Source organism: bacterium, assembly GCA_030583725.1.
GTDB lineage: Bacteria > Patescibacteriota > Microgenomatia > UBA8517 > UBA8517 > JAUYMM01.
In genome coordinates this window covers 173014-229990 of sequence record CP129472.1, presented here as the reverse complement: position 1 = coordinate 229990, position 56977 = coordinate 173014, and the positions used below count along the sequence as shown (strand labels likewise).

The window sequence follows — 56977 nt, the reverse complement described above, 5'->3', positions numbered from 1 at the left end:
TTGACGATCTTAACTGGAACTCAGTTGTTGATGGCTATGATGTGATTGTTGTTATGGGTGCGGGAGACAGTAACCATTGGGCAAAAGAAATATCTAAAATAGTTGATGGAGTAAGTTTTAGAGATTTAACAACATTAAAAGTTGGGGGAAAAGTAAAGCATTATTTTGAAGTTAAAAATAAAGAAGAATTAAGGGAAAGAATAAAATTTGCAAAGAAAAACAATTTAGAAATTTTTATACTAGGTGGGGGTAGTGACATAGCAGTATCTGACAAAAGTTTTGAAGGAGTTGTTATTAAGTACACAGGTGAAAACGTTACTTATGATGGTAATACAGTAACTGCTGAAGCGGGGTTGGGATGGGATAATTTGGTAGAAGAAACAGTACTTAAAAACTTGTCTGGTATTGAATGTCTGTCTGGGATTCCTGGAACAGTTGGCGGGTCACCAATACAAAATATTGGCGCATACGGTCAGGAATTATCCGACACATTTGAATCTTTAACAGCCTACGACCTTGAAAAAGAAGAATTTGTGACATTTAACAAAAAAGACTGCAAGTTTGGTTACAGGGAAAGTATTTTTAAAACAAAAGAATACTGGCAGAAGTTTGTAATAACAGACATCACTTTAAAACTTTCAAAATATGAAGATAAAGACCTTGAAATACTTACAATCAGAAATGAAATCTTAAGAGTCAGAAGTGAAAAATTAGAAGATCCAAACGTGGTCCCAAATGCTGGATCATTTTTTAAAAATCCTATTGTAGACCTAGAAACAAAAACTAGATTAGAAAAAGAATTTTCAGATATTAAAATATATGATTATACCGCCCAAGGCGGGTCCACCTTAAGTGGAAAAGTATTTGCAGGTTATTTAATTGAAAAAGCTGGTTGGAAAGGTAAAAGTTTAGGGCCTGTTAAAGTTTCTGATAAACATGCTTTAATATTGACTAACCCTGAAGGCAAAGGAACTTTTAAAGACATTAAAAAATTGGCAGATGCAATAACTAACGATGTTAAAGATAAGTTTGGTATAACTTTAGAACCAGAAGTACAATATATAAATATATGACAAAAGAAAATAGTTTAGTGATTTTTCAAAATAAACAAATTCGACGCGAGTGGTATAAGAACAAATGGTACTTTTCAATAGTCGATGTGGTTGAAGTTTTAACTGACAGTGTTAATGCTACAGACTATCTTAAAAAGTTAAGAAAAAGAGACAACATTTTAGCTACTTACATGGGGACAAATTGTCCCTATGTAGTAATGCAAGACTCAAATAAAAAAAAGAGAAGTCTTTTGGCTGGATCAACTACAGAGTTACTTAGGATAATCCAATCAATTCCTTCACCTAAAGCTGAACCTTTTAAATTGTGGCTTGCACAAGTGGGTAAAGAAAGACTTGATGAAATTGAAGACCCTGAACTTGCTCAAGAACGAATGAAAAGTCTTTATGAAAAAAAGGGCTATCCAAGGGACTGGATTGATAAAAGGCTTCGTGGGATTGCAATAAGACAAGGACTAACTGATGAATGGAAGGAAAGAGGGATTAAGAATAAAGTTGACTATGCAATCCTGACGGCCGAGATAAGTAAAGCAACTTTCGGCATGACCCCGAGCCAGTACAAGAAACTTAAAAAAATTCCTAACAGATCAAAAATAAATTTGAGAGACAATATGACAGACTTGGAGCTTATTTTCACAATGCTGGGTGAACGAGTAACTACAGAGATTTCCACTAATGAAAAACCTTCAGGTTTTACTCAAAATAAAAAAGTTGCAACTCGCGGCGGATCAGTTGCTGGTAAAGCTAGAATTGAGACAGAAAAAGAAATCGGTAAAAGTATAATCACAGGAAAGAACTATTTAAAATGAAATATCAAGGTAGAAAGATTGCAATTTTAGGACGAGGTATAGAAGGAGTTGACGCTGAAAAATTCTTAAAATCAAAAGGTGCAATTGTTACTATTTTAGATCAAAATGAAGATTTAGGTTATTTATCTAAGTTGGATGGATTTGATTCAATTGTAAGATCCCCAGGAGTATATCCTTACAAATCAGAACTTAAACATTTAAAAAATATTACCACCCCAACAGCAATATTTTTTGAAAATTGTCCAGCTAAAATTATTGGTGTTACAGGAACAAAAGGAAAAGGTACTACTTCAACCTTAATTTATGAAATACTTAAAAAAGCTAAAAAAGATGTTTATTTGGCAGGTAACATTGGTAAACCTGTACTTGAAATATTGCCTAAGCTAAAAAAAGAATCATATGTAATATTAGAAATGTCCTCTTTTCAGTTGATTGATCTTGGTGTGTCACCACATATATCTGTTGTTCTAAATATTTCATTAGATCATATGGATTGGCACAAAGACGAAAAGGAATATATTGATGCTAAGAAAAATATTGTTAAATTCCAAAACTCAACTGACTGGGCTGTCGTAAACGATGAATATGAGACTTCTAAGAGTTTTGCAAAAGAGACAAAAGCTAATGTATTTTTATTTAGCAAAGAGAAACTAGACAAGAAATTTAAAAAAGATTTAACCCTTCGAGGTGAACACAATTTAGAGAATATTGCAGCAGCAGTAACCGTAGCCAAAATTTTAGACATTGATGAAGAGGTAACAATTGAAACTGTTAAAAATTTCAAAGGTTTAGAACACAGATTGGAATTTGTTAAGTTAATAAAAGGGGTTGGATTTTATAATGATTCATTTGCAACAGGTCCACAACCCACAATTGCTGCTATAAAGTCATTTACAGAAGATGAGACCTTAATTTTAGGCGGTAGTGATAAAGGTTTAGATTATAAAGAATTAGGAAAGTGTATTGAAGAGACAAGAAATGTAAAGAATATAATATTGATAGGTCAGATAAGAAATCAAATTAGGGAATTTATTAAAACTAAAAAGATTTTTGACTTAGAATTCTCAGATATGAAAATAATTGTAGACAAAGCATTTGAAATAACTCCAAAAGGTGGTGTGGTTATTTTATCTCCCGCTTCAGCATCCTTTGATATGTTTAAGGATTACAAGGATAGGGGAAATCAATTTAAGGAGGCTGTTAAAAAGCTATAATGGTCGGTATCTTTGATTCAGGTATTGGAGGCCTGACGGTTGTAAAAGAATTTAAATTAAAATATCCAAATATTTCATTTATATATTTAGGGGATACAGCCCGTGTGCCATACGGAACAAGAAGCCCTGAAATAATAAAGAAATTTGCAGAAGAAGACACAAAGTTTTTAGTATCTAAGAAAGTAGAGTTAATTGTTGTGGCTTGTAACACGGTATCATCTCTAGCTCTAGGTGTTGTAAAAAAGACTTCAAGGGTACCAGTGTTTGGAGTAATTGACCCAGCCGTTAAAAAAGCACTTATGGTCACAAAGAATAATAAAATAGGGTTAGTAGGTACAAGAGCCACTGTTAACAGTAAGGCATACAGTGAAGCAATAATCAAGCGACACGCATCGATGCTTGTTCCGCTAATTGAAGAAGGTTTTATAAAAGGTGAGGAAATTGATTTGTTTATCAATAAATATTTTAAAGATTTTAAAGATCAGGTTGATACATTAATTTTAGGTTGCACTCATTATCCAATTATAAAAAAAGAAATTGGTAAGTATTTAGGTAACTCAATAAAACTAATTGATCCAGCTGTTGAAGTAGTAGATGAAATTTCAAATTTAGTTAAAAAAACTAAACACCCCAAAGAGAACTATTATTTGACAGATATTAACCAGAGGTTTTTGGAAACTGCGCGTATGTTTTTAGGCGAAGACATATCAAACAAAACTGAAAAAATATCTTTTAAATGAAAGTGAATTACGTAAACTGCCAGCAAACTCATTCATCAAATGTGCATATTGTTAAAAAGAAAGATGTTGGAAAAACAATTCCAAATTGCGATGGACTAATTACTAATTTAAAAAATATTACTCTTTTAATTCAAACAGCAGACTGTGTTCCCATAACATTAATTGACCCAGTTAGAAAAGTTGTGGGAGTTGTTCATGCTGGTTGGAGGGGTAGTGAAAAGGAAATTGTTAAAAATGCAATTAATTTAATGATTAATGAATTTGAGTCAGATAAAAAAGACATTAAAATAAAAATTGGCCCTGCAATTGATAAAGATAATTTTATTGTAAGAAATGACGTCAAGAATAAGTTTAAAGATTATGAGGATTATTTTGAAAAAATATCCGAAGATCAATGGAAATTTGATTTAGTGGGAGTGAATATTAAACAAATGCTCTCACTTGGAATTCTAGAAGAAAATATAGAAAATTCTAAAATATCTACATATTTAAATAAAAATTACCCTTCCTATCGCAGAGACGGAATAACAAAAGGTTTTGAAACTAAAATAATGTTAAAATAAATTCTGAGATTCAGATATTCTATAGTATACAAGTTTTGCTATAAAATTTATTTTACAGATCACTATCAAGTATTTAAAAAGAGTTCAACTTGACAAATAGATGTGCCTAAATTGTAGTTTGGGGTAGGGTACATGAAAAAATACGATATTTGGTAATACTTAAAACCATGAAGTGATATAAAAACAATTATGAAGTTAATCGCTTAGATTTGTTTAGTTAATTGATACTAATGTCACCTCTTTGTATAACCTGTTGTAATGGCTCAAGTATGTAAAAGTTTCTCCTTGTTTGAGTTCCGTCATCCTTTTTGGATACAAATCCTGATGCGATATACTCGCTTTTTAGAAAATAATGCGATAGTATTATCCTTAGTCGGTACCTTCTAGCTATTCTTGTATCTTCAGGCTCATTATCGATATTGTCTGATATCTGAACTGCGACATAACTTTCATTTGGAAGATAATTTTCTGTTGCTATCGGTATGTCGTCAATATCTATAATTCTTGATTTGTCTTGTTCGTTCATTATTTTAGATAAGGTGTTTTTTTCTGTAAATCTCCATACGGCCCTAAATCTATCAGTCGGGACTGGCCCATATAAATCTGAAAGCATGGTACCGTACTTATCTATATAGAATTCTTCTGCCATTGCACCCAGCTTCCGCATATTAAGAGAAGCGTTTTCGCCTCTCTCTGGATCATATAGCCATTTCATCATAGAATAGCCATTTTGATAAGCATGAAAAGCCTGTATGATTTTTAGCTCTCTACCCAAACCCTTGCTTCTTAAATTGTCCCCATTCATTGCAAGCATACTCGATATTAAAATAGGTTTTCCTGTGATTCTATCTAATCCACCTCCAAAACCAGCTGCAAATCCCAAAAATTTGCCATTTTCGTTACAAGCAGTAAATACACCTCCACCAGTATCTTCCATTAATGCTAGTATGTGAACTGGAGCAAGTTCACGATCTTTCCATCTCCAAGCCTTTTTTTGAACCCTAACGACCTGTGCTAAATTATCTGCGTCTGTTATCTTTGTGAACGCAATATCTTCACCGTTAATTTTTTTAATAAATTTGCCATCCACTATTCTGAAGCCAAAACGAGAAGGGAAAATTTCGGGTTTCCAAACAGATTCTCCTGTGTACGAAAGAGCTTCCATTTAAGTAGGGTGAGTATATATTTTAATTTCTGAAAAATCAATGTTTTTTGACGAAGGGTTGTTTTTTTTCAAAAAAGTAGTACCATATGGCCATGAGAGAGAATAGAACTGGTGGACAAGTTGACGTTGGTGGCGCATCTTACGATAGACGGCGTATTTTAACCGATAAGGAAATTTTTATAGATGGTGAACGTGCTCGTTTAGTGGAAATAAAGAATAAATTGGGAGGTGGAAGTTTTGGGATGTTGGTATATAATGACGGAAGATTAACAAAAGGCAGTATTGTTACCAGAAGGGTTCAATACGAGGTTCCCGAAAGGCAACGAGTTTTCAGATCAGGTTCAACGACAATTGTTTTGTCCTCCGATCCAGTGACATCATAATATATAATATATTATGATGTTTAATAAAACCAAGAGGTTATTATATTTTCCGTTAGCTTATTATTTTTATCTTTTTGCAAAGATTGTGTTAAATCGTTGGAAACCAAGAATTGTGGTCGTGACTGGCTCAAGCGGAAAGACTACATTGTTGCATTTACTGGCGTCACAATTGGGGGATAAGGCAATGTATTCGTTTCATGCTAATAGTTCCTTTGGTATCCCATTTAATATTTTAGGAATTGAACGGAAAACTTTATCCTTTTTAGAATGGCCGTACATATTCATAACTACTCCGTTGCGGATATTTAGAAGTTTACCAAAAAATAATATATATGTTGTTGAAGTGGACTGCGACAGGCCAAAAGAGGGAATGTTTCTCTCCAAACTTTTAAAACCAGAGGTTACACTTTGGGTAAGTCTAGGTAGAACTCATAGTATGAATTTTGAGAGCCTAGTCAGACATAATAGGTTTAATTCACTTGAGGATGCTATATCCCACGAATTTGGATATCTAATTGAAAACACTAAAAACCTTGTGGTTTTAAATTCTGATTCAAAATATATAATGAATCAGTCTAGTCGAACAAACGCACAATTACTAAAAGTCAGCTTAAATAACTTAGATTACAAGTATACAATTGAAAGAGGTAGGACACATTTTAAAATTAGAAATATCTCTCACTATTTTAATTATCTCTTGCCACTAGAAACGTTATATGGGATTGAGATGTCTAAAAGTGTTATGAAATATTTTGGTTTAAAATTTGATAATAGTTTTAGTAAATTTGACTTACCTGCCGGCAGAAGCAGCTTGTTTAAGGGTGTTAAAAATACATACTTGGTTGATAGTACCTACAACGCGAATCTGGACTCAATGAAAGTAATTTTAAAAATGTTTATAGAGCTAAAAACTACTAATCACAAATGGATTGTCTTAGGAGATATGCTGGAACAAGGAAATAATGAAGCAAAAGAGCATAAACTTTTGGCACAAGAAATTAACAATTTGAAATTCGACAAAATAATATTGATGGGACCAAGAATATCTAAATATACACAACCATATTTAAAGAGCTCAGCAGTCTCATTTATAAATCCAAACGAAGTATTACTTTATCTAAAAAAAGAAATTAAGGGCGGAGAGATTATTTTATTTAAAGGGGCAAGATTTTTGGAAGGTGTAATTGAGAATCTACTATTAAACAAATCCGATCCCAAAAAATTAGTTAGAAGAGAGAAAGTTTGGGATGAAAAAAGAAAAAAGTTTGGGTTATAAGTTATGCAAAAAGTATATATTTTACATGGATGGTCATATGAAACTGATAAATGGAATGAGCTATTAGTTGATCTCAAAAAACATAATTTTGAGTGTGTTCTTTTGAGAATTCCAGGTTTAACTGAAAAACTAGAAGAAGTTTGGAACATAAGTAACTATGAAGAATGGTTGGGTAAAAAGCTTAAAAGAGAAAAGAATATTATTTTAATCGGACATTCAAACGGTGGAAGGATTGCTTTAAGTTACGTAGCAAGAAATCCAGGTAAGATTAAAAAGTTAATTTTGATAGATAGCGCTGGTATTCTAAGTAAAGACACAAAAACTAAAGTTAAACGATTTTTTTTCAAACTACTATCAAGTATTGGTAAAAAATTTACTAAATCAAAATATTTAAAAAATATTTTATATAAAATTATTGGTGAAAGCGACTACAACAATGCTTCAGATATTATGAAAAAGACTATGCAAAATTTAATTACAATTGATTTGACTAATATGCTTCACAAGGTAAATGTAGACACAAGTATTATATGGGGAAGAAATGATAGTATTACACCACTCAGAGATGGGATGTTAATGAATAAGTTAATCAGAAACTCAAAAATATATATTATTGATGGGGCCAAACATTCGCCACAATTTACGCATCCAGAAAGGGTACTAAACATAATATATGAAAATATTTAATTCACTAGGATCAAATTATAATTTCAGATCTTTACTTGTGGGATTTGCAAATATCTTTAAACCTGATAAAGGTTTAAAGTTGAAAAGATTGCTTGAAAAAAAGTATAGCGGTAAGGTCACTTTTTATTATAAAGGTCGAGAGGCGATTGAAGTTGCATTAAGATCAATAGGTGTTGACAGCGGTTTTGTGGCAATAAATGGTTTGACGTGTTTTGTTGTGGAGAAGGCTGTTTTGAATTCCGGACAGGGTTGCGTGTATCTAGACATAGGTAATGACTTGAATTTCTCGATAGAGTCACTTCGAAAGTCAGTTTCATCGAATAATAAAATAAGAGCGGTCATTATACAGAATACTTTAGGAGTTCCTATTAATGCTCGAGAAGTAAAAAAAATATGTGCAGACAATAAACTTGTCTTGATTGAAGATTTGGCTCATAGTGTAGGGTCAGTTTATGCAGATGGAAGTATTGCAGGTACTGTGGGTGACTTTGTTGCTTTATCTTTTAGCCAAGACAAAATAATCGATGCAGTTTCCGGTGGTGCACTTATTACTAGAAATAAAAAATATCAAAATAGAGTAAATAATATTGAAACCAAAAAGATTCCTATTACATGGCTTATCAGAGATATTTTGTATCCTTTTTTTACCTATACAATCAGAAAACTATACTTTCTAAATATAGGTAAAATTATACACAGATTGCTAAAACAATTGAATTTACTTTCTACTCCAGTTGATTTTTCAACAACTGGACTTCATCATTTACCAAGGTGGTATCTAAGTATGGCTTATGATTATGTAGTCAATCTTGATCCTGACATTACCCATAGAAAAGCGTTGGCTAAGATCTACTCACTTAATTTAGATCCAAAGGTACTAGCAAAAGATATAAACACTAAATTGAGTTTATCGACAAATGTTAGATTTCCAATTTTTGTTAGTAATAGAAAAAAATTGATAAGACATTTGGCTCAGAATGGGATTTTTATATCTGACACTTGGTATGATTATCCTGTAGCACCTCTTAAATATAACAAATTATCAGGTTACAAAATTGGTACATGTCCAAATGCTGAAAAATTATCTGAGACGATACTTAATTTACCTACGCATAGGAATATGAGTGAAAATGACGCTATAAGAATTTCAAAAATAATTAACAAATGGATAAATATACAATAGAGTCAATCACAAATAAAAAAGTTTGGGAGAAGTTCTTATTATCTCAAATACCAAGTTCTTTTCTTCAATCTTGGAATTGGGGTCAAGTTCATGAAGACATGGGCCAAAAGATATTTCGATTGGGACTATATAAAAACAAAAAGATTGTTGGTTTATTTTTAGTAATTAAGGAGGTTGCCAAAAGGGGTACCCATTTATTGGTTCCAGGAGGACCAGTTATTGACTGGACAGACAAAAAGCAACTAAAGCTGTTCACAGAATATGTAGTAAATTTGGGTAAAAAAGAAAAAGTGTGGTTTGTCAGGGTAAGACCAGAAATATTAGATACAGAAGAAAATAAAAAAGTATTTGACAAATTAGGTTTTCTAAACTCACCAACGCATCTCAATGCCGAGAACACATGGATTTTAGATATAGACAAGTCTGAAGATGTGCTTTTGGCAGAAATGCGTAAGTCAACAAGATACTTAGTTAAGAAAAGTCAGTCGGAAGGACTAAAAGTAATTAAGTCTGTTGACAAAAAAGATACCAAAACGCTTTTTGATCTGCAAAGAGAAACATCATTAAGGCATAAGTTTGTTGGTTTTCCACTTGAGCTATTTGAGTTAGAACTTGACTATTTTGGAAAAGACAATAATGCAATTTTATTTATGTGTAAAAAAGACAACTTAGTTTTAGCTTCAGCAATAATTATATTTTACGGAGATTCAGCCTATTACCATTTTAGTGGTTCAACATCGAAGCATTTGAACATACCATTTTCCTATTTTATGCAATGGGAGGTCATTAAAGAGGCAAAAAAAAGAAATCTTAAACACTACAATTTTTGGGGTATTGCCCCTGATGATAATCCTAAGCATAGATTTGCTGGGGTGACATTGTTCAAAACTGGTTTCGGTGGAAGACGTATCAACTGGTTACATGCACATGACATACCCATTTCACCTCTTTACTATTTGACATATTTGTTTGAAACAATTCGAAGAAAAATTAGAAGGTTATAAACAAATTTTATGCTTGTGCTAGAATTAACTAATATATAAAAAATGATGCAGAACTTTTTACCAATGGGCTTGGGGTTAATAATATTTTCATTCCTAATTACTTCGCTTCTAGTAGTTCCTTTTATAGACTTACTTTATAAATTAAAATTTACAAGGAAAGCTGAGGCTCCTAAAAAAGGTACAGTTCCCTTGTTTGACAAGTTGCATGATGTCAAGGTTGGTACTCCTGTTGGGGGTGGTGTTTTAATTATTACAGTTGTTTCATTGTTGTTCGCAGTTTTATTTCCATTAAGTTCTTACTTAGGAGTTTTTGTTCATTCTGCTTATAGTTTACGTGCTGAGCTATTTGTCATCTTTTTTACATTTATATCATTTGGTCTTTTGGGCCTGTTGGATGATTACATTAAAATGCTTGGAAAACCAACAAGAGGTGTTCTTGGACTTGCCTTTGGGTTAAGTCGAAGAAGCAAGTTTTTGTTACAGTGGGCTTTAGCTGCAGTTATTGCCTTTTTAATCTATAAATTTTTAGGAATTAGTATTTTGTACATCCCAATTATTGGGGTGACTGTTGAGATGGGAATGTGGTTTGTACCATTTTCTGCCTTTGTTATTGTTGCATTTACTAACGCCGTTAATATTACTGATGGTTTGGATGGTTTAGCCTCTGGTTTACTAATGATATGTTTAATGGCTTTTGGTGTTATAGCTGCAAGCAATTTAGATACACCTCTTTCTTTATTTATTGCAATTTGGATTGGCTCTTTAATCGCATTTTTATATTTTAATACTTGGCCAGCCAGAATTTGGATGGGGGATACTGGGGCACTTTCCTTTGGCGCAACACTTGCAGTTATTGGACTATTGACTGGAAGCTTGTTTGCATTAATTGTAATAGGTGGAATATTTGTAATTGAAATTGCCTCGTCTGCAATTCAAATTTTGGGTTGGAAGTTTTTAAAAAGACCTATTTTTCCATTAGCTCCATTACACCACACATTCCTTGCTATTGGTTGGGAAGAACCCAAGATTGTTATGCGTGCTTGGTTGGCTGGTATAATTTTGGCCACCTTCGGCCTCTGGCTTGCAACTATCTAACTCTGTTAGAATGATAGTGTGAAAAGAATAAAAAGCTTTAAAAAAATAAGTAAAATACCAAGACACCCCTTAGACAAGACTTTTTTATATCTTATATTATCTTTAGTTGTAGTTGGCCTTATTTTTATTGCAGATATTTCAGCACCTCAAGCCTTAAATATTTTTGATGATAAGTTTGCATTTCTTAAAAATCAGCTTGCGTGGGCAGGGATTGGACTCTCTGCTATGTTTGTTGTCAGTAATATTCACTATAACTTTTGGAAAAAAATTGCCACGCCATTATTTTTTATATCTTTAATATTATTAATAGCCGTACTTATACCTGGCTTGTCGCTGGAGGCTTTAGGAGCCAGAAGATGGATCTCAGTTGGTCCAGTTAATTTTCAACCTTCGGAGGTTGTTAAACTAACTCTAGCTCTTTATTTAGCAAAGGTTGCAGAAAATAAACTAAAAAAACCATTATCTTTTTTTATTCCACTTGCTTTAGTCGCGGGTTTAATAATGCTACAACCTGACTTGGGTACCACTATTATAGTCACCCTTATAGGTTTGGTGCAGATTTTTATTGCTGGAGTTCCAATTCTTTACTTTTTCTGGTCTTTATTGATTGCTTTCGTCAGTGTTGTAGTTCTTATCTTGGTTTCACCATATAGGAGAGATAGACTACTTACTTTTTTAGAAGTTGGATCAGACCCACTAGGGAAAGAGTATCATATAAGGCAGATTTTACTTGCAATCGGCTCTGGTGGTCTGTTTGGTTTAGGTATCGGCCAGTCGAAGCAGAAGTATTTATTTTTGCCAGAAGCCTCTACTGACTCTATTTTTGCGGCTATTGCAGAGGAAGTTGGTTTTGTAGGCTCTGCCATATTAGTTTTTGCTTTTGCCTTTTTTGTATATAAAGCATATAAAATAAGCGTAAACGCACCTGATGAGTTTTCTAGGGTTTTAAGTATAGGTTTAACTGCTTGGATAGGCGGCCAAATGATTCTAAATATTGCAGCCATGACTGCCCTAACCCCTCTAACTGGAATACCTTTGCCATTTTTTTCATACGGAGGCACTAGCTTATCGATGATTTTGGTTTCTTGCGGTATACTACTAAATATCAGTAGATATGGAAAAGAAAACAATATTACTCGCAGGTAGCCATGCAGGTTCTACTGCTATAGCTATAGTTGAAGAGATTAAAAAGAGAAATTTAGACTGGGAACTTCACTGGATTGGTAAAAGATTTTCTAAAGAGGGGTCATTATCAGAAACTTTAGAATATAAAAATCTGTCTAAATATGATGTAAAATTTCACAACCTAGAATCTGGCAAACTTCAAACAAAATTTACAAGACACACAATACCAGCTCTGTTAAAAGTACCTGCAGGCTTTTTAGCTACTAGAAAACTTATTAAAGCTATTAACCCAGATTTGACACTATCGTTTGGTAGCGCAGCTGGAGCAATGACTGTTTTTTGGTCAAACTTTTATAAAATTTCAACCATAATTCATGAACAGACAGCGACTGCTGGTCGGGCAAATATCATATCTTCATATTTTTCAAAAAAAATATTAGTTTCGAGAGAGAGTTCATACCCCTTTTTTAACAAAAATAAAACTATGTTGGTAGGTAACCCAATTAATTCAGAGATTGCTACCAAAGCAAATCTTATAGATTCGCACAAAGACGCAAGAAGCACTAGGGTTAAATCAATTTTAATAACAGGGGGCTCAAGGGGCTCAACTTGGATAAATGAAGCTATTAAACCGTTATTACCTCAACTTACAGATAAATACTATGTTTTGCATCAAACCGGTGATGATAATTTAGATGAATTTAAATCAATAACAAACAATAGATATTTAGCTTTTGGTCAGGTAGGTCCTAATGAAATGGCAGAAGTCCTACTAAAGGCTGATGTTGCAATTTCTCGTGCAGGTGCAAATACAGTTTCTGAATTGACTGCTTTAAAAATACCATCAATTTTAATACCTATTCCGTGGACTTATAATGATGAGCAAACTGAAAATGCAAAATATATGGAGAAATTAGGGCTTGCAAGAATACTTTTGCAAAAGGACTTAAATCCACAAAAACTATTGTCTGAAATAGAAAAGTTAATTGCAGATTATAGACATATACTAACCCTAACAGAAAACCTTAAAAGCCCTGACCTTAATGCAGCCTCTGATATAGTAGATATCTTAGAGGAATCTATCTAGAATATAGTTGTGAAAAGAAAAATTACTTCAAGAACGCATTTTAAACTCTCTCTAAGTATTTTTAAAACAATGTCACTTGTTTTGATATTTATCTTTCTATTTCTTACTCCAATCTTGGTTGTGAAATCAATTAAAATAACCAGTGTCACCTGTGTTACACAGTATGGTCAGTGTGGCGACAGCTTGTTGGGCGAGTTGGGTTTGGTTAAGGGCAGAGACTTAAAAAGCAGTAAAAATTATATAGAAAATATTCTTAAGAATGATATGGCCATAAATGACTATTTGGTTCAGTACAAAATACCATCTACTTTGGATGTAGAGATAAACCTAAAGAAACCTAAATTTTCGATTTTTGACCTAAATAGCAACAAATACTATATATTGGACAAAAATGGGTTAATTATTGATCTGGTTGATGATTCAAGTTTGCCTGTTGTTAAGGTTGATAACCTAAATATGGAAGTAGGTCAGCAATTGAATAATCAGAATAAATTTGCATTAGATATCTTAAACTATCTAACTTATTTATACTCAATAGACGAGGGTATAATTGAAAATGAAAGTTTTAAAGTTAAAAATACTGAAGGGGTTGATATCATTTTTCCACTTGAGGGAGATCTTGAGTTTTTGATAGGTGGTTTAAGATTAATATTTTCACGCTTGAATGATGAGTCAGAAGGAATTAGAATGAATGATATACGGGAAATTGACTTAAGATATTCAAATCCAGTATTAAGGCAATATGAATAAAAGTAAAATTGTTACAGCTATAGATTTGGGAAGTAGTAAAACAGCTGTAGTTGTTGCTCAGATAACCGTGGAAGAAAACTCATATATGCCAAAAATTAATATAATTGGTGTTTCCTCTTTTCCCTCAAGAGGTGTTAAAAAAGGTCAGATAGTTAACATTGAAGAGACAGTAGAATCCGCAATTACTTCCATTGAAGCAGCAGAAAGAATGGCTGGACATAATTTAGATTCTGCCTATGTATCATTAGGTGGGGCACATATTCATTCACAAAATTCACATGGAGTTGTAGCTGTTTCAGGGCCATCTGGTGAAATTACTCCATCTGATATAGAGAGAGTAATAGATGCTGCTTCTGCCATATCCTTACCAGCTTCTCGTGAAATTGTTCATATACTTCCACGAGAGTTTGTAGTGGATGGTGAATCTGGAGTTAAAGACCCTGTTGGTATGAGTGGGGTAAGACTGGAGGTAGAAACCCATGTTGTAACTGCTTCAAACGCAGCTATTAAAAATCTTTCAAAGACTTTAACCGATGCAGGTGTCAAGATTAATGATATGGTGTTTTCCGGTTTTGCTGGTGCTCACTCAGTATTGACAGAAACTGAAAAAGAACTGGGTTGTGTCTTAATTGATATTGGTGCGGGTACTACTTCAGTTGTAGCCTTTGTTGATGGATCAATTGCCTATTCTGGGGTCATTCCTGTTGGGGCTAAAAATGTTACAAACGATATAGCTATTGGGTTAAGGGTTACTTTAGATACTGCAGAAAAGATAAAGATTTCACTTTCAGATGCAAAAAAACAAGAAAAAGAATCAAAAGACGACTTAGACCTTTCTGCCTTAGGTATATCAGAAGTTAGTAAAGTTTCTAAAAAAACATTGACAGAAGGAATAATTAGACCTCGCTTAAATGAAATTTTTACAATGGTCAGACTTGAACTTGAAAGAGAGAAAATAATAAATAGAATTCCATCTGGTGCAATAGTTACTGGTGGTGGATCCAAAACTGTGGGCTGTAGTGACTCAGCCAAAAGAATGCTTGCACTTCCTGTGAGAATTGGCATACCCACAGGGGTTGGCGGTCTGGTTGATGACTGTTTAGACCCAGCCTTTGCAGTTCCATTGGGACTTCTCCTTTACGCATCAAAAGAAAATCAAGATGAAGATGGTGGGATAAGATTTCCATTAAAATTAAATCTTCCAGGAAAAGGATTTGTGCATAAGATTATAGAATCCATCAAAGACCTACTTCCTTAATTGGTGCTTGATTATTGGGCAAATTCTTGTAAAGTTTGACTAGATACTCAAAAACTATATAATGCTTACGTAAGAGTAGGCTGCCCCATTTGTATTTTTTAAATATTTATTATTATATGGCTTTAGTAAAACCTGATTCTGCAAGAATCGCAAAAATCAAAGTGATTGGAGTTGGTGGTGGTGGTGGAAACGCTGTATCTTCAATGGTCGAGAATGGAACCATATCAGGTGTTGAGTTCATTGTTGCCAATACAGACTCACAAGTACTTCTAACAAATAAGGCTCCAACAAAGATTCAAATAGGTGAAAAAATAACTAAAGGGTTAGGTGTTGGTGGAAATCCAGAAATTGGAGCCCAAGCTGCAGAAGAATCAATCGAAAAATTAAAAGAATTAATGATTGATACTGATATGGTCTTTGTTACAGCTGGTATGGGTGGTGGGACAGGTACTGGAGCTGCTCCAGTAATTGCCAGACTTGCCAAGGAGTCAGGGGCATTAACTGTTGGAATTGTTACAAAACCATTTGCATTTGAAGGTACAAGAAGGACTGTGGCTGCAGAAGAAGGTATAGAAAAATTAAGAGAAGCAGTGGACACTTTGATTGTCATTCCAAACCAGAGGTTAATGGATGTTATAGACAGGAAGATGAGTTTAGTGGATGCATTTAAGGTTGTTGACTCAGTTCTTGAGCAGGGTGTTGGTGGTATTGCAGAAATAATTACAACCCCAGGACTTGTTAACGTCGATTTTGCAGACGTTCGTGCCATTATGAATCAGGCAGGAACTGCACTTTTGGGAATTGGTACAGGTGTTGGTGAAAATAGGGCCCAAATGGCAGCAAGGGCTGCAGTATCTTCACCACTTTTAGACCTTTCAATTGAAGGTGCAAGGGGAGTTCTATTTAATATTGCTGGTGGTAAAGACTTAACAATGTATGAGGTCGATGAGGCTGCAAAAATAATTTCAGCTGCAGCAGATCAAGATGCAAATATAATATTTGGTGCAGTAATTAAAGAAGGACTATCAGATCAAGTTAGAATCACAGTTATAGCTACAGGCTTTGATGAAACAAGATCTAGAATTGCACAGATGAGACCTACAAACATTAGACCAGTTGTTACAGGTGTTGTTTCAGAGCCAGTTAAGCAGGAAGAAAAAAATTTGGATGACTTAAACCAAAAGTTGGAAAATGATGATGATAATGAAGAAAACAACAATAATGATGATGTATTTGGAGAAAAATTTGAGATACCAGCATTCTTGCGCAAAATTCATTAACAAGATAGTTTTTAGAAACGAAACAACCCCCAACATCGAGAAAAATTAGCTATAAAAGCCTAAATCTCAATGCTGAGGGCGATTTCTTGTACTTTATTATGGAATTGTTTAGTAGTAACGAATGATCGAGCGTTTGACTGTCTCAGCCAGAACAGGGGTTGGAACGAGATAGACTTCGTTTCCCAGTTTGATCAATTCAATGTCGCCAGTAATAGCAACGCGTTGGATAGCTAGCCCCAAATCTGAACCAAGACCAATCTCGCGAGTAACTCCGCCATCTTTAATAAGAGCAACAAAATTACTCCAAGAGACGGGTTCCCACTTTCCGCTCCGCGCAACAGCGGTCAAGATCAATGCTGCCACGTTTTCTTCTTCATAACTTTGCCATTTACTATCGAACATAACATAATGCTTTCCTTTGAAATCCTTTGGCAACTCGGGGAAATGTGTAGAGTCTACAACAGGGAGTTCGTTAACGATCGTTACTTTAGCCATTCTATTTCTCCTTTTTTGATAAAAATCGATTTTTTTCTACCCAAATAGGTATTTTCCTAAATACAGAATAATATCCAGAAAGCTACCTACTTAGGAAAGAATAAAACAATCCACATTTTATTAAAGTGCAAGAATAAACAAATAAAACCGAAATACTATAAGATTGCAAACAAACCTGAGTTTTTCGATTTACTGAGGCTAATGGTACCACCACCACCACCATACATTGTCAAGTTATGGGGTATGCATCTTTAGATGGAAAAAAAGTATAAACAGTGTTACAATAATGTACAAGCTATAAGTGAAGATCGATCACTTGCTAAAGGAGGAAATCTTTTTGAGAGTAGAACCTTTCGGGTAAGCCCGTAACAGCAGTAATTAAGAATCAACTTAAGGTGGTACCGCGTCTTCATAAGTCGCCCTTAATATTATATTATTAAGGTGCTATGCAAAAATTAAAAAATTATTTTAAAGCTGTTGAGCCAAAACCTGACTTTCCAAAGATGGAAAGAGAGCTCTTAGACCATTGGTATAATGACGGGATCGTTGATAAATATTTGAATAGAAATAAAAAGTCTAAAAAATATTTTTCCTTTCAGGATGGTCCAATAACTGCAAATAATCCAATGGGTGTTCACCATGCGTGGGGTAGGACCTATAAAGATCTATGGCCAAGGTTTAAAAGTATGCAGGGCTTTCGTCAAAGACATCAAAATGGTTTTGATTGCCAAGGTTTGTGGGTTGAAGTTGAAGTTGAAAAAGAACAAGGCTTTAAAAGTAAAAAAGATATTGAGAAATTTGGGGTAGATAAGTTTGTTGCACTTTGTAAAGAAAGGGCAAAAAAATATTCTGGAATTCAAACCGAACAAAGTAAACGATTGGGATATTTCGCGGATTGGGATCATTCGTATTACACGCTTTCAGACGACAACAATTATATGATTTGGCACTTCTTAAAAGTTGTTCATCAAAATGGTTGGCTTTATAAAGGTAAAGATTCAGTTCCTTGGTGTCCTAGATGTGAAACCGCAATATCACAACATGAAATGTTGACTGAAGATTATAAAGAAGCTGTACACGAGTCGATCTATATGAAATTTCCAATTCAGGAGACGGATGAAAATTTGCTTGTTTGGACTACAACCCCATGGACAATCCCTGCAAACATTGCGGTGGCGGTTGATAAAAAACTTGATTACGTATTAGTTGAAGTAAATGACGAAAAATTATGGCTTGCAGAAGAAGCAAAAGAAAGAGTCTTAACAGGTTTTGAATACAAAGAACTTAAAAAAGTTAAAGGCTCAAAACTGGTTGGTCTTAAATATAAGGGTCTTTTTGATGACTTGCCGGCAGTTGCTAAAGTTGCAAAAGAAAGTTTGGGTAAATTTCATACAGTGGTCGAGACGATTGACTTAATCATGCCTATTACTACTACTGAAGGAACAGGTTTAGTTCACACTGCAGTTTCGGCAGGAACGGAAGACTTTAAACTAGGTCGCAAACTAGGGCTACCAATGATTCCTGTAATTAACGACGATGCATCGTATATGGATGGTTTTGGAGATTTAAGTGGCCAAAATGCAAAAAAGCATCCCGAATTAATTTTAGAAAAGATGAAGGAAAATAATTTTTCTTTTAAGATTGAAAGATATAAACATAGATATCCGGCTTGTTGGAGATGTAAATCAGAACTTGTATGGAAAGTTACAGACGAGTGGTATATAGCCATGGACAAGCCTTCACAAAATTCTTTGCCTAGTAAATCAAACTTAACATTGAGGGAGAGAATGAAAGATACTGCTAAGAAAATTACTTGGATTCCTGAGTTTGGTTTAAAAAGAGAACTTGATTGGCTTGATAATATGCATGATTGGCTAATTAGTAAAAAGAATAGATACTGGGGTTTAGCACTTCCAATTTGGGAATGTAATAAATGTGGAAACTTTGATGTTGTTGGGGGGAAAGAAGAATTAAAAGAAAGAACAGTGTCAGGTTGGGATAAGTTTGACGGTAAGTCTCCTCACAAACCACAAATTGATGAGGTGAAAATAAAATGTTTAGTATGTGGTGAAGTTACATCAAGAATTGAGCCAGTGGGTAACCCTTGGTTAGACGCGGGGATTGTTCAGTTTTCAACAATCTCTGAAAACAATAAGGCCAGTAATTTTGAAGTCACTGATACAAAACCTCTTTATTTAACTAACAAGAAGGAGTGGGAAAAATGGTTTCCAGTTGATTTCATTACAGAAAGTTTTCCAGGACAATTTAAAAATTGGTTTTACTCAATGATTGCAATGAGCACTGTGTTGGAAAACAAAACCCCCTTTAAAACTGTTTTGGGCTTTGCAACCCAGCTTGGAGAAGATGGAAGGGCGATGCATAAATCGTGGGGGAATGCTATTGAATTTAATGAGGCTGCCGACAAAATCGGATCAGACGTTATGAGATGGATGTTTGCCAGACAAGATCCCGCTACTAATATGTTATTTGGCTATAGACTAGCCGATGACACTAGACGTCAGTTTCATTTAAAGATTTGGAATATCTATAACTTTTTTATAACTTATGCTAATTTGGATAGATTTACACCATCCAAACAACACCCCAAAGATGCTGAGGGCTTAAGTGCCATAGACCGTTGGATTTTAGCCAGATTGAATGAAACGGTAAATTCAGTTACTGAAAATTTAGAAAAATTTGATCCATATAATTCTAGTTCTTCAATTGATAAATTCGTTGATGATCTGTCAGTTTGGTATATCAGGAGGTCAAGAGATAGGAGGGACGATCGTTTTTATAATACTACTTATCAAGTTTTAGTTATATTATCTAAATTGCTAGCTCCCTTTGTACCATTTATCGCTGATTTCATATATACAAATTTAACTAAGGAGGAATCTGTGCATCTGTCTTCATGGCCAGAATCCGCACTATTGAATAATCAAGATAAGGACCTTCTATTGGAAATGAATAAGGTCAGGGAAATGGTTGAAGTGGGCCATAGTTTAAGAAAAGAAAATAATGTTCCAGTTAGGCAACCACTATCTCAATTTTTAACTACGCAGAAACAATTTGAGACAGAAGAACTAGAACAACTTATTTTGGATGAACTTAATGTTAAATCAATCAAATACGATCAAAAAGAAAATAAATTAGACCTAAATATTACCCCTGAACTTGAGGAAGAAGCAAAAGCAAGAGAACTTATTAGAAAAATACAGGCTGCTAGAAAAGATATGGGTGTGGAGATGGATGCTAAAATAAATTTGATTACTTCTTGGGTACCAAAAAATAAAGAGCTTAAGGATTGGTTAATTAAAAAGACACTTGTGGTTAATATTACTGAGGGTGAATTTGGTGTATCATTAAGCGATGAAGCTTGATATATATTTAATATTACCGGTTGTCTTACTTCTAATTTTTAGTTATTTTATTTTAAATTCCATAAGCCCCGCACTTTTCCCATCTTACTTTTGGTATTTTGGTCTGGGCATAATAGCATTTTTATTTTTCTCACTTTTTGATTTTGAAGTGTTTTCAGCTTTCTCTAAATATTTATATATTATTTCAATCTTACTGCTAGTAGTAACTTTAATAATAGGACAAGCTACGAGGGGAACAGTCAGATGGATACCAATAGGAGGCCTATCATTTCAACCATCGGAAATAGTTAGACCATTTTTACTTGTCTTTTTTGCAAACTATTTAACTTATAAAAAACTTGACTTAAAAAGAATAATTCATACCTTAATTTTGATGGGAATCCCTTTATTTTTAATTTTAGTTCAACCTTCATTAGGTGTTACTGCCTTAACTGCTGTGGGGTTCTTGGGACTTTTCTTGGCAGCTGATTTAAATAAGAAAAACTTTTTATATTTAGGATTAATTGTGGTTGCATTAATTCCACTCATTTACTTTTCATTGGCACCGTATCAGAAGACGAGAATAACTTCATTTCTTGACCCAGCAAGTGATCCTTTAGGTGTTGGCTATAATGCAATCCAGTCAACAATTTCAGTAGGTTCAGGAATGTTTTTTGGTAGGGGACTGGGTAAAGGGGTTAACACCCAATTATTGTTTTTACCAGAGAGACACACAGATTTTATATTTGCTTCCATTTCTGAGGAAATGGGATTTATTGGTGCATTTATATTATTAGCTTTAACAGCGGTGTTATTTTTTAGAATTGTTAAGTATTTAGATAATCCCCTAAATATCCCTGCAAGAATTTTTCTTTCTGGAGTTTTTTTGACACTGTTTGCACAGGTTTTTGTTCATACTGGTATGAATATGGGGTTATTACCCATAACAGGTGTGCCATATCCTTTAGTTTCAGCTGGTGGTTCTTCCCTACTTGCCACCATGATTACACTAGGTATTGTAGTTGGGACTAAAAAACTATAACAGCATAAATGCTGATATAGCATCCTTATTTAAATAAACTATAAGTTTACATTTACAGGAGAATACTATAGAATATCCCCACGCGAAAGCGTGCGCACGTTTAAACACTAATTAGGGATAGTGTATCAAAATTCAAATCGGAGGTACTTTGTTATGGCACACGTAAAGTTGAATCCTGATATGCGACAAACGGCAGCAGATGCGGTTAGCCGGCTTTTGGATGAGCGCGGTGAGACAGGAGCATCGATTGGAGCGGTGAAGAATAAAATCACTTCTTCGCTTCATATCGCTGTGTTTCCGCAAGCCGATTTCGGCAAGATCCTGTTCAAGGCGCGCGCCAAGAAAGTCGGTGACAGGTATTACCTCATGGGTGTTGGTCCGGAAAAACCCAAGGCGGAAAAACCTGCAAAAACCGGCGGTGACGAAATGACTTTCGAAGGTGTTGACGTTGTCATCACCGGCCAGCATGGTTTCAAGCTTGAGGCCAAGAAGGTCAAAAGGGTGACGATTATCATCTCTTCGATCCTGCTCATTTTGGCGGCGCGTATGGTTACCGGGTAGTCAATTGAAACTGACAACGACGTTAGAGAGGAATCCCTAGCCTCAACGATGTTGTTGTCAGTTTCCGTAGTACATGGATAGCATAATTTTATAAAATAAAAATTATAATATCCTGCCACATGTACTACGAAACACAAAAATGGTTTAATTATTGTAATTAGTTAGGTTTGGCTTTAAAATACAACATATGGATAAGAAAATCTTGCCAGCAGATAAATCTGCAGTTAAATTTGCAGTTATCAGAATTGGTGGAAAACAATACAAAGTTTCTGAAGGCCAAGAAGTTTTGGTTGACAAATTGACAGATACAAAAAAAGCAGAAGCGGAAGTATTATTAGTTTCTGATGGAGACAATGTAGAAATTGGAACTCCAGTTTTAGAAAAAGCAAAAGTTACTTTGAAAGTTTTAACAGAAGTTGAAAAAGGTGAAAAGGTAAGAGTCTTTAAGTATAAAGCCAAATCAAGACAGAGAAGGCATATAGGATTTCGTGCTCAATACACCAGACTTTTAGTACAAAAAATATCAAACTAGTAACTTCTAGTCACTTGACAAGCGTGAAAAGTTAGTCTATATTCATAATCAAATATGTCAACACACAAAGCCGCAGGAAAAGCAAAACAACACGTAAGCCCAGCAGGTAAAAGATTGGGTACAAAAGTTTCAGGTATGCAACCTGTTAACTCAGGTGAAATTTTAGTTCGCCAAAATGGTACAAAAATTGGAGCAGGAAAAAATGTCAAGGTAGGTAGAAATCATACCCTATATGCAGTCAAAACTGGTGTTGTTAAATTTACAACCAAATTAGGCAAAAAACTAGTTAATATAGTTACAAAATAATATGGCAGAAGAAGTAATTCAATTAGACATAAATCAACTTCAGCCCAACCCATTACAACCAAGAGGTGCAATTACTCCAGAAAGCTTAGTAGACTTAGTAGATTCAATTCGTGAGCATGGAATATTAGAACCTTTAGTTGCTGCCAAAACTCCTGCTGGATACCAATTAATTGCTGGAGAACGTAGATGGAGAGCTTCAAAGCTTGCAGGTTTGACCCACGTACCTGTCATTATTCGTGAAACAACCCCTAAAGGAATGCTTGAAATGGCAATAGTAGAGAATGTCCAGAGGGTTGATCTAAATTCCTTAGATCGTGCCAAAGGATTTGAGAGGTTAATGGATGAGTTTGGTTTAACAACATCAGAAGTAGCAGTCAGGATTGGTAAGTCAGTTGCCTACGTCAGCAACTCATTACGTTTACTGACACTACCAGACGCATTAAAAGATGGACTTCTTTCAGGACTTATCTCTGAAGGTCACGCAAGGGCCCTAGCAGCAATTGATGACACTGACTTGATGGTTGAAGCATATAAAATTATATTGCGTGAGTCAGGCTCAGTCAGAAGAGCTGAAGAACTAGCAAGAAGGATGAAAGCACAAGCAGACCAGAAGCCAAAAGCTAATCTACCTAAAATGCATATAATTTCTGAAGAAATAGACAAAATGAGATCAGATTTTGAAAAAGCACTTGGAGAAAAACATCAAGTTAGACTTGCAAGATCCAGACGTGAAACAAGACTTACCTTTGTGTTGAAAGGTTCATTAGATGAAACTGAAAGCACACTTCAATTAATCTATAAGGCAGTTGCAAATTAACTTTTTTTAAAAAGTACTTAATAATTTGGAGATTTTATAGTTCCTGCTAAGTTAAATGGATAATAAACCAACCATGCTTTGCCTGTTATAGCTTTTTTGGTGATAGGTCCCCAAGCCCTAGAGTCTGAAGAGTGTGGTCTATTGTCACCCATGACAATATAATTCCCTTCTGGTACTGTGTATTTTTCTCCTTCAGCAAGAAAATTACTAGAGTTTGTGTTTACTTTTATATAGTCTTCTTTAAGTTCAGTGTCATTTATAAAAACTCTGCCATTTAAGACCATAACACTGTCTCCTGGGGTTGCAATTATTCTTTTTATAAACTCATCATCTGAGATAGGTGGTTTAAAAACTACAACATCACCCCTTTGTGGGTCATTTCTATAATATGTAACCTTTTCTGTTAATAAGTATTCACCATCTGGAAAAGTGGGGTGCATTGATTGGCCCTTAATTTTGTGAGGCCTTAAGATTAAAAGATAGACAATCAAAAAAATACCAACAGCCAAGACAATAACTTCTAAAATATCCATAAAAAAGGCTCCAAGTTTGTGTAGCATAGATAACATTATATTAGTCTTTAACGTGTGTTGTATAGTAGCACATCATGAGAGCCACTTTCCTTTAGTCCTTGTGAGGTTATTCTTACAAATTTTGAGTTCTGCCATAACTTATTGATGTTTTCTGCACCAGAGTAACTTAGGCCGGAACGTATATTTGCAACATATCTTTCTACTAATGATGAAAGGGATCCTTTGTAGGGGACAATTGACTCTACTCCTTCAATTTGTTTGATATAGTGAGATTCAACTTCTTTTTTGTTAAATAAAAAATGCCTTTTCTTTTCAGCCATTGAAGTAGAGGCATTGTAAACTTTGAATTTTTTGCCCTTAATTTTAACAATCTTACCAGGAGATTCATCACAACCTGCAAAAATACTACCTGCCATTACTGCAGATGCACCAGCAGCAAGGGCTTTAACAACATCTCCAGAAGTTTTAATTCCACCGTCTGCAATTATAAATTTTTTATGTTTCCTTGCAGCTTTGGCAGCTTCTAAAATTGCAGTTATTTGAGGTATACCTGACCCTGTTTCAATTCTTGTTGTACAAATAGAACCTGGTCCTACTCCTACTTTAACACAGTCTGCACCTGCCTTAAAAAGGTCATCTGTGGCTTCAAAAGTTGCTGTGTTGCCTGATACAATGTCAACTGAATTACCAAACAATTGTTTTAACTTTTTAGTTGCATCTATATTTTTTTGCATATGGCCATGAGCTACATCTATGAACAAAATATCAACGCCTGCTTTAACTAAACTTTCAGCCCTTTCAACAATACCATTTCTAGCTCCAACTGCAGCACCAACAATTTGAGATGTTTTTTTGACCTCAAAAACCTCGTTTGCCTGCATTTCTATTGGTAAAAATCTTGGTATGACTCCAAGACCTCCAAGTTTTGCAATGGCAGTTGCCATTTTTACGTCAGTAACATCACTCATATTTGCAGTTATTAGTGGTATTTCTAATGTAACTTTGTTACTAATTTTGGTTTTTAATGATACTTCGTTTCTACTATTTATACTTGAATATTGAGGTACCAGAAGTACATCATCGTATGAAAGGGCAAGTTGTATGTCATTTAATTTTGCCACGACAATAATCAATTTAGGTTAATTCAAGCCAGATGTCAATTCTGTGAAAAGAACTAAAAAGATGATATTATTACTCTAATATAGATATAGGGATTCGTAGCTCAGTTGGTTAGAGCGTTGCATTCACATTGCAAAGGCCCCCCGTTCAAATCGGGGCGAATCCACCAAAATATGACAAATTTAGAAATTATTAATTTATTACAAAGAATAACAGGAATAACTGCATTTGCTTTAATTACCCTGCAGGTTTTTTTAAGTACTGATAGAAAGTATTTAAGATTTCATATGATTAGTGGTATATTTGCATATACATTTATTCTTTTACATCCACTTCTTTTTGTTATCTATAGATATTTTCTGTCAGGTGAAATTGATCCATTTTATGTTTTTGTAGATTTTTGTGTAATGTGTGGTAATAACAAATATGAGTGGTTTTTAAGCTTAGGGAGATTTGCATTTTATATTTTTACAATTGCAGTTATTGTTGCAAAGTATAAGCAAAGCTTGGCCAGCTTCTCTGGTAGAAATGGATTTTTACTATTTGGAAAAAAAGTTGATCAGTGGTTAGCAGTAAACTGGAGAAAACTGCATATGTTGAATTATTTGGCATTTATCTTTGTATCTGCACATAGTATAAATGTAGGCACTGATGTAACAAAACCTTGGTTTATGATTTTCTTCTGGTTCTGTCAAGCTATTTTTATGTATGCAGTAGTAAAAAGATTAAGAGAAGTGTATTTAAATTTTAAGAAATTCTTACCTCAGGTAAAATAGTTGATCCCTTAGGGTTTATTTCATCTTCTGGGTTTTTCTTAGCACCCTCAATCGTTGGTGCAAGTACTGTTTTTATCTCTTTGTCCCGTGGTGTAACTGGTAAATTAACTTTTGGGATAACTTCTGTTCCATCCAGTGAAACATGTCCTGCAGCTGGCTCTTCTGAAGGTGTAGGTACGGTAATTTTCCAACCCGTATGTCCTGTACGTTTGCTCCCTTGCATCATACCTAATTATACATTATTTAATCAAAGTAGTTAAATCTTGCCTTAAGTTTAGTGAGTAAGTTGTGTCAATAAATCTTGGTGTAAGTCTTTTTATATGTTTAATCAAAAATTTAATAATATTGTCTGAGTGAAACCTTTGATAAAACTTAATATGCATTTTTATAGATTGGTAAATTCCTTTATTTTTAATTAGTTTGTTTTTATATGCGTTATCCAAATTAAGTAATATTCCATCAATTGAAAGTTTAACTTTACTTTTTGAATTAAACTTGATGTTGTATATATCTGTATCCCCGCCCATTAATGAACCACTAAATTTATTCATTGTTACATTGCCATCAATAGAATACATATATGAATCCAATTCGTATGATCCACTAGCTCCACTAACATTAAGTGTATAACTTGAACCTTTAGGCTTTTCAAAAATTAAAACCTTTAAAACCTCTCCACTGGTGTTACTAGTATTTTCAAGATCATTTATTGGTTCTTCTATAAATGACTGGCTTTCTACAGGATTTCCATGTGAGTCAAGTAGCTCCAGATTAATGTGTTGGTCAACAGTAAACATAATATATGAGAGATCAGAATGTGTTGGAGTATATGAATTAATGGCCAAGGAATAATTACCATATGGACTCAGGTCAGACCTGTTCTCATACCCTGGGTCATTAATAGTATAAATTCCATCGTGCATTTTTCCAGTTGCTACCACAAAATGACCAGGTTGTTTTAAAATTGCAGGTCTGTTATTGGTTAATTCATTATCCAAATTTTCTTGTGTTGGAGTATATCTCTTATATTCCAAAGTTGGTGAACTACTTGAATCATTCAATTTTGTATATCTTGAAACTGCAAGCCAATTAATTAAACCATTTCTAATATAACCATCACTTTGTGTTTTTAGCCAGTCATTTAGAGTATCTGGAGAAATACTATGACCATGATATTGCAAAACCATGACGGCAGAAGTTAGTGCACAACCATATTGTTTAATTGTTCCACTTATATGATCATACCAGTCATTCTCCCAACCTCCAGTATATTGTTTTAAATTTGTCACCTGCATTATTGGGATAATTGGAGTTGGTAATGGTGTTGGTGATGAGTTAAACAAAACATTCCTCGTATAATTCTGACCATTATGTCCGCCAAGAATGTATATGTAGTTTCCGCTAGTCGAGACCGCAGAACAACAATTTGTGTAAGGTAAGATTGCATCGCTCTCATTCCATTCACCTATCGACGAATTGCTTAATATGGGTGCGTACACAACTTTATTTGTTACGCTGGGGGAATAACCGCCAATCAGTACTAGGTTATCATTAAGTGCAGTTAATGAACCTCTATTGTTAGGAAATAGTAGGTTTGGCTGCGTGATCCAGCTAGATATTAGACCATTTGTGTCAATTGTGCCCAAATAAACAGAGTTAGTTATGCCGGTGTTTGAAATACCACCAATGATTGCTACCTTATCATTATGGACATAAAGTGAAAATCTTTGCAATCTAACTGGTAATGTACCTGCTAGCGTCCATTCTCCTAAACTACCGTCATCAACACTTATTGTAGACTTGTAAATTTCATTTCTTGAGCTCGCTTGATTTTCGCCATTTGTCGAACCTCCTACATAATAGACGCTATTATCAAAGATAAAAGCTGATCCAAAACTTAGTTTCAATGGTAGTTTCTGTGTTGTGTTCCATGTGGTAATATCACCGTTGCTCTGTATTTCAGCGTACACTACTTCGTCCAGTAAAATAGAGGGTAAGCCACGAGCCCCACCAAGAATGTATACATACTTATTATTATTCGCTCCTGAATGCCAATATATATTTGGGGTACTGGATAACTCCTCCCAATTTAAAATTTCGCCCAATGAATTGAGTTGTGAAAAATACCCCACAGGAAGTGATATTGCGCCAGCACCTCCGATCAAATAAATCTTATCATTTAAAATGAATGAATAACTACTAGCCACACCGTTTAAAAGTGGTATTTCTGTATTGTAATTCCACTCAGATTTTAAATCTAGAGCGTGTATAATAAGAGGTCTAGACAAAACAATTATCAGTGCGACAATGAAGATGAAAAACTTAACTAATATAGTTTTTTTAACACTCACTATAAATATAAATATGCATCTTAAAAAAATACATGTCAACAACTAAAATGAAAAATTCTGTAAAATTTTGGGATAATAAAATAAAAAGTAATCGTACAACACTGTTTCAGTCGCCTATATATAAAATGAAAAATAAAATTGTGGTCTCTGAAATCTCAAAGTTAAAGGGAAATTTGCTTGACTTAGGCTTTGGGTATGGATATTTAGAACAAAAAGTTATTGATAAGAATTTAAATCTAGTGTTATTTGGGATAGATATCTCACACGAGGCAGTTAAACGCGCAAATGTTAACTTCAAAGGAACGTTTATACAACAGAAGTTAGGTAGTAAATTACCATTTAAAAGTGGTTTTTTTGATGTCATTTGTGCGTTAGATGTCTTGGAACATTTAAATTCAATAGTGCTACGAAGAGTTATGGACGAAATATTTAGAGTCATGAACAAACAAGCAAAACTTATAGTATCTGTACCACTCAATGAATCAAAAATTGATAGTATGAACAATCAACATCTCCAAATTTTTACAGAAAAAAAGTTAGCTAGTTTATTAAATGCTTCGGGTTTCCAGATAACAAAATCTAAATATCTTTTCGCTTATAATAAGTTTTTTTGGATGAAAACCATGGTATCCAAACTTTTTCAAATTGGGATACCGAATTTACTTATAGTCATAGTGACCAAGAAATGAAAATGTTTACTTTTCAACTTATAAATCATGAATATTTTATTTACATTTATTAGAATGGAAAGCGTATGAGAATATTATTTATTTCCAAACATAAACCTCCACATATTGGTGGTGTTGAAAAACATATTAGGGAGATTAGTGAAGAATTGAAAAAGAAGGATTATGTAGTTACTACTATTTCCGAAGAGGATATTAAACAACCACACATTAAAATCATTGGACTTCTATATATTTGGTTTTGGTTTTTAAAAAATATCAAAGTTTTATATAAAACAGATATTATACATATTCACGATGTGTTTATTTGGTATTTACCTTTTTGTTTTTTATTACCTTTCAAAAAAATTTTCATAACTTTTCATGGCTGGGAAGGAAAATATCCAATACCAATATATAACATCTTAAACAAAAAAGTTGCAAACTATTTATGTAACGGAAGTATCGCAGTAGGTAAGTATATTGAAAAGTATTACAAAATAAAACCAGATTACATAATTCATGGGGCGGTCAGAAAGCTTGGTCAAGACTATGGCCGACAAACAAAAATAAAAAATACAGTTGTATGGCTTGGAAGACAAGAAAAAGACACTGGATATTTTGAATTTCAGAAATGGCTCAAAAAACAAAGAGAAAAGTATAAAGTTAAATATATAACTAATGACCCAAACCCTGAAAAATATTTAAAAACTGCAGAATATTGTGTACCCTCTGGATATCTTTCATACTTAGAAGCTAAAAATGCGAACTGCAAAATTTTGACATTTTCCCACAATAAATTAAAAGAAGACTATTGGAATGAAATTATGTCAATAAAAAAAATACCTACTTGGAGTAAAATTTGTGAAGTCTATCTAAAATTATGGCGAAAATAAGCAAAGCTTGGCAAGATCAGAGTTTTGTAAAAGCATCAGTTTGTGTAACTGTACTTAATGAATCAGAGGAAACTATCAATAAACTTCTTAATGCTTTAAACAGTCAAACACTAAAACCTGATGAAATTATAATTATTGATGCTAAAAAATATAAAAATTGTTCAAGGTCAAAGGGTAGAAATATTTCAATTAAAAAGGCAAAGAACGAAATTATTGCAGTTACTGACGCTGGATGTTTGCCACACTATAACTGGTTAGAAAAGTTGACATTTCCATTTACAGAAAAGAACAATAAGGTTGACGTCGTTGCAGGTGGTTATGAAATGATTACCAAAAATTCATTTCAAAAAGCATGCAGTGTTTTTTTGGGGGTTAACAAAAAAGATATTAATTCTGACTTCATGCCATCAGCCAGGTCTTTGGCCTTTACAAAAGATATCTGGAAAAGGGCTGGTGGTTTTCCTGAAAAATTGACTGAAACTGCAGAGGATACTGTTTTTAATTTAGAGCTTTTAAAAGTTGGGGCAAAGTTTGTTGTTGCAAAAAATGCAATGGTTGATTGGAGTTTGCCAAAAGATTTATCAGAGTTTGCGATAAGTATTTATAGATATGCAAAAGGCGACGCGCTATCTGGAATTTGGTGGCATCCTATTAAAAAGTTTAAGACTCACAATATTAAAATATTAACTGTCTTTTTACGTTACTTAATTTTTGTTTTAACATTTTATTACTTTGGAAACTTGTACTTTTTATCACTCTTAACTCTTTATGCCTTCTGGGCTTTTAGAAAGGCTGGAACTTGGGGTGTTCTGCTTCAATTTGTTTCAGATATTGCTGGTATAATTGGATTTAGTCATGGGATACTACAATCAAGCACTAAAAGGAATTAGTTGGATGGGTGCCCTACGTGGCCTTACTAGGTTACTTGCGTTACTAAAAATTGCAGTTCTTGCAAGAGTATTACTTCCAGCCCAATTTGGTATATATGGTATTGCTTCACTAGTCTTAGGATTTCTTGAGATGTTAACAGAGACAGGGATAAACATATTCTTAATTCAAAAGAATAAAAATATTGATAGTTATTTAAATTCTGCTTGGGTTGTTTCTATTGTAAGAGGTTTGATAGTTGGACTTTTAATTTTAATTTTAGCTCCAGTTATAGCAGGATATTTTAAAAATGTTTCAGCAGTTAATATATTGTATCTTGTCAGTGTTGTTCCCATGATTCGTGGTTTTATAAATCCAGCCTGTGTAAAATATCAAAAGAATTTGGAGTTTAACAAACAATTCTTCTACGATTCGGGAGTATTTATTGTTAATGTGTTTTTTGCAATTCTGTTAGGCCTCATTACAAAATCTGAAAATTCTCTTGTATATGCAATGATCATCTCAACCACTCTAGAGGTATTTTTATCTTTTAAGTTTTTTAAACCAATCCCAAAGTTTATTTTTGATAAGGAGAAAACTTTAGAAGTTATAAATCGTGGTAAGTGGATAACAGGAGCTGGTGTTTTTAATTATTTGTTTCAAAATTTAGATGATATTGTAGTTGGTCGTATCTTGGGAACTGCAAGTTTGGGAATTTATCAACAGGCATACAAAATTTCCACACTTCCAGTTTCTGAAGTTGGGGAAATTTTTAATAAAGTGACCTTTCCAATATATGTTAATTTAAAAGATGAGACACAGAGGCTAAAGAAAGCATTTTTAAAGACATTGTTCATAATTTGCCTATTTGCTATTCCCTTCGGCTATTTTATTTTTAAGTTTCCTGTAGAAATAGTTATGTTTGCTTTAGGCGAAAATTGGTTACCAGCTGCACCTGTTCTACAACTTTTAGCCATTTATGGGGTTATCAAGGCAATATCTAATTCGTTTTTTTCACTATTCTTAGGAATTGGAAAACAAGAAGCTGTTACATATATAACCCTAACTAGTACTATCTGCTTAGCTGTTATCCTATACCCCCTAATTAAAATATTTGGTTTGGTGGGTGCAGGTTATGCAACAATCATTGCTGTTATTTTTTCAATCCCCTTAACACTATATTACTATGTTAAATATTTTGGAACTAAAAAAATCTAATATTACTGATTTTGCAAAAGCACGAAATGAACTTTTGCAAAAATCAAAAGCTGATTGGGTTTTGTTCCTAGACTCTGACGAGAAATTGTCAAGTCCTATTAAAAACATTTCAAACAAATACGATGGTTATTATTTAACACGCAAGAATTATTTTTTGGGTCAATATGTAGGGGATGACAAAATATTAAGATTGGGTAAAAGAAAGTTTGTAACATGGAAGAGAGGAGTACATGAAACATGGGATATTAAAAATGTAAGTAATTTAGACAACGTTATTATTCATAATACTGCAGACAATTTAACAGACTACTTAAAAAAAATAAATAAATATTCAGACTTACATGCTAAAGAAAACCTGAAAGAAGGAAAGCGATCAACTCTTTTTAAAATTATATTTTTCCCAATTGGAAAATTAATAGTTACCTATATAAAGTCAAAACATATTGTATTTAGTATAATGCAATCATTACACTCATATCTCGCATGGTTAAAATTATATTTTTTGCAACACTAATCATATTTCCTTTTGGCCAGCTTTTTAAGTTTGGCTTTGTAAATCTTTTTGACATAGCCGTTTTACTACTTGCACTGCTTACTTTGTTGCATAAACCCACATACCCTTCATGGTTTAAATATTTTATCTACTTTATTTTATTTTGTTTATTTTCCTTAGTTATTAATTATCAGTTTTTTGAATTAAAAAGCATATTATATTTAGCTAGGCTTACTTCATATGCATTTGTAGCAGTCTATATTTCTAACTTCGTAAAACAAAAGTCTTTAATTCTAAAATATCTACTGGTAGCTAGTATAGCCAGTGCAATTTTTGGCTGGATTCAATATTTAATTTGGCCTGATTTAACAACATTAAAGTATTTTGGCTGGGATGATCACCTATTAAGGATGACGGGTACATTTCTAGATCCAACATTTTTGGGGTTAGTTCTAGTGTTAGGTGTTATTGTTGCACTACAAAAAAAGAATAATTTAGCTTTTTATTTTCTAGCATTAAGTATTTTATTCACATACTCAAGAATTAGCTACCTTCTTTTGTTTCTAGTTTCACTACTGAATAAAAAATATTTAGGCATTTTAATTTTTGTGTTAGTGATAGTATTTTTACCAAAGAACATTGGTGAGGGTACTAATTTTGCAAGAACAGTAAGTGGGAACAATAAACTTGAAAATTATAGAGAAACTTTTGAAATTATTAAAAGGTCTCCACTAGTAGGTGTTGGATTTAATAATATTTGTAATGCAAGAGTAAAGTATCTAGGTGAAGTGAACATAGATTCTCATTCTTGTAGTGGTTCTGATTCTTCTATTTTATTTTTACTGGCAACCACCGGTATTATTGGTTTTATATTATTTATATATTTCATTTTACAAATCCCCACAAGCCCATTTTTAACAATTAGTTTTTTGGCGGTATTGGTGCATAGTATTTTTGCCAATAGTCTTTTTTATCCTCATATAATGTTTTGGATGTTTAGCCTCGTGGGTTTAGGAAGCAAAATTAACGGTAAAGGAAGTTGAAGACTCATTTCCAGACATATCAACAGCTTTGACTTCAAACTTGTTTTCTCCCTCTGTAAGTGTAGTTGCAAAATTAAAGGTTCCATCGTCTCTTACAGTTACTAATCTTTCATTTATGGTTAAATTTACCTTTTCACTGACAGTTCCCTTAACTGACAGTTGCCTTTGACCACTACCATAGAAACTTGCTCCATCAGCAGGAGATTCAATTACTATTTCAGGAACTTCACTGTCAAAAATAATCCTATATGTGTTTGTCTGAGTACTTTCATTATTGGCCAAGTCACGAGCTTTGGCATCTAGTGTGTTTTCTCCCTTTTTAAGTTGAAAAGTATAGTTAAATTCTCCATCACTATTTGCAACTACTTCTACTGTACTGTTGTTTGCCCTAATTAGTATTGTGGCTCCACTTTCAGACTTACCTGTAATCTTAAGTGAGCTACTATTGGTAAACTCTGGTATCTCATCAAATTGGGGTGGTGCAGGTGGGGTAGTATCCACTATTTCCACAGGTTTACCAGATTTTGTAATTTCTCCAACAAAGCCAGCAAAACGTACTAGAGTAGGAATTCCTAGAAAGACAAGTAAAACTAAAGCAATTATAGACAAAACTACATATAAGTAAGCCTTTTTTATATTTTTCTTTTCTTCTACGTTAGCAAGCCTAGAATATCTTTTCATATTAGGTAAGACTAGTATACTACAAAAGTCATTATTTTGACTGCAACTGGTATAATTTAAGTATGTCAAAAGAAAGAACACAGATTTTGGGAAAGAATAAAGCTAGAATCCAAGCTCAAATAAAAAACGAGGAAGCGTTGACCGAGCTCTTGAGAAAGTATAACAAGAAAGGTAGTGTTGTTGGCTATGGTGACATAGATCCAGAACCATTGGTTTCTCAAACCTACCAAATAAATGGTGAGTCTGTACCTGTTGAAGTTGGTAACATATATAAGTCGGTTTCACCTAGAGTCAGCGCTCTTGTTCTAGAGGATAATTCAGTTGTATTTGTCTCGGGAGTTCCAGGTCAACCATTATCTGAGGAAGATGTGCGAAAGATACTCAACCGAAGTCAAAAAAATCAGTTGACAAGGGCATTAAAGAAAAATTTAGAAAGCAGAAAAAAGAAATTCGGAAATAGTGTAAAATGACTCAATGAAAGACAAATATAAGGCGGTCTGGGTTAGTCATTCTTCAATATCTGACTTTTTATCTTGTCCCAGGGCATACTACTTGAGAAATGTATATAAAGACCCAAATACTGGAAATAAAATAACTGTTACCTCACCTGCACTTTCATTGGGTCAAGTGGTTCATGATGTGGTTGAGTCATTATCAGTATTACCTGTTGGTGAAAGGTTCAAAATACCTCTTTCAAAAAAATTTGAGGTTGCTTGGAAAAAAGTGACAGGAAAAGTGGGAGGGTTTAAATCAGTTGATGAAGAGGAGGGTTTTAAGGAGAGAGGTTTAAAGATGCTTAAAATGGTTGAAGACAATCCAGGACCGCTTTTAAATAAAGCTGTAAAAATCCAGTCTGATTTTATACCTAATTATTATTTGTCTGAGGAGGATGACATAATTCTTTGCGGAAAAATTGATTGGTTGGAATATATAGAAAAAAGAGATTCAGTGCATATTATTGATTTTAAGACAGGAAAAAATGAAGAAGACAGTGAGTCGCTACAGCTTCCTATTTATTTGTTACTTGCAACAAATACACAATCAAGACCGGTATCTAAGGCTTCATACTGGTATTTGGACAAAAGCAAGGAACTAACAGAAAAAGAACTCCCTAACTATGAAGAATCAAAAGAAAAAATATTAACAATTGGTAGAAGAATAAAACTAGCAAGACAACTTAACCATTTTGTTTGTCCCCACAAAGGATGTATCAAATGCAGACCTCTTGAAAGGATACTTCGTGGTGAGGGTGAAAAGGTTGGTGAGTCAGATACAAGGCAAGATATTTATATACTCTAGAAATAGATATAAGTTTACTTTAGAATACAGTACTGCTCCAAAGAATATATAGCAATTGATATGAGTTTAAGAGATCGCTTGCTTGAAATAAGGGTTAATGTGTCCCCTAGAAGAATAAATGAAGCCATTCATCCGACTCTGTCGGATTCGAATAGTGTTTTTGAAGTTTTGCCTGAAGAAGTTAAGGAGAGGTTTGAGACAAGGTGCGGTGACTCCAAAATTGGAATGAAAAATAGATTTTTAAAAGCTTTGGGCGATTTACTAAGGGATGGCTTCACCCTTTCTCAAATAATTCAAATAGACGATGTTTGTATAGATAACAAGGGCAGGATTGATAGAGAAAGATTGGTGGATATAATTAACGGAAAATATGATGACTAGTTGCTTGTATTAGGATACATTTTTTTAATATCCAGTGAATTTTTCTGACTTAATGTTATCTTCTGAGATGTTTAAGTTTACAAGTAATTCTTCCACTGCATCAACAAATGGATTGGGACCAACAACCCAAGCAGTAAAATTGACTATAACTAAATTCCACTGATTAATAAGTTTTTTTAATTTAATTTCATCAATCCTACCATCAACAGATGTGTCTATGTACTCAATTTTTAGGTTGCTGTATTCTTTTTGCCATGTGTCTAATTCTTTTTTAAAAACAAAATCACTGTCTGAGTTTGAATAGATTAAATATATTGGTGTGCTTAGGCCACTATCGATAGCATATTTAATCATTGATCTAAATGGAGTAATACCTATTCCACCAGCAATGAACAAATTGATTTGGGGTAGCGGTGGACGGCTTAGTTTATCTGGATTGTTGGTAGGTAAAACAAAAAAACCTTGTGGGCCACGTCCCTCTACAACTGTGCCAACGGAAAGTTCATCCAAGGTTTTTTTATATCCTGATTCCTCCCTCATTCTGGTAGTAACTTTTATATCATCTCCTTCAGTTGGGGAGTTTGAGATTGTAAAGTGGCGTGTTTCTCCCCTTGCATCTGGATAGTTTAATTTGGGAAGGGTAATGTATATATATTGCCCTGCTTCAAAATTAATTTTTTCATTGGGTCTAAAAACAAAAGTCTTTGTACCTTTTGCCTCGTCCAACTTCTTGACAAGTTTAAACTGCATAGTATGATAATATCATATGTGTTTCAATTGCGGATGCGATATTCCAGATGACAATATGGGTAAGCCCGATGTAAAAGGTGCATCTTTAACTGATGCTTCTTTTGAAGAAATGGCCAGAGAGTGGGGTATGACAGTTGAAGAAACAAAGAAAAACGTATACAAACTTCTTAAAAAACAATTAGAGAAAAATTAAATTTATTTTTCTTTCTGAAGTAGCTTCCAGTGATATTTATATAGAGGGAAACCAACTAAAATCATAGCAATGGCGTTTGAAGCTTGTCTTTGCCTTTGTCTGGTGTTTTCCCTATCTGCCATTTTTTGTTCTTCCTCATAGTTTACTTCTTCCATACCTTCTAACTTTACAGGTCTTGCATATTCATATTTGTCAGCATCTTGGAAAAGATATATTTTTAGTCCTAAATCAACAAGTTGAACTGATCCAATCACAGCAATTAACAGCCCAATGAAAGAAAAAAGATATAAATATAGAAGTCTAATTGAAAATTTCATAATACTTTAAAAATAATTATACACTATTTAATCTTTTAAATAAAAATTACAGTTCTGAAAATCAAAAAACTCAATCCGAAGATTGAGTAAATTGGTGAAGCGACGTCTTAAATAATGTTTACCCTTAACTTTAACGTCCCGGATATTCCGAGGGAACATTAAGGCACTACTTAAGTTATTAGTGTACGCTTCAATAGAATATTACCACCATAGCAAGCGCTTGTCAATAGTTTTGAGGCTAAATTAGCTAAGATTTGCTAAATAATCTATAACTTTCACTTTGTCTAATTCAGTTATTCTAATTTTTATTTTTTCCTTAAAACTAAATACTGCTTCAGCTTCTCCAAATTTACTAAACTCAAGTCTTGCGGGGATATTGTCTTTGATTTGTTTTGGAAAGTCACCAAGTCTATCACCAAGCAAAATTAAATGAATTTTTGCATATGCACCCATTGAAGAAATTCTTTTGATTGCATATTCAATATCACTGTTATAGAAACTGAATATATTTCCTATGTAAATAATCTCAGGAAAAGTGGTTTTATCATCTTTATTAATTATTTCAATTCTTCTATCCATTTCTCGACTTAGCCAGCGAAGTGATGAAAGAGATTCTTCAGATTTATCAATAATGGAAGTTAAAAGGTGTGGGATACTGCCAAACTTTTTAAGTTTTCCAGTCCCGTCATCAATTATTACTCTAACATCAGACAAATTAAACTTTGAAAGTAAAAACAGTAAATAAGTTTTTATATATTCATACTTTTTACTAATCACGTTCCCTGTGACAATTAAATTACCAATTCGGGTAAGGTCATTTTTTATATATGGTAAGTCAGTAGGTTTTAATAATTTTTTAATATCATCAGTTAAAAAATCTGCAACAATTGGAGTATACTCCTTAGAAGTTTCTTTAAACTCATCTTTCTTTTCAGCAACTAACCCATGATCATCTTTTGTTTTAAATTCTTTATATGATTTAATTAAAACTTCCCGAGGTTTACTGCTACCATCAGACATACCAAGTACACCAGCAGACTCTAGTTGGTCAATAATTCTAGCAGCTCTGGCGTAACCTATTGATAATCTTCTTTGCAGAAGTGAAGCAGAAGCTCTGTCATATTGAATACAAACATTTACTGCATCTTCCAGCAAATCATCCATATAATAACTATATACCTTAAAAAAACATTTCGCAAGAGTAGGGGAGTGAATAAAAACCGTAGTAATTCCTAACTATTTTGACGTCAAAAATGCTAGAATTAGTGAATGGCTAACGTTAAGCAACCAATAATTTTAACTGATTTGTTTAGTAATCCATCTAAAAAAGAGAAAAAAGGAAAATTTAAATTTATAGACTTATTTGCAGGTATTGGTGGAATTAGATTAGGATTTGAAAGTGTTGATGGTGAATGTGTTTTTTCCTCTGAATGGGATAGTCATGCACAAAAAACTTATAGTGCTAATTTTGGGGAAGTCCCATATGGTGATATAACCAAAATTAAAGCAGAAGAAATACCACCGTTTGATGTTTTGCTCGCAGGTTTTCCTTGCCAGCCATTTTCTCAGGCAGGTTTAAAGAAAGGGTTTGGAGACATCAGAGGAACACTCTTTTTTGATATTGCTAGAATTGTGGAACATCACAAACCAAAGGTTGTTTTTCTTGAGAACGTAAGAAATTTGGGAACGCACGACAAAGGTAATACTTTGAAAGTTATTGTAGGGACCCTTGAAAAACTGGGGTATAAAGTTTTTCATCAGGTGTTAAATGCAAAAGATTTTGGTTTGCCTCAAAATAGAGCAAGAATCTACATAATCGGATTTAAAGAGGATGTAGATTTTAAATTTCCTATTGAGCCCAAAACTAAAACAAGACTTGGTAATATCTTAGATAAGGAAATTGATCCAAAACATACTATTTCCGATAAATTATGGGCTGGTCACCAAAGAAGAAAGAAAGAACACAGAGAAAAAGGAAATGGTTTTGGATATTCATTGTTTAATGAGGAATCTGAATACACAAGCACAATTTCAGCAAGGTATTACAAGGACGGTTCAGAAATATTGATTGAACAAAAAGGAAAAAATCCAAGGAAAATAACACCGAGAGAAGCCGCACGCTTGCAAGGCTATCCAGAAAGTTATATTATCCCTGTAAGTGACATGCAGGCTTACAAACAGTTTGGCAATAGCGTTGCAGTACCTGTAATTAAAGCGCTTGCTAAAAATATCATAAAATTCTTCAATAAATAATATCCTATTTTGGGTTATCCTAATTAAGGATATATTATTTGTTCATGTCTAATCTAATATACACAAAAAAATATAAGTTGGTTATACAAAAACTCAAAAAATTAAGAATTAGTTTGGGTTTGACACAATTACATGTTGCCAGTAAATTAGGTAAACCTCAATCTTATATCTCCAAGATAGAATTAGGTGAACGTAGGTTGGATATTACTGAACTTGAACAAATCTCTAAAATATATAAAACAAAGGTTACTCATTTTTTATAAAATTGTATGACTAAAAACCAAATAATAGAAAGTTTGTATAAAGTAATGTGTTCATCGACAAGCTCTGTTAGTGATAGTAGGGTTACAAACAACGATTATTTTAAGCGAAGAGTATTAGGTTTTAAAGCTGAAGTAGAATTTGAGAATCTTATGCAATCAAGATCTGATACAAAGTTTCTCGAAGGAGGACAACTTATATCAAAAAAGTTATCGGGTGACAGTCGTGACAAAAACTCATTTATTTACACAACAATCTCTAGTGACAACGAAATTGACTACGTCAATATTTATAAAAAAATGTCTACATGGGAGGAAATTAAACAGTTATTATATATAAAAATTAATTTAAACGATTGGGAAACTGAACAATTTGAAACAAAAAAAAGTAAGCGACCCGAAAGATCGCAAGATCATATACTGAAGCCTAAATTTACTTTTTATTTATTTAATGCGGTGAGTGGGAAATTCAATGTTATCCAAAATGGTAATTTTGACTTTATCCTAAACAGTTTTTCTATTTCTACACAAAAAGTACGTAAATTCCCATTAAGAAAAAGAGAACAATTTGATTATTTCAATAACTATGATATTAAAATATTACAAAAGATATATGCCACGAGATATTTTTTAGATGTCGTAATGCGAAAGGCACAAGGCAGGCAAATAATAGATTTAGACGGTTTTGTTTTTATAAACAGTAATCTTTTTCTTGTAGAAATTAAAGAAAAAACTCCGATATCAAACGGCACTACTAATTTACAAAGTTGGCAATATGGTTGGGATTCTAGAAGAATACTTTGGTATTTATATTTACTAAATAAAATTAATATACCTATAATTTATAATGTAAGACAAGTTAACAATCGCGAAGATAGATTATTTGTGCAATGGGATTCAATCCTGCTGAGTGACTTTTTGACTGGGGTTAGCTGGTCGAATAGCCGTGGTGGTGGAGGTGGTGAGGATACATTGCTTGCACCTTACACCTTTTTCATAAGGCTAGAAAATTTATTATCTACATTGCTTGTAATTGATAAAGATGGATGATCTAGATTCAGTATCAAATGATGAACTTTGGTTGTTATATGCAAATTCAGTATCTGAATTAAGAAAAAGAGGTTTAGTTAGAACTAATAATATAATAGGTGACAGAGGTGAGTTTTTGGTTGTTTCAATTTGCAACTCAAAGCCAAATTATTCTAAATTACAACTAGTTCAAAAGGGCACAAAAAATATTGACGCTACTAGTAATAATGGGGACAGATATAGTATAAAAACGATGTCTGAACCGAACAAAACTACAGGTGTATTTCACGGCATGGGAAATCCTGGAGATGTAGAAATTCCGGAAAAGAAATTCGAATATCTAATTCTTGTTCAAATCGACAAAAATTATATGCCAAAATTGATTCTTGAATTAACATGGGACCAATTTCTAAAATTCAGACATTGGCATAAAACAATGCGAGCATGGAATATAAGTATAACAAAGTTAGTTTGTAATAATTCAAATATTTTATATAACAAATAATAATGTAACCTATGGATCAAAAAAGATTATTGAAATTTATTGCGGCAATATCGCTTTTGTGCATATTGGCTATAGTTGCAATCAATTTATGTTCTTCTTTGGGTCAATCATTGAAAGACAACCTAACATCTGAAATTGTCGGAGGTGGAATTGTCGGGGGTGTTATTGCTGCAATCTTTTACTATCTTCAGGAATCAAATGAGTATCAAGCAAGCAAGTCTCGGGCAAAGTCATTTTATGAACGTAGGCTATTGGTCGATATCCAAGAAGCTTATGATAGAGGTCCAAGTGTTTGGAACTTGAGCGGCCTCAATAAATTCTATTTTGATGGGTCACACATCAATCCATTGTTTGATGTATATCAAGCAAACTTTGACCAGATAAACAACCACGATGCATATTACCCAGACAACGATCTTATAAACAAATATAACGATTTTTATCAGCTTACTCGAAAAGCCTACGTATTAGGAGAGAAAATGGAAGGTATTCTTTACCAAAATGTCAGAGCAAATCACCATCAGCACAATGTGGATGCTGCAAATGATAGATCGGTAATTCAGTATCTTAGAGGAAGATTATTTTCTAACATGACTGACCAGCAAATATGCAAATACATCGGATGGTCTGCACCAAACCAGAGGGTTACGGGATTGCACGCTGCACTCATTGGCAATGCAGATATACAGAAAAGGTTAAAAGAATTGAAGGATATTAGAGAAAAGTTGGTCAAACTAACAGATCAAATCAAACGAGTGCACAAGAAAGAGCACAGAGCTTCTCAAACTGTAGCAAATGCATAATTCTTTTATTGAGCACACGATGTATAGATAAATATTTATAAGATTGTTTTTAGCTTTTCCCAAATTTTAACCATGGCGAGGGTATCGAGAGCACAGTATTCCAAGAGATCTTTTGCTTCACTTTTCGTTTTACTATTTACCATCTCCCACCAAGTTAACATTGCTTGGTCTCCTTTGTTTACTTTTAATTTTTTGTAGGAAAGCTCAGGAACCATGACAGGTAAAACATTTTTGATAGACCAGCTACCTAAAAAAGTCTGGGTGAATATATATTTCTTTGTTTATGAAATCAGCAAGGTCAATCATTCTATTATTAATACCTTCTAAAAATTCTTTATATTCAGGGTAGAGAAGTGCCATATCGTTATTTCTGCTACATTCAAACTGTTTATTCCATGAAACGACTGAGCCAACTGGGCCTATGTCTTTTTTTAACTTTTTAATTAAATTTTTTGATGGGTCTCCTGTTTCAGTTTCTAAATACTCTTTATGTGTTACTGTTCCATCATTATTTACTATGTGCAGTGAATACTGAAAAACCATGTGTTGATATGGCTTGTAGTTATTATAAATTGGTATTGCTAGTGAATATGTTTCATAGTCTAAAAAGTAAATTGGATATGTAAAAGAATCTAAAAACTCTTTTAATCTTTGACTGTTTAAGTATGGCTTGTTGTTTGAAATTACTGTGACTACTCTTTTTTGTTTTTCGTTTAACTCAATACTCTCTGGAATTTTTGTAATGTCTAGTATTTTCATATCTACTAACTCTCTTTTCTTTTTGTAATTTAAGTAGGGTATATTAAAAATTGATTTCTCCGGTAGATTTGGATAGCAGAGATTAATACAGGGGCAGGTTTTGGGGTTTAGGCAGTTTTCTATATAGTCTTTACTTTCTTTATTTGCTACATTTATGGCGTCTAGAATCTTTTCTTGCACTACTGGTTTTAATTCCCTAATTTGCTTTGTTAAGTCTGTAATTACAAAAAATGCGTTAACATCAATTTCACCTTTTTTGACATAATCCTTATTTATAGTAACCGTGAAAACTTTTTTAAGTTTTACCTTTTCTTCTGTGGCAATTGCTTGAAAGGCTAAATCAAACAAATGTTCCTTTTTCACTTCTGTTGAGCTTTTAACTTCATATAAATTAGCGCTACCATCATCAAACTTGATTAATGCATCCTGCCTGATTTCTAGTTCATCAGTAATATATGGTTTTTGCCAAACTGCGTGAGGTAATAGTTTTCTTGCAAGTTTTTCAACATCATATCCTTGCTTCATTAAATGTTGTTCATATGCAGAGGGGGTCTTTTTGTCTAATTTTTTGTGTTTCTTGGCCCAGAGATGTAGTGGAGCTTTTAAAAATAATAAAAAGTCTGATTTTGTAAGCATTTTGAGCCGAGGGTGAGATTCGAACTCACGACTTGCTGTTTACGATACAGCTACTCTACCAGCTGAGTTACCCCGGCGTACATAGGAATTATATAGTTTTTGACAGATTATGTATATTGACTTCGTATTATCTTGGGGTTATTGTTAATTATGACCTCCAAGGATTTAGTAATATTTAAAGGAAAAAATATTCGCAGGCATTGGGATGAAAAACAAGAAAAATGGTTTTTTTCTGTAGTGGATATAATTGGCTTGCTCACTGAAAGCAGTATTCCAAAACGATATCTATCTGATCTAAAACGTAAGTTAAAGTTGGAAAATAGTAAGGTGTACGAAAAAATCGTACAACTGAAAATGATCTCAACTGATGGCAAGAAATACTTGACTGATGCTGCTGACGTTGAAACTTTGTTTCGTTTAATCCAGTCTGTTACATCTCCAAAAGCCGAGCCGATTAAACTTTGGCTGGCAAAAGTAGGCCATCAAAGAATTCAAGATATGTCAGATCCTGAAAGGTCTTTAAACCGGGCTCGGGACTACTGGCAAAGAATGGGTAGGAGCCAAAAATGGATACAGCAGAGAATGATGGGTCAGGAAATACGAAACAAGTTGACAGATTACTGGAAGGATCACAAGGTTAAAAAGGAAAATGAATATGCAATATTAACAAACATCATCCATCAAGAGTGGAGCGATTTGACAGTTAGGGAGCACAAAAACCTAAAAGGTCTGGCTAATCAAAATTTAAGAGATCACATGTCTGATGCTGAATTGATATTTACTGCTTTAGCTGAACTTTCAACAAGGCAAATTTCAGAAGCAGAAAATGCAGTTGGCTTTAAAGAGAATAAAATTCCTGCTGTTAAAGGTGGTAGAATAGCGAAACGAGCAAGGCTTGACTTAGAATCAAAAACAAACCAAAAAGTGGTAACTGGCAGAAATTATTTAAAATTGAAAAACAAAAAATAAACTATGGCAAATACTGTTAAATGTAATAAATGTGGGAATATAATTGATGTTGCTGAGCAACTAGCCCATGATATTAAAGACTCCATAATTTTAGAAGAACGTAAAAAAGCCCAAAATGAGGTTGATGAAGTTAGAAGAAAATTCACGTCAGATATGGGCAAACTTCTTGATGAAATAAAAACCCTGCGTGAAAAAGATGAAATGAGAGAAGTAGAGATGAAAAAGAAACTAATGGAGAGTGAAGACACAATCAGAAGTGAAGCTAGGAAAAAAGCTGCAGAAGAACATCAGTTAAAAGATGTAGAAAAAGAAAAATTAATTAATGACCTTAAAAAATCACTTGAAGAAGCACAAAAGAAAGCTAATCAAGGATCACAACAAACACAAGGAGAAACACTTGAACTTACAATTGAGACTAAATTAAAACAGGAATTTCCTAATGATGAAATTAATGAAGTTAAAAAAGGTGTTAGGGGTGCTGATGTAATCCAGACCGTAGTTGATAAATTAGGCAGAAATTGCGGAAACATAATCTGGGAAAGTAAAAATGCAAAATGGAGTGATACTTGGATTACCAAACTTAAAGAAGATCAAAGACAGGCCAAGGCTGACCTTGCAGTCCTAGTCTCAATTAATTTGCCAGAAGACTTAAAAGATAAAGGTGTTGGTTTTAAAGATGGGGTTTGGGTTTGTAATATTAGTAATTTTACACTTCTTGCCATGTCTCTACGATTCAATCTTGTGAATATCTATCATGAAAAACAAAACGCCACCAACGTAGATGAAAAAATGAAGGTGTTGTATGAGTATTTGACTGGAAATGAATTTAAACATAGAGTAGAAGGAATCGTAGAAGCCTTTGGAACCATGCAAGAAGATATAGAAAAAGAAAAAAGGTGGTTTAGTAGCAAATGGGCAAGGCAAGAAAAAGAAATTAGAAAAGTAATTGACCATACTCATGGGATGTATGGAGATCTTCAAGGGGTAACAGGAAGGGCACTGCCTGATATCAAATCACTAGAATTGTCCGAAGATACGGACTAAATTTAATTTTGAGCGGGATACGAGGGTCGCACTCGTTTCTCCTCCTTGGGAAGGAGGTGTTAGACTGTTTAACTAATCCCGCAGAGACTTTAGGTATGAAACATAATTTCATACCCCGCTGTTTAGCGAGATTATTATATATCTTTACCTCATCTAAAAACAATTTTTACCTAGGTAGTACAAGTATATTTCCTGAGTGGATTATGTTTGGATTAGCAATATTATTTGCTTTTGCAATGTCTGCCCATCTATAACCATCTCCATATGCTCTGACTGATATATCCCAAAGTGAATCACCTTTTACTACTTCATATGTTGCTGAGGTAATTGCATTCTCTGTTTGTTCTACTTCTGCAATTTCAAGGTTAGGAATTATCAATTCTTGCCCCTCTTCTATAACAGATGCATTTTCTAATTTGTTTTCAGTTGCAATATCTACCCATTTAAAACCATCACCATAGTAATTTTCTGCCAAAATCCAAAGATTTTCACCTTTTGCCACAGTATGTTTTTTAGTTGTAGATTCGATTGAGTTGTTTAATAGTTCTTCAGGGATTCTTCCACTGTCATTTCTCAAATACTTAACTGTCAAACTTCCTACAATTAAAACAACAATTAGACCTAAGACCATGGAAATTGAAGATTCATTAAGTTTAATAGCTTTCAATGTCTTTTTTAAGTTAAATTTCAAATTATTCACCACCAATCATATTTTTTAAAATCTTCTGAAGGGCAAGTCACTTTATAAAAAATTATAAGTGTTTAGAAGCTAAACGCAATTTATATTAGATTTGATTTGAAGTCAAGTGGGACAAACTTAGGCATCATTTTAGAAAGTGATTGATTCTGTGCCTTTCGCTACCTATAATAACCCAAATGTCAAAGGATATTATTTCTATCACTTCAGTTAAGGACTCAACTGGCCATCTTGTAATTTGTAACAAATGTAAAGTTGTTATATCACAAGACAAGGGTCATCCTGTAGACCGATCGACAGTAGCAACGCGTGTAGCTTGCCATATTAGCATCCCAAAAACGTTTTTTGGTGAAGTTTGTCATGAAATCATGACACTGGATATTAAAGACGGATCAATAATAGAGGGTATTGTCGTCGGAAAGACATATTCAGATTAGGTTTTATCCAACTAGAAATTATTATTGGTAGCACGCGTGTCTATTTTATAGTAAAATACCATTAAGTTAATTTGGTGGGGTCGTAGCTCAATTGGTTAGAGTGCTTCCCTGTCGAAAGTGGCAGCTCTTTTTAGCAATATAAAGATGAACATCAGGCTAATTCGGGGAAACCTTTAAAATGGTAATCCCGAGCTAAATCGTCGCAAATGCGTCGTAAATGTGTAGAGACTATATACCTGGCAACCCACGAGGTTGATGAGATAGTCCAAGCTTAAAGGAAACTTTAGGATTTATTGCACGGAAGAGGTTGCGAGTTCGAGTCTCGTCGATCCCGCCAAGTTAATTTATAGATGTCACTAAGTATTTTGCTTCAGTTAACCATGTCAAACCGTATATACTTCACAACGAAGTTGGGTATTTTGGTATAATATATTTATGAATCCAGCCTTAATTATAATCGATATGCAAAAAGGTTTTTTTGCAAAAGAAGAGTTAAATAAACAAAGAGATAATTTAGTTCAAAATATAAACGATTTAGTTAATGAGTTTAGAAATTCAAAGTTTTCTATTGTCTGGATAAAACAATCAATGAAACCAGATTTAAGTGATGCCCCTTTAGGAAATAAAAAGTCTGGTAAGGTTGAAGTGGCCGAAGGTACAATGGACAACGAATTGCTTGACGGATTGAACGAGAGTGATTACGACACTTTTATCATTAAAAAAAGATATAGTGGCTTCTTTAAAACAAATTTGGATGAAGTTTTAACTCAATTAAAACCTAGCCACCTAATTTTTTGTGGAATAAATACTCATGCCTGTGTACGTACAACAGTTATCGATGCTTATATGCGTGATTACGAAATTGTAATAGCTAAAGATTGTGTTGGTTCGTATGACCAAACACATCATGATGTTAGTATGAAATACTTTTCACCAAATATCGCACAGGTAAAAACTAATAAGGAGATTAAAGAAATAATTCACAAACTCTAAACTCGTACAATTGACCTCGCCGTGAATTTTAGGCACAAAGTACACTTGACTGTACCATCTCCCAACTCAAACTTTTAACCTATAATATTGCAAAATTCAAATATTGATTATATAATAACGTATGATCGAAAGTATCAACTCTATTCATCCGGGAGATGGAACAAGGGAATTGAACTGGAGCAGGGCTTGTAAAGCAATTCCTAGCCTACTCGCACAAGGAGCCGTCGATTTGTCTTCTCATGGTATAAAAATAAGCCAGGGCGCTCTTGGTTTGGTGGCTGTAGATGGAAATCATAGGTTGGCTAGAGTTTTACAATTAGTAGGACCAAGTTTGAGTGTAGCTTTTCATTTAGACGAGGAAAATGAAGAGATTGCTGATACATTAATTTCTGAGATGAATAAAAACGATGTAACCGATTTTCACAAATTCTTACAAATGTGTGAAAAAAGGCAATTTATAAGACCACACAACGAAACTTTATAAATACTTACCAAAGTGTTAATTGGATTCTAAACTCGTATCATTGATTCTGTTAAATTAATTAGAGGTGGATAGTACGGAAATATAAATCTTTGGTATACTACCAGTAGTTATGAGAACTAAATACACGAAACAGCTGTGCGTAGACATAGTTTTTTTAGATTCTGTGGTTGAGGATCAGTTTCTTAAGTTCTATGAGAAAATTTTAGAAAGATCTTCTTATTCTCATGGATCAATTTACAGGCATGAAAATGAAACACGAACAAAGTTAAATGGACCTGAGAGCTCAGTACTGATTGGAATGGCCAGCAAGTTTATTGATGGGGAGATTATAGGTGTTGATGGTGTTCTAAATGATGGAATTAACGTGTCTGCTAATGTCACCGGTAGTGAGGCGGGTAGGATTAAGGGGGACAAAAATAGGTTTAGGGTAAAGGCTGAAATAGATATCAGTATATGATCTAAGATATTTATCTTAAAATCAATGATAATTAAAAAATACAAAAATAAACAAGTTCTTCTTTTAGATAAAAACAAAAATGGAGTGGATGATAGATTAGATTTAGTTACTAATATTTGTGCAGTTTTACTTCCCTTTACCACCTTAGATCAGCTTTACATTATTTACGTCAAACGCCAAACTGAAGGAGTTTCTTCTTTTACTTGGTTAATGTATGGTTTACTAACTATACCTTTGTTAATGTATTCCTTAAAAAGAAAAGATTTTCCAATGATTTTATTAAATGGATTATGGGTAGTTTTTGATTTTGCAGTTTGGTTTGGTGTTACAATTTATAAAATTACTTAAAAAAATCAAATATATGGGTGAAAAACAGTTGTCTGATGAAGATATAAAAAAAATTCTTGAAGAATCACTAGAAAAAGATAAAAAGAAAAAGATTCCTCGGGGTGGTGATCAAAGACCAATAGTTCAAGAAGAAATTATTAAGGAAAATATTAAAAAGAAAGGTAAAGTTTGGGAAGAAGACAAAAAAGGTGAAGATGAACAAAATCAGTAATCTTAATTATTTTTGCATATTTTTCAAACATATAATATAATTACATTATGACTGAGGTAACTGAATCAAAGATAGATATCGCTACTGCTGCACAAGGTGAGGCTATCACTAGACCAGCTGTAGATACAAATATAGGTAGTAGAGTAGAAAAACTAAACGACGAACTAAAAAATGGCGCGCAGTTTAAGAAATTGAAACAGGAGGCATTTTTAAAAGGATGGACTCCAGCACAATTAGATGCAAAAGTTAGAGAATTAGGTATTCGTTAGTCATTCTTAATCACAAGAAGTAGCATCAGATGCTATAATTTATTCATGACCAATCTTCAAATTGCAGAACTTTTGAAAAATGTATCAGCTACCTATCAATTAAAAGACCCTATAAAGTATAAATTTCAGGCAATTGCATATGATAGAGCTGCAACTTCAGTTGAACATGCCACTTCAGAACTTAAAGATTTGTGGGATGATGGAAAACTAGACGATGTTCCCGGTATTGGGCCTTCAATTGCAAAACACCTTGACGAGGTATTTAGAACTGGTGAATCAAAGCATTTTAAAGATTTAATGAAAGATATACCCCAAGATGCATTTAAACTAATGATTTTGCCCAAAGTAGGATTAAAAACAGCATTGAAAATGCTTGCAGAACTTCCAAAACCTGAAATTAAAGAAAAACTGCTTGAAGCTCAAAAAATGGCTACCAAAACAAAAAGACTACTACTACCATATGCTGAAAAACTTGCTTCTGAGGTTATGGAGTGGCTTAAAATGAGCCCCCACATCAAAAAGTTAGATACACTAGGCTCTTTGCGTAGAAAGACCGCTACAGTGGGCGACATTGACATAGCAGTTGCCACAGATAATCCAACTGAAGTCATTAAAAAGTTTGTAGAATATCCAAAAACACAAAAAATTATTGAAAAAGGGGATCGCACAGCTTCACTTTTGCTTCCTGGTGATGTACAAGTTGATATTCTAGTAATGGACCCTGCCAGATATGGCTCAGTCCTGCAACACTTTACAGGTAGTAAGTTCCATAACATTGCTCTTCGAGAACGTGCCAAAAAATTAGGTTACAGTTTGAATGAATATGGAGCAAAAGACACTAAAAACCCAAAGAAAGAAAGATTAAGCTTTGCAAATGAACAAGACTTCTACAATTTTTTAAAACTTACATATATTGAACCTGAACTCAGAGAAGACACTGGAGAAATAGAAGCATCTTTAAATGATAAGCTACCTAATTTGGTTTCCGTAGAAGACGTTAAGGGGGACTTACAAATACATAGTGATTTTGATATTGAAACTTCACACGACTTAGGTGCTAGCAGTATGCAAGAAATAGTTAGTAAAGCTAATAATCTAAACTACGAATATATTGCTTTCACTGAGCACAACCCCAGTAAAAGTAAACATAGCGAATCTGAAATTATTAATATCTTAAAAAGAAAAAAAGAAGTTGTAGATCAACTTAATTACTCAGTCGTGAAAAGTGGAACAGGTAGTGTAAAAAAAGTGTTCAATAGCCTCGAGATTGACATAGGTAAGGACGGAAGTTTGCCAGTTTCCGTGAAAGGGTTAGAAACTTTAGACTTTGCATTAGTTTCAATTCATACTGTTTTTGATCTTAATAGAGACGATATGACTAAAAGAGTTTTAACAGCTCTTAGTCATCCAAAGGTGAAAATATTCGCCCATCCAACTGCAAGAAAAATTAACGAAAGAGAGGGCGTTGAACTTAACTGGGAAGTTATTTTTGACTTTTGTCTAAAAAACAATAAGTGGATTGAGATTAATTCAGACCCAATGCGGTTGGACTTACCAGATACTTTAGTACGTGAAGCTGTCAAACTAGGTGTTAATCTGACATTGGGGACTGATACCCATGAGGTTTCAATGATGGATAATATGAGGTATGGAGTAGACGTTGCAAGAAGAGGTTGGTGCCAAAAGAAAGATATAATAAACACCTTAAGTTTAGAGGAGTTTCTGAAAAGACTTGTCATTTAAATCCTAATATCCTATTATCAATTTAGTTGAAGGGTGGTGATTAATATATGAATATTACAATTATTTTAATAGGACTATCTGTTTTATTAGTGCTTTGGGTTATTTCAACATATAATTTTTTTGTATCAAGCAAGGCAAGAATTAAAGCTTCAATTCAAGAAATAGGCAATCAACTTAAAAGACAAGCAGACTTAATTCCAAACCTAGAGGTTTCTGTAAAAGGTTATATAAAGCACGAAAAAGGAATAATGGAAATGTTATCTGAAGCTAGAAAGTTACTTTCTAAAGGTCAAGATGCATCGAAACAAATTTCTGAGGCTTTGTCTGGACTTAAGATAGTAGTTGAAAGCAATCCTGAACTTAAGGCCAATACAGTTGTGGAAAACTTAATGGGTGAACTTAGAGATACATCTGACAAAGTCATGTACGCAAGAAGACTTTTGATTGACTTAACAGCTGACTATAATGTTAAAAGAGTTTCTGTTCCAAGTAATCTTGTTGCCAACATGTTTAAGTTTGATGAACTTAAAGGTTTAGAAACAGCAGAAGATGGTGAACATCTAACTGTAAGCTCAGCAGAGATGAAATCACCAAAAGTTAATCTCTAATGCAAAATATATACGAGGTTCAGCAAAGTAATAAAGTGAAAAGCGCAGTTATAACTGTGTTATTTTTAGTGTTTTCATTTCTTACAATTTATATTTTTGGTCAAGCCTTTGGATATTACATGGATTACCGAGTTGGAGGTCTAGGTTATGTTGGTATTGCATTGATAATTTCAGGTGTTTCTACTTTTATCAGTTACTACTATTCAGATAAAATTGTGCTTTCAATATCAAGCGCAAGAGTTGCAAATAAGGCAGAAGATAAAATATTTAGAAGTGTTGCAGAAAATCTTTCAATTGGATCTGGGCTTCCCTTACCAAAATTATATGTAATTGAAGACTCAGCACCCAATGCTTTTGCAACAGGGCGTGACCCAGATCATGCCGTGGTTTGTGTTACAACTGGACTTCTTGCCAAGTTAAACAGGACTGAACTTGAAGCAGTTGTGGCTCACGAGATGGCACATATTAAAAATTATGACATAAGGCTTATGAGTATTGTGTCCGTGATGGTTGGTTTAATCGCACTTCTTGCTGATTGGTTTTTGAGAGTAAGTTTCCACGGAAGAGGTTCTGATAGAAGTGAAAAAAATCAACTTGGGGCAATTATAATGATTTTAGGACTAGTTTTTGCCCTATTATCGCCAATCATCGCAAGCCTAATTAAACTTGCAATTTCAAGACGAAGAGAATTTATGGCAGATGCAACTGCAGTGTCTTTAACTCGTCAGCCTCAGGGACTCATTTTGGCATTACAGAAAATATCAAATGACCACGAGCCATTAGAAGCTGCAAACAAAGCAACCGCTCACCTTTATTTTGAAAGTCCATTTAAAGACAAATCAAAATCGCAAGTTTCTTGGTTCTCAAATCTATTTAATACTCACCCACCAGTAAAAGAAAGAATAGCAACACTACAAAAAATGGCGTAAGTGAAGTATTATATGTCCATATGGTCAAGTTAACCAAAGGACAAGTTTTGCATACAGCCCAGCTTTCAAACCTTGTTTTAACTGACAATGAAATTGCCAAGTTTACTCCACAGTTGACCAAAGTCATTGAATTTATAGGTCAACTTAAAGAAGTTAACACAGATAATGTAGAGCCAACAACCCAAACAACGGGCTTAAGTAACATCACAAGAAAAGATGAAATCAATTCACTCCCTGTACTTACAAAAGATAAAGCGTTATCAGGGACAGACAATAGCCATAATGGCTTTTTTAAAGTTCCTGCCATTCTAGAAGGGAGAAGTGACAAATGACTTACCCCTTAACCATTAAAGAAACACAAGATGGTCTAAAATCTAAAAAGTTTAGTGCTGTTGAACTAGTTGACCACTATCTTGCAAGAATTAAAAAATACAACAGTAAATACAATATATTTCTAACTGTTAGTCAAGAAAAAGCATATGAAAAAGCAAAAGAACTTGATAAGTCAGGTGATTTTTCAAACCCACTTTCTGGAGTTACTGTTTCATACAAGGATATATTTTTGACTGAATCTATAAGAACGACTGCTGGATCAAAAATACTAGAAAGCTACATACCACCATATTCAGCAACTTCGGTTAAAAAACTTGAAAATGCAGGAGCAATCCCACTTGGAAAACTTAACTGTGATGCTTTTGCACACGGAAGTAGTGGTGAGAATTCAGACTTTGGAGTTACAAAGAATCCTTGGAATGAAGAATATATAGCTGGCGGTTCTTCTTCAGGTTCTGGCGCTGTTCTTTCAGCAAACTTAAGTTTAATCTCAACTGGCACAGATACTTGTGGATCAATTAGATTACCTGCTAACTATAATCATATAGTTTCTCTAAAACCGACATACGGAGCAATATCAAGATATGGAGTAATTGCAATGGCAAGCTCACTTGACACTGTGGGCCCTCTTGGACATACCACCCTTGACGTTGAAACTGTATTTAATGTATTAAAAGGAGAAGATGGATTTGATGGAACTGTTAAAAATTATGATGCAGGACAAGTTAAAACATCTAAATTAAAAATTGGAGTACCAAAAGAGTTTTTTATCAAAGGCCTCTCCCTCGAAATTGAAAAAGATATACAAGAAGTTATTAGTGTTTTTAAATCGGAGGATATAGAGTTTGTTGATGTGTCACTACCTTCAACAAAGTATGCTATCTCAGTCTATTACATTATCCAACCTGCTGAAGTCTCAAGTAATTTGGGCAGGTTTGATGGAATCAGGTATGGCAATGCTAGGGACACTTTTGGCGAAGAGGCCAAACGCAGAATAATGCTTGGAAGCTATGTGTTGTCTAGTGGTTATTATGACGCCTACTATGAGAAAGCAATGAAAGTAAGAACAATTATCAAAAATGAGACTGACGACGTTTTTTCCAAAGTAGATGCAATAATAGCACCAGTTGCCCCAACTCCAGCATTTAAAATTGGTGAAAAAACAAACGATCCACTTGCTATGTACTTAACAGATATTTATGCTGCAACTGCAAATTTGTGTGGAATTCCATCAATTGCAATTCCAAGTGGATTTACAAAAAATAAGTTGCCTCTAGGTTTTCAGTTAATGGGGCCCAGATTTAAAGAGAATAACTTGTTTCATCTAGGTAAGCTGTATGAAAAAGCTACAGATTTTAAACCTAGAACAGCTTTTTAGTGAATAAATAAATGAATAATAAATATACAACAATCATTGGTCTTGAAGTACACATAGAGCCAAACACAAATTCAAAAATGTTTTGTTCGTGTCCACAAGATCATTTTGGCAAACAGGCAAACACACAAACTTGCCCTATTTGTTTAGGATTACCCGGCGCACTGCCCTTTGCAAATAGCCAAGCAATTGAAAAAACTATTAAACTTGGACTAGCTTTGGGATCTAAAATAAGTAAGAAAAGTATCTTTTACAGAAAACACTATTTTTACTCTGACTTACCAAAAAGTTTTCAAACAAGTCAAAAAGACAATCCCTTTTGTGTTGGTGGAGAACTACTGAGCAAAAAGATAGACCATATACATCTAGAAGAAGATGCAGGTAAGCTAATCCACCAAGTAGTTGATGGTAAAAAAGTATCACTTATAGATTTCAATCGTTCAGGTTGTGCACTAATAGAGCTTGTTACCAAACCAGTATTCAATGAAATAGATGAAGTCTTAAGCTTCTTAAGAGAACTGCAGTTAATTGCTAGATATTTAAACATAAGTAATGCAGATATGGAAAAGGGAACAATGAGGCTTGAAGCAAATATTTCACTTTCAAAAGATGGACAACTCCCTAACTACAAGGTGGAACTTAAAAACATTAATTCATTTAGATTTTTAGAAAAAGCACTAAAAGCAGAAATAAAAAGACAATCAGAAGCTTTAGACAAAGGACTGAAACTAGAACAAGAAACTAGAGGCTATGATGAAACAACTCAAACTACCTTCTCACAACGAACAAAATCAGGGTCTGATGACTATAGATACTTTCCAGAGGCTGATTTACCACCAATTGAGACGTCTGACGAGGACATTAAAAGAATACAAGGTTCTATCCCAGAATTACCCAATGAAAAAAGAATTAGATTTAAGACCCAGTATAATATTTCAAAAGATTTTATAGAAATTCTAGTTTCAGACCCAAGCAGAGCAAGTTATTTTGAAGAAGCTGCAAAATTTGATAATAACTACAAGTTAATCGCTAACTTAATGGTTAATAAAAAAATGGATAGTGAATTTAGAGAACCTGCAGGACTTATTAAAAAAATTAAAGAAATAGAAACAACAGAATTTGCAACACCAAATGATGTTGAAACTGCAGTTTCTAGTGTAATTTTAGAAAATCCTGATATAGTTACTTCATATAAAAATGGTAAAGGGCAAGTTATTGGCTTTTTAATAGGACAAGCACAAAAGAAATTGCAAGGAAAAGCAAATCCAAAAGAATTAAATGATATATTATTAAAATTCTTAAATAAATAACTATGGCTGACAATATACGTGAGGATTTTAAACCTGATGAGTTGGAATGGAAAGATGAGGAGGAAAAATCCTTACGTGATTTTATGACCGGTGCATTTAGTAGAAATGCCTTTGAGGTATTAGCACCTAGACAGTTTGAAGAATCTCTAAGAAACAACACACCATTAACACTAGTTGTAATTGATTTGAATGACTTTAAGGCGGTCAATGACACACTAGGTCATCCTGAAGGTGATAGAAGGATGACTATGTTCGCCAAAGACTTACAAAATAAACTAAGAGATCAAGATTACTTTTTTAGATATGGTGGAGATGAATTTGTATTATTAATGCATTCAACAGATAGCCAGGTTGCTGAATCAAAGGTTTTACCAAAGATAAACAATTCCCTGAAGCTTGCGAACCTCAATGCAGCAATAGGTTTTGCTGGAAGAGTCCCAGAAGATACACTCGAGACTCTATTAGGCCGAGCTGACCAGCTAATGTATAAGAATAAAGATGAGTTTAGAAGCAAAAAAAATGTCTAAGTTTGTACATCTTCACAACCACACAGAATATTCACTTCTTGATGGGATGTCTAAAATAAAAAAACTTTTTAGCCATATTAAAGAAAATAATATGGATGCAATTGCAATTACTGATCATGGTGCAATGTATGGCGTTGTTGAATTTTTCAAAGAAGGTAAAAAACAGGAAGTTAAACCCATTATTGGTCTTGAGGGTTATGTGACTCGTTCAATGGAAGAAAAAGTAAAAGATAACTTTCATATAACGTTGCTCGCAAAAGACTATGAGGGTTATAAAAATCTAATGAAGCTAACTTCTATTGCTCATATGGAAGGTTACTATTACAGACCTCGCTTCACAAAAGAAATACTTGCCAAACACAAAAAAGGAATAGTTTGTTTTTCTGGTTGCCCTGCTGCTGAAATTCCAAGGCATTTGATAGACAAAAATTATAAAGAAGCCAAGAAGCTAACTGAATGGTATTTGGATACATTTGGAGAAGATTTCTATATGGAAATTCAACGTCATCACTATGAAAAAATTATTCCTAGTGTTAAAGATACAATTCTTAGAACTGACTTACAAAAGGTTGCTGACAATTCAGTGTTGTTTGAAGAAGGTGTTGTAAAATT

General features: G+C 33.7%; 67 protein-coding genes and 3 tRNA genes (2 of these 70 running past the window's edge). 55 read left to right on the top strand and 15 right to left on the bottom strand.

Features of this window, described 5'->3' with window-relative positions:
• The 5 genes in view from murB to pgeF are tightly spaced (each overlapping or abutting the next) and all read left to right on the top strand, a layout consistent with a single transcriptional unit that may run on beyond the window.
• Positions 1-1073: the 3' portion of a UDP-N-acetylmuramate dehydrogenase gene (gene murB / locus QY322_01340; protein ID WKZ25933.1), read on the top strand. 1063 nt of this gene lie to the left of the window's left edge; 1073 of the gene's 2136 nt are visible here — the last part of the coding sequence; the start codon falls outside the window, past its left edge; it ends in the stop codon at positions 1071-1073.
• Positions 1070-1879 carry a BRO family protein gene (locus QY322_01335; GenBank protein WKZ25932.1) on the top strand — a complete coding sequence of 270 codons (810 nt, stop codon included), beginning with the start codon at positions 1070-1072 and terminating at the stop codon, positions 1877-1879. The genes murB and QY322_01335 overlap by 4 nt, the downstream gene beginning before the upstream one ends.
• Positions 1876-3093 carry a UDP-N-acetylmuramoyl-L-alanine--D-glutamate ligase gene (gene murD / locus QY322_01330; protein ID WKZ25931.1) on the top strand — a complete coding sequence of 406 codons (1218 nt, stop codon included), beginning with the start codon at positions 1876-1878 and terminating at the stop codon, positions 3091-3093. Before QY322_01335 ends, murD begins: the two co-directional genes overlap by 4 nt.
• A complete protein-coding gene (murI, locus tag QY322_01325) occupies positions 3093-3833 on the top strand; it encodes a glutamate racemase (protein ID WKZ25930.1) in 741 nt (246 codons plus the stop codon). The genes murD and murI overlap by 1 nt, the downstream gene beginning before the upstream one ends.
• Entirely contained in the window at positions 3830-4396 is a 567-nt protein-coding gene (pgeF, locus tag QY322_01320; protein WKZ25929.1) for a peptidoglycan editing factor PgeF, read from the top strand. The genes murI and pgeF overlap by 4 nt, the downstream gene beginning before the upstream one ends.
• A 217-nt stretch (positions 4397-4613) precedes the next feature.
• On the opposite strand, the gene QY322_01315 is transcribed toward pgeF, so the two are convergent.
• Positions 4614-5561: a hypothetical protein gene (locus QY322_01315; protein ID WKZ25928.1), complete on the bottom strand. Its 948-nt coding sequence runs from the start codon at positions 5559-5561 to the stop codon at positions 4614-4616.
• Between the two features lie 92 nt (positions 5562-5653).
• Between QY322_01315 and QY322_01310 the strand changes: the two genes are divergently transcribed.
• From QY322_01310 to ftsZ, 11 genes are all read left to right on the top strand, one after another.
• Entirely contained in the window at positions 5654-5944 is a 291-nt protein-coding gene (locus QY322_01310; protein ID WKZ25927.1) for a hypothetical protein, read from the top strand.
• Positions 5945-5957: 13 nt separating this feature from the next.
• Positions 5958-7220, top strand: coding sequence for a cyanophycin synthetase (locus tag QY322_01305; GenBank protein WKZ25926.1), 1263 nt, complete (start codon positions 5958-5960; stop codon positions 7218-7220).
• Positions 7221-7223: 3 nt separating this feature from the next.
• Complete coding sequence (locus tag QY322_01300) at positions 7224-7907, top strand: alpha/beta hydrolase (protein ID WKZ25925.1); 684 nt, start codon at positions 7224-7226, stop codon at positions 7905-7907.
• On the top strand, positions 7894-9090 hold the full coding sequence (locus QY322_01295; GenBank protein WKZ25924.1) for a DegT/DnrJ/EryC1/StrS family aminotransferase: 1197 nt from the start codon (positions 7894-7896) through the stop codon (positions 9088-9090). The genes QY322_01300 and QY322_01295 overlap by 14 nt, the downstream gene beginning before the upstream one ends.
• On the top strand, positions 9072-10094 hold the full coding sequence (locus QY322_01290) for a peptidoglycan bridge formation glycyltransferase FemA/FemB family protein (protein ID WKZ25923.1): 1023 nt from the start codon (positions 9072-9074) through the stop codon (positions 10092-10094). Before QY322_01295 ends, QY322_01290 begins: the two co-directional genes overlap by 19 nt.
• Positions 10095-10136: 42 nt before the next feature.
• A complete protein-coding gene (locus tag QY322_01285) occupies positions 10137-11189 on the top strand; it encodes a phospho-N-acetylmuramoyl-pentapeptide-transferase (GenBank protein WKZ25922.1) in 1053 nt (350 codons plus the stop codon).
• Between the two features lie 18 nt (positions 11190-11207).
• Entirely contained in the window at positions 11208-12335 is a 1128-nt protein-coding gene (gene ftsW, locus QY322_01280) for a putative lipid II flippase FtsW (GenBank protein WKZ25921.1), read from the top strand.
• Positions 12304-13401: a UDP-N-acetylglucosamine--N-acetylmuramyl-(pentapeptide) pyrophosphoryl-undecaprenol N-acetylglucosamine transferase gene (locus QY322_01275; protein WKZ25920.1), complete on the top strand. Its 1098-nt coding sequence runs from the start codon at positions 12304-12306 to the stop codon at positions 13399-13401. Before ftsW ends, QY322_01275 begins: the two co-directional genes overlap by 32 nt.
• A 9-nt stretch (positions 13402-13410) precedes the next feature.
• Entirely contained in the window at positions 13411-14151 is a 741-nt protein-coding gene (locus QY322_01270; protein WKZ25919.1) for a hypothetical protein, read from the top strand.
• Positions 14144-15409: a cell division protein FtsA gene (gene ftsA, locus QY322_01265; protein ID WKZ25918.1), complete on the top strand. Its 1266-nt coding sequence runs from the start codon at positions 14144-14146 to the stop codon at positions 15407-15409. The genes QY322_01270 and ftsA overlap by 8 nt, the downstream gene beginning before the upstream one ends.
• 116 nt (positions 15410-15525) lie before the next feature.
• Complete coding sequence (ftsZ, locus tag QY322_01260) at positions 15526-16689, top strand: cell division protein FtsZ (protein WKZ25917.1); 1164 nt, start codon at positions 15526-15528, stop codon at positions 16687-16689.
• A 108-nt stretch (positions 16690-16797) separates the two neighbouring features.
• Here ftsZ and QY322_01255 read toward each other — a convergent pair whose 3' ends face one another.
• Positions 16798-17184 carry a hypothetical protein gene (locus QY322_01255; protein WKZ25916.1) on the bottom strand — a complete coding sequence of 129 codons (387 nt, stop codon included), beginning with the start codon at positions 17182-17184 and terminating at the stop codon, positions 16798-16800.
• A 446-nt stretch (positions 17185-17630) separates the two neighbouring features.
• Here QY322_01255 and ileS point away from each other — a divergent pair, with 446 nt between their 5' ends.
• The 6 genes from ileS (at position 17631) to QY322_01225 (ending at position 23804) form a co-directional block, all read left to right on the top strand.
• Positions 17631-20567, top strand: coding sequence for an isoleucine--tRNA ligase (gene ileS / locus QY322_01250; GenBank protein ID WKZ25915.1), 2937 nt, complete (start codon positions 17631-17633; stop codon positions 20565-20567).
• Positions 20557-21588: an FtsW/RodA/SpoVE family cell cycle protein gene (locus tag QY322_01245; GenBank protein WKZ25914.1), complete on the top strand. Its 1032-nt coding sequence runs from the start codon at positions 20557-20559 to the stop codon at positions 21586-21588. Before ileS ends, QY322_01245 begins: the two co-directional genes overlap by 11 nt.
• A gap of 153 nt (positions 21589-21741) precedes the next feature.
• A complete protein-coding gene (locus QY322_01240; GenBank protein WKZ25913.1) occupies positions 21742-22149 on the top strand; it encodes a hypothetical protein in 408 nt (135 codons plus the stop codon).
• Positions 22150-22336: 187 nt separating this feature from the next.
• The gene (gene rplU / locus QY322_01235; protein ID WKZ25912.1) at positions 22337-22681 is read left to right on the top strand and encodes a 50S ribosomal protein L21; all 345 of its coding nucleotides are present in this window, start codon (positions 22337-22339) and stop codon (positions 22679-22681) included.
• Positions 22682-22735: 54 nt separating this feature from the next.
• Positions 22736-22987: a 50S ribosomal protein L27 gene (locus QY322_01230; GenBank protein ID WKZ25911.1), complete on the top strand. Its 252-nt coding sequence runs from the start codon at positions 22736-22738 to the stop codon at positions 22985-22987.
• Between the two features lies 1 nt (position 22988).
• A complete protein-coding gene (locus QY322_01225; protein ID WKZ25910.1) occupies positions 22989-23804 on the top strand; it encodes a ParB/RepB/Spo0J family partition protein in 816 nt (271 codons plus the stop codon).
• Positions 23805-23821: 17 nt separating this feature from the next.
• Here the strand turns inward: QY322_01225 and lepB are convergent, their stop codons facing one another.
• Positions 23822-24364 (bottom strand): signal peptidase I, encoded by a 543-nt coding sequence (lepB, locus tag QY322_01220; protein ID WKZ25909.1) that lies wholly within the window; start codon positions 24362-24364, stop codon positions 23822-23824.
• A 20-nt stretch (positions 24365-24384) separates the two neighbouring features.
• Positions 24385-25458, bottom strand: coding sequence for an IMP dehydrogenase (locus QY322_01215; protein WKZ25908.1), 1074 nt, complete (start codon positions 25456-25458; stop codon positions 24385-24387).
• 90 nt (positions 25459-25548) lie between these two features.
• On the opposite strand from QY322_01215, the gene QY322_01210 reads away from it, so the two are divergent.
• A tRNA-Val gene (locus QY322_01210) sits at positions 25549-25625 on the top strand.
• Positions 25626-25629: 4 nt separating this feature from the next.
• A complete protein-coding gene (locus QY322_01205) occupies positions 25630-26232 on the top strand; it encodes a hypothetical protein (protein WKZ25907.1) in 603 nt (200 codons plus the stop codon).
• On the opposite strand, the gene QY322_01200 is transcribed toward QY322_01205, so the two are convergent.
• Together QY322_01200 and QY322_01195 are read right to left on the bottom strand one after the other, a co-directional pair.
• On the bottom strand, positions 26204-26458 hold the full coding sequence (locus QY322_01200) for a hypothetical protein (protein ID WKZ25906.1): 255 nt from the start codon (positions 26456-26458) through the stop codon (positions 26204-26206). The genes QY322_01205 and QY322_01200 overlap by 29 nt on opposite strands.
• 13 nt (positions 26459-26471) lie before the next feature.
• On the bottom strand, positions 26472-28583 hold the full coding sequence (locus QY322_01195) for a C39 family peptidase (GenBank protein ID WKZ25905.1): 2112 nt from the start codon (positions 28581-28583) through the stop codon (positions 26472-26474).
• 47 nt (positions 28584-28630) lie between these two features.
• Here QY322_01195 and QY322_01190 point away from each other — a divergent pair, with 47 nt between their 5' ends.
• From QY322_01190 to QY322_01165, 6 genes are all read left to right on the top strand, one after another.
• Positions 28631-29272 carry a class I SAM-dependent methyltransferase gene (locus QY322_01190; GenBank protein ID WKZ25904.1) on the top strand — a complete coding sequence of 214 codons (642 nt, stop codon included), beginning with the start codon at positions 28631-28633 and terminating at the stop codon, positions 29270-29272.
• A gap of 65 nt (positions 29273-29337) precedes the next feature.
• Positions 29338-30144: a hypothetical protein gene (locus QY322_01185; GenBank protein WKZ25903.1), complete on the top strand. Its 807-nt coding sequence runs from the start codon at positions 29338-29340 to the stop codon at positions 30142-30144.
• Positions 30132-31034: a hypothetical protein gene (locus tag QY322_01180; protein ID WKZ25902.1), complete on the top strand. Its 903-nt coding sequence runs from the start codon at positions 30132-30134 to the stop codon at positions 31032-31034. Before QY322_01185 ends, QY322_01180 begins: the two co-directional genes overlap by 13 nt.
• Positions 31000-32229: a lipopolysaccharide biosynthesis protein gene (locus QY322_01175; protein WKZ25901.1), complete on the top strand. Its 1230-nt coding sequence runs from the start codon at positions 31000-31002 to the stop codon at positions 32227-32229. The genes QY322_01180 and QY322_01175 overlap by 35 nt, the downstream gene beginning before the upstream one ends.
• The gene (locus QY322_01170; protein ID WKZ25900.1) at positions 32198-32743 is read left to right on the top strand and encodes a hypothetical protein; all 546 of its coding nucleotides are present in this window, start codon (positions 32198-32200) and stop codon (positions 32741-32743) included. The genes QY322_01175 and QY322_01170 overlap by 32 nt, the downstream gene beginning before the upstream one ends.
• Positions 32713-33765 carry a hypothetical protein gene (locus QY322_01165; GenBank protein ID WKZ25899.1) on the top strand — a complete coding sequence of 351 codons (1053 nt, stop codon included), beginning with the start codon at positions 32713-32715 and terminating at the stop codon, positions 33763-33765. The genes QY322_01170 and QY322_01165 overlap by 31 nt, the downstream gene beginning before the upstream one ends.
• On the opposite strand, the gene QY322_01160 is transcribed toward QY322_01165, so the two are convergent.
• On the bottom strand, positions 33733-34446 hold the full coding sequence (locus tag QY322_01160; GenBank protein ID WKZ25898.1) for an Ig-like domain-containing protein: 714 nt from the start codon (positions 34444-34446) through the stop codon (positions 33733-33735). The two genes, QY322_01165 and QY322_01160, sit on opposite strands and share 33 nt — an antisense overlap.
• Before the next feature lie 62 nt (positions 34447-34508).
• Between QY322_01160 and QY322_01155 the strand changes: the two genes are divergently transcribed.
• The 3 genes from QY322_01155 to QY322_01145 are packed head-to-tail and all read left to right on the top strand — an operon-like array spanning position 34509 to position 36126.
• The gene (locus tag QY322_01155) at positions 34509-34916 is read left to right on the top strand and encodes a hypothetical protein (protein WKZ25897.1); all 408 of its coding nucleotides are present in this window, start codon (positions 34509-34511) and stop codon (positions 34914-34916) included.
• 4 nt (positions 34917-34920) lie between these two features.
• Positions 34921-35745, top strand: coding sequence for a PD-(D/E)XK nuclease family protein (locus QY322_01150; GenBank protein WKZ25896.1), 825 nt, complete (start codon positions 34921-34923; stop codon positions 35743-35745).
• Between the two features lie 60 nt (positions 35746-35805).
• Complete coding sequence (locus tag QY322_01145) at positions 35806-36126, top strand: hypothetical protein (protein ID WKZ25895.1); 321 nt, start codon at positions 35806-35808, stop codon at positions 36124-36126.
• Between the two features lie 24 nt (positions 36127-36150).
• Here the strand turns inward: QY322_01145 and QY322_01140 are convergent, their stop codons facing one another.
• Entirely contained in the window at positions 36151-36876 is a 726-nt protein-coding gene (locus QY322_01140) for an FAD-dependent oxidoreductase (protein WKZ25894.1), read from the bottom strand.
• Between the two features lie 16 nt (positions 36877-36892).
• Between QY322_01140 and QY322_01135 the strand changes: the two genes are divergently transcribed.
• Positions 36893-37069 (top strand): hypothetical protein, encoded by a 177-nt coding sequence (locus tag QY322_01135; GenBank protein WKZ25893.1) that lies wholly within the window; start codon positions 36893-36895, stop codon positions 37067-37069.
• Between the two features lie 2 nt (positions 37070-37071).
• Here the strand turns inward: QY322_01135 and QY322_01130 are convergent, their stop codons facing one another.
• Positions 37072-37386: a hypothetical protein gene (locus QY322_01130; GenBank protein ID WKZ25892.1), complete on the bottom strand. Its 315-nt coding sequence runs from the start codon at positions 37384-37386 to the stop codon at positions 37072-37074.
• A gap of 243 nt (positions 37387-37629) precedes the next feature.
• Positions 37630-38550 (bottom strand): DNA translocase FtsK, encoded by a 921-nt coding sequence (locus tag QY322_01125; protein WKZ25891.1) that lies wholly within the window; start codon positions 38548-38550, stop codon positions 37630-37632.
• 105 nt (positions 38551-38655) lie between these two features.
• Between QY322_01125 and QY322_01120 the strand changes: the two genes are divergently transcribed.
• The 5 genes from QY322_01120 to QY322_01100 are packed head-to-tail and all read left to right on the top strand — an operon-like array spanning position 38656 to position 42236.
• A complete protein-coding gene (locus QY322_01120; GenBank protein WKZ25890.1) occupies positions 38656-39639 on the top strand; it encodes a DNA cytosine methyltransferase in 984 nt (327 codons plus the stop codon).
• A 44-nt stretch (positions 39640-39683) separates the two neighbouring features.
• A complete protein-coding gene (locus QY322_01115) occupies positions 39684-39902 on the top strand; it encodes a helix-turn-helix transcriptional regulator (GenBank protein WKZ25889.1) in 219 nt (72 codons plus the stop codon).
• Positions 39903-39908: 6 nt separating this feature from the next.
• Positions 39909-40949 (top strand): hypothetical protein, encoded by a 1041-nt coding sequence (locus QY322_01110; GenBank protein WKZ25888.1) that lies wholly within the window; start codon positions 39909-39911, stop codon positions 40947-40949.
• Entirely contained in the window at positions 40942-41433 is a 492-nt protein-coding gene (locus QY322_01105) for a hypothetical protein (protein WKZ25887.1), read from the top strand. The genes QY322_01110 and QY322_01105 overlap by 8 nt, the downstream gene beginning before the upstream one ends.
• 11 nt (positions 41434-41444) lie before the next feature.
• On the top strand, positions 41445-42236 hold the full coding sequence (locus QY322_01100) for a hypothetical protein (protein WKZ25886.1): 792 nt from the start codon (positions 41445-41447) through the stop codon (positions 42234-42236).
• Positions 42237-42271: 35 nt separating this feature from the next.
• On the opposite strand, the gene QY322_01095 is transcribed toward QY322_01100, so the two are convergent.
• From QY322_01095 to QY322_01085, 3 genes are all read right to left on the bottom strand, one after another.
• Complete coding sequence (locus tag QY322_01095) at positions 42272-42451, bottom strand: hypothetical protein (GenBank protein ID WKZ25885.1); 180 nt, start codon at positions 42449-42451, stop codon at positions 42272-42274.
• 28 nt (positions 42452-42479) lie between these two features.
• Positions 42480-43631: a DUF2779 domain-containing protein gene (locus tag QY322_01090; GenBank protein ID WKZ25884.1), complete on the bottom strand. Its 1152-nt coding sequence runs from the start codon at positions 43629-43631 to the stop codon at positions 42480-42482.
• A 4-nt stretch (positions 43632-43635) separates the two neighbouring features.
• A tRNA-Thr gene (locus tag QY322_01085) sits at positions 43636-43708 on the bottom strand.
• Positions 43709-43781: 73 nt separating this feature from the next.
• On the opposite strand from QY322_01085, the gene QY322_01080 reads away from it, so the two are divergent.
• Both QY322_01080 and QY322_01075 read left to right on the top strand, forming a co-directional pair.
• The gene (locus QY322_01080) at positions 43782-44600 is read left to right on the top strand and encodes a BRO family protein (protein WKZ25883.1); all 819 of its coding nucleotides are present in this window, start codon (positions 43782-43784) and stop codon (positions 44598-44600) included.
• Positions 44601-44603: 3 nt separating this feature from the next.
• On the top strand, positions 44604-45644 hold the full coding sequence (locus QY322_01075) for a DUF2130 domain-containing protein (protein ID WKZ25882.1): 1041 nt from the start codon (positions 44604-44606) through the stop codon (positions 45642-45644).
• An 11-nt stretch (positions 45645-45655) separates the two neighbouring features.
• Here the strand turns inward: QY322_01075 and QY322_01070 are convergent.
• Both QY322_01070 and QY322_01065 read right to left on the bottom strand, forming a co-directional pair.
• Positions 45656-45726: transfer RNA gene (locus tag QY322_01070), tRNA-Gly, on the bottom strand.
• A gap of 84 nt (positions 45727-45810) precedes the next feature.
• The gene (locus QY322_01065) at positions 45811-46344 is read right to left on the bottom strand and encodes a LysM peptidoglycan-binding domain-containing protein (GenBank protein ID WKZ25881.1); all 534 of its coding nucleotides are present in this window, start codon (positions 46342-46344) and stop codon (positions 45811-45813) included.
• Positions 46345-47213: 869 nt separating this feature from the next.
• Here QY322_01065 and QY322_01060 point away from each other — a divergent pair.
• The 14 genes from QY322_01060 to dnaE form a co-directional block, all read left to right on the top strand.
• The gene (locus QY322_01060; protein ID WKZ25880.1) at positions 47214-47771 is read left to right on the top strand and encodes a cysteine hydrolase; all 558 of its coding nucleotides are present in this window, start codon (positions 47214-47216) and stop codon (positions 47769-47771) included.
• 121 nt (positions 47772-47892) lie between these two features.
• Complete coding sequence (locus tag QY322_01055) at positions 47893-48255, top strand: hypothetical protein (protein ID WKZ25879.1); 363 nt, start codon at positions 47893-47895, stop codon at positions 48253-48255.
• Positions 48256-48364: 109 nt separating this feature from the next.
• The gene (locus QY322_01050) at positions 48365-48712 is read left to right on the top strand and encodes a hypothetical protein (protein WKZ25878.1); all 348 of its coding nucleotides are present in this window, start codon (positions 48365-48367) and stop codon (positions 48710-48712) included.
• Positions 48713-48736: 24 nt separating this feature from the next.
• Positions 48737-49060, top strand: a complete 324-nt coding sequence (locus tag QY322_01045; GenBank protein WKZ25877.1) for a hypothetical protein — start codon at positions 48737-48739, stop codon at positions 49058-49060.
• Positions 49061-49073: 13 nt separating this feature from the next.
• Positions 49074-49271, top strand: coding sequence for a hypothetical protein (locus QY322_01040; GenBank protein ID WKZ25876.1), 198 nt, complete (start codon positions 49074-49076; stop codon positions 49269-49271).
• A 47-nt stretch (positions 49272-49318) separates the two neighbouring features.
• Positions 49319-49540 (top strand): hypothetical protein, encoded by a 222-nt coding sequence (locus QY322_01035; GenBank protein WKZ25875.1) that lies wholly within the window; start codon positions 49319-49321, stop codon positions 49538-49540.
• Between the two features lie 45 nt (positions 49541-49585).
• Positions 49586-51283: a hypothetical protein gene (locus QY322_01030; GenBank protein ID WKZ25874.1), complete on the top strand. Its 1698-nt coding sequence runs from the start codon at positions 49586-49588 to the stop codon at positions 51281-51283.
• Positions 51284-51330: 47 nt separating this feature from the next.
• Entirely contained in the window at positions 51331-51891 is a 561-nt protein-coding gene (locus QY322_01025) for a LemA family protein (protein ID WKZ25873.1), read from the top strand.
• 119 nt (positions 51892-52010) lie between these two features.
• Positions 52011-52820, top strand: coding sequence for a M48 family metallopeptidase (locus QY322_01020; protein ID WKZ25872.1), 810 nt, complete (start codon positions 52011-52013; stop codon positions 52818-52820).
• 20 nt (positions 52821-52840) lie between these two features.
• Entirely contained in the window at positions 52841-53152 is a 312-nt protein-coding gene (gatC, locus tag QY322_01015) for an Asp-tRNA(Asn)/Glu-tRNA(Gln) amidotransferase subunit GatC (protein ID WKZ25871.1), read from the top strand.
• Positions 53149-54531, top strand: a complete 1383-nt coding sequence (gene gatA / locus QY322_01010; protein WKZ25870.1) for an Asp-tRNA(Asn)/Glu-tRNA(Gln) amidotransferase subunit GatA — start codon at positions 53149-53151, stop codon at positions 54529-54531. Before gatC ends, gatA begins: the two co-directional genes overlap by 4 nt.
• A gap of 11 nt (positions 54532-54542) precedes the next feature.
• Complete coding sequence (gene gatB, locus QY322_01005) at positions 54543-55838, top strand: Asp-tRNA(Asn)/Glu-tRNA(Gln) amidotransferase subunit GatB (GenBank protein ID WKZ25869.1); 1296 nt, start codon at positions 54543-54545, stop codon at positions 55836-55838.
• Between the two features lie 2 nt (positions 55839-55840).
• A complete protein-coding gene (locus QY322_01000; GenBank protein WKZ25868.1) occupies positions 55841-56365 on the top strand; it encodes a GGDEF domain-containing protein in 525 nt (174 codons plus the stop codon).
• A protein-coding gene (gene dnaE / locus QY322_00995; GenBank protein WKZ25867.1) for a DNA polymerase III subunit alpha crosses the window boundary here: on the top strand, positions 56358-56977 show its beginning. Its footprint extends 2845 nt past the window's final position; only the first 620 of its 3465 coding nucleotides appear in the window; its start codon is at positions 56358-56360; the stop codon falls past the right edge of the window. The genes QY322_01000 and dnaE overlap by 8 nt, the downstream gene beginning before the upstream one ends.

Excerpts from the sequence above, each read along its gene's own strand:
- QY322_01335 (WKZ25932.1), top strand. The coding sequence starts at position 1,070 with ATGACAAAAGAAAATAGTTTAGTGATTTTTCAAAATAAACAAATTCGA.
- murD (WKZ25931.1), top strand. The coding sequence starts at position 1,876 with ATGAAATATCAAGGTAGAAAGATTGCAATTTTAGGACGAGGTATAGAA.
- murI (WKZ25930.1), top strand. The coding sequence starts at position 3,093 with ATGGTCGGTATCTTTGATTCAGGTATTGGAGGCCTGACGGTTGTAAAA.
- pgeF (WKZ25929.1), top strand. The coding sequence starts at position 3,830 with ATGAAAGTGAATTACGTAAACTGCCAGCAAACTCATTCATCAAATGTG.
- QY322_01315 (WKZ25928.1), bottom strand. The coding sequence starts at position 5,561 with ATGGAAGCTCTTTCGTACACAGGAGAATCTGTTTGGAAACCCGAAATT.
- QY322_01310 (WKZ25927.1), top strand. The coding sequence starts at position 5,654 with ATGAGAGAGAATAGAACTGGTGGACAAGTTGACGTTGGTGGCGCATCT.
- QY322_01305 (WKZ25926.1), top strand. The coding sequence starts at position 5,958 with ATGATGTTTAATAAAACCAAGAGGTTATTATATTTTCCGTTAGCTTAT.
- QY322_01300 (WKZ25925.1), top strand. The coding sequence starts at position 7,224 with ATGCAAAAAGTATATATTTTACATGGATGGTCATATGAAACTGATAAA.
- QY322_01295 (WKZ25924.1), top strand. The coding sequence starts at position 7,894 with ATGAAAATATTTAATTCACTAGGATCAAATTATAATTTCAGATCTTTA.
- QY322_01290 (WKZ25923.1), top strand. The coding sequence starts at position 9,072 with ATGGATAAATATACAATAGAGTCAATCACAAATAAAAAAGTTTGGGAG.
- QY322_01285 (WKZ25922.1), top strand. The coding sequence starts at position 10,137 with ATGATGCAGAACTTTTTACCAATGGGCTTGGGGTTAATAATATTTTCA.
- QY322_01275 (WKZ25920.1), top strand. The coding sequence starts at position 12,304 with ATGGAAAAGAAAACAATATTACTCGCAGGTAGCCATGCAGGTTCTACT.
- ftsA (WKZ25918.1), top strand. The coding sequence starts at position 14,144 with ATGAATAAAAGTAAAATTGTTACAGCTATAGATTTGGGAAGTAGTAAA.
- ftsZ (WKZ25917.1), top strand. The coding sequence starts at position 15,526 with ATGGCTTTAGTAAAACCTGATTCTGCAAGAATCGCAAAAATCAAAGTG.
- QY322_01255 (WKZ25916.1), bottom strand. The coding sequence starts at position 17,184 with ATGGCTAAAGTAACGATCGTTAACGAACTCCCTGTTGTAGACTCTACA.
- ileS (WKZ25915.1), top strand. The coding sequence starts at position 17,631 with ATGCAAAAATTAAAAAATTATTTTAAAGCTGTTGAGCCAAAACCTGAC.
- QY322_01245 (WKZ25914.1), top strand. The coding sequence starts at position 20,557 with ATGAAGCTTGATATATATTTAATATTACCGGTTGTCTTACTTCTAATT.
- QY322_01240 (WKZ25913.1), top strand. The coding sequence starts at position 21,742 with ATGGCACACGTAAAGTTGAATCCTGATATGCGACAAACGGCAGCAGAT.
- rplU (WKZ25912.1), top strand. The coding sequence starts at position 22,337 with ATGGATAAGAAAATCTTGCCAGCAGATAAATCTGCAGTTAAATTTGCA.
- QY322_01230 (WKZ25911.1), top strand. The coding sequence starts at position 22,736 with ATGTCAACACACAAAGCCGCAGGAAAAGCAAAACAACACGTAAGCCCA.
- QY322_01225 (WKZ25910.1), top strand. The coding sequence starts at position 22,989 with ATGGCAGAAGAAGTAATTCAATTAGACATAAATCAACTTCAGCCCAAC.
- lepB (WKZ25909.1), bottom strand. The coding sequence starts at position 24,364 with ATGCTACACAAACTTGGAGCCTTTTTTATGGATATTTTAGAAGTTATT.
- QY322_01205 (WKZ25907.1), top strand. The coding sequence starts at position 25,630 with ATGACAAATTTAGAAATTATTAATTTATTACAAAGAATAACAGGAATA.
- QY322_01200 (WKZ25906.1), bottom strand. The coding sequence starts at position 26,458 with ATGATGCAAGGGAGCAAACGTACAGGACATACGGGTTGGAAAATTACC.
- QY322_01190 (WKZ25904.1), top strand. The coding sequence starts at position 28,631 with ATGAAAAATTCTGTAAAATTTTGGGATAATAAAATAAAAAGTAATCGT.
- QY322_01185 (WKZ25903.1), top strand. The coding sequence starts at position 29,338 with ATGAGAATATTATTTATTTCCAAACATAAACCTCCACATATTGGTGGT.
- QY322_01180 (WKZ25902.1), top strand. The coding sequence starts at position 30,132 with ATGGCGAAAATAAGCAAAGCTTGGCAAGATCAGAGTTTTGTAAAAGCA.
- QY322_01175 (WKZ25901.1), top strand. The coding sequence starts at position 31,000 with ATGGGATACTACAATCAAGCACTAAAAGGAATTAGTTGGATGGGTGCC.
- QY322_01170 (WKZ25900.1), top strand. The coding sequence starts at position 32,198 with ATGTTAAATATTTTGGAACTAAAAAAATCTAATATTACTGATTTTGCA.
- QY322_01165 (WKZ25899.1), top strand. The coding sequence starts at position 32,713 with ATGGTTAAAATTATATTTTTTGCAACACTAATCATATTTCCTTTTGGC.
- QY322_01160 (WKZ25898.1), bottom strand. The coding sequence starts at position 34,446 with ATGAAAAGATATTCTAGGCTTGCTAACGTAGAAGAAAAGAAAAATATA.
- QY322_01155 (WKZ25897.1), top strand. The coding sequence starts at position 34,509 with ATGTCAAAAGAAAGAACACAGATTTTGGGAAAGAATAAAGCTAGAATC.
- QY322_01150 (WKZ25896.1), top strand. The coding sequence starts at position 34,921 with ATGAAAGACAAATATAAGGCGGTCTGGGTTAGTCATTCTTCAATATCT.
- QY322_01145 (WKZ25895.1), top strand. The coding sequence starts at position 35,806 with ATGAGTTTAAGAGATCGCTTGCTTGAAATAAGGGTTAATGTGTCCCCT.
- QY322_01140 (WKZ25894.1), bottom strand. The coding sequence starts at position 36,876 with ATGCAGTTTAAACTTGTCAAGAAGTTGGACGAGGCAAAAGGTACAAAG.
- QY322_01135 (WKZ25893.1), top strand. The coding sequence starts at position 36,893 with ATGTGTTTCAATTGCGGATGCGATATTCCAGATGACAATATGGGTAAG.
- QY322_01130 (WKZ25892.1), bottom strand. The coding sequence starts at position 37,386 with ATGAAATTTTCAATTAGACTTCTATATTTATATCTTTTTTCTTTCATT.
- QY322_01125 (WKZ25891.1), bottom strand. The coding sequence starts at position 38,550 with ATGGATGATTTGCTGGAAGATGCAGTAAATGTTTGTATTCAATATGAC.
- QY322_01120 (WKZ25890.1), top strand. The coding sequence starts at position 38,656 with ATGGCTAACGTTAAGCAACCAATAATTTTAACTGATTTGTTTAGTAAT.
- QY322_01115 (WKZ25889.1), top strand. The coding sequence starts at position 39,684 with ATGTCTAATCTAATATACACAAAAAAATATAAGTTGGTTATACAAAAA.
- QY322_01110 (WKZ25888.1), top strand. The coding sequence starts at position 39,909 with ATGACTAAAAACCAAATAATAGAAAGTTTGTATAAAGTAATGTGTTCA.
- QY322_01105 (WKZ25887.1), top strand. The coding sequence starts at position 40,942 with ATGGATGATCTAGATTCAGTATCAAATGATGAACTTTGGTTGTTATAT.
- QY322_01100 (WKZ25886.1), top strand. The coding sequence starts at position 41,445 with ATGGATCAAAAAAGATTATTGAAATTTATTGCGGCAATATCGCTTTTG.
- QY322_01095 (WKZ25885.1), bottom strand. The coding sequence starts at position 42,451 with ATGGTTCCTGAGCTTTCCTACAAAAAATTAAAAGTAAACAAAGGAGAC.
- QY322_01090 (WKZ25884.1), bottom strand. The coding sequence starts at position 43,631 with ATGCTTACAAAATCAGACTTTTTATTATTTTTAAAAGCTCCACTACAT.
- QY322_01080 (WKZ25883.1), top strand. The coding sequence starts at position 43,782 with ATGACCTCCAAGGATTTAGTAATATTTAAAGGAAAAAATATTCGCAGG.
- QY322_01075 (WKZ25882.1), top strand. The coding sequence starts at position 44,604 with ATGGCAAATACTGTTAAATGTAATAAATGTGGGAATATAATTGATGTT.
- QY322_01060 (WKZ25880.1), top strand. The coding sequence starts at position 47,214 with ATGAATCCAGCCTTAATTATAATCGATATGCAAAAAGGTTTTTTTGCA.
- QY322_01055 (WKZ25879.1), top strand. The coding sequence starts at position 47,893 with ATGATCGAAAGTATCAACTCTATTCATCCGGGAGATGGAACAAGGGAA.
- QY322_01050 (WKZ25878.1), top strand. The coding sequence starts at position 48,365 with ATGAGAACTAAATACACGAAACAGCTGTGCGTAGACATAGTTTTTTTA.
- QY322_01045 (WKZ25877.1), top strand. The coding sequence starts at position 48,737 with ATGATAATTAAAAAATACAAAAATAAACAAGTTCTTCTTTTAGATAAA.
- QY322_01040 (WKZ25876.1), top strand. The coding sequence starts at position 49,074 with ATGGGTGAAAAACAGTTGTCTGATGAAGATATAAAAAAAATTCTTGAA.
- QY322_01035 (WKZ25875.1), top strand. The coding sequence starts at position 49,319 with ATGACTGAGGTAACTGAATCAAAGATAGATATCGCTACTGCTGCACAA.
- QY322_01030 (WKZ25874.1), top strand. The coding sequence starts at position 49,586 with ATGACCAATCTTCAAATTGCAGAACTTTTGAAAAATGTATCAGCTACC.
- QY322_01025 (WKZ25873.1), top strand. The coding sequence starts at position 51,331 with ATGAATATTACAATTATTTTAATAGGACTATCTGTTTTATTAGTGCTT.
- QY322_01020 (WKZ25872.1), top strand. The coding sequence starts at position 52,011 with ATGGATTACCGAGTTGGAGGTCTAGGTTATGTTGGTATTGCATTGATA.
- gatC (WKZ25871.1), top strand. The coding sequence starts at position 52,841 with ATGGTCAAGTTAACCAAAGGACAAGTTTTGCATACAGCCCAGCTTTCA.
- gatA (WKZ25870.1), top strand. The coding sequence starts at position 53,149 with ATGACTTACCCCTTAACCATTAAAGAAACACAAGATGGTCTAAAATCT.
- gatB (WKZ25869.1), top strand. The coding sequence starts at position 54,543 with ATGAATAATAAATATACAACAATCATTGGTCTTGAAGTACACATAGAG.
- QY322_01000 (WKZ25868.1), top strand. The coding sequence starts at position 55,841 with ATGGCTGACAATATACGTGAGGATTTTAAACCTGATGAGTTGGAATGG.